At 74.9% G+C, this 48,512-nt stretch carries 39 protein-coding genes, 5 tRNA genes and 2 pseudogenes (1 of these 46 only partly in view); 23 read left to right on the top strand and 23 right to left on the bottom strand.

The window, feature by feature from the left end:
* A pseudogene (locus AC5L34_RS12775) lies at positions 1-245 on the bottom strand (hypothetical protein); the annotation flags it as partial.
* Between the two features lie 709 nt (positions 246-954).
* On the opposite strand from AC5L34_RS12775, the gene AC5L34_RS12770 reads away from it, so the two are divergent.
* The 3 genes and pseudogenes from AC5L34_RS12770 (at position 955) to AC5L34_RS12760 (ending at position 5,338) form a co-directional block, all read left to right on the top strand.
* The gene (locus tag AC5L34_RS12770) at positions 955-1,812 is read left to right on the top strand and encodes a universal stress protein (protein WP_441175156.1); all 858 of its coding nucleotides are present in this window, start codon (positions 955-957) and stop codon (positions 1,810-1,812) included.
* A 96-nt stretch (positions 1,813-1,908) separates the two neighbouring features.
* Positions 1,909-4,311 (top strand): phosphoketolase family protein, encoded by a 2,403-nt coding sequence (locus AC5L34_RS12765; protein ID WP_494824992.1) that lies wholly within the window; start codon positions 1,909-1,911, stop codon positions 4,309-4,311.
* A 155-nt stretch (positions 4,312-4,466) separates the two neighbouring features.
* A pseudogene (locus AC5L34_RS12760) lies at positions 4,467-5,338 on the top strand (universal stress protein).
* A 42-nt stretch (positions 5,339-5,380) separates the two neighbouring features.
* Here the strand turns inward: AC5L34_RS12760 and AC5L34_RS12755 are convergent.
* Positions 5,381-7,723, bottom strand: coding sequence for a heavy metal translocating P-type ATPase (locus tag AC5L34_RS12755; RefSeq protein WP_494824990.1), 2,343 nt, complete (start codon positions 7,721-7,723; stop codon positions 5,381-5,383).
* 191 nt (positions 7,724-7,914) lie between these two features.
* On the opposite strand from AC5L34_RS12755, the gene AC5L34_RS12750 reads away from it, so the two are divergent.
* Positions 7,915-8,925: an Acg family FMN-binding oxidoreductase gene (locus AC5L34_RS12750; RefSeq protein WP_494824988.1), complete on the top strand. Its 1,011-nt coding sequence runs from the start codon at positions 7,915-7,917 to the stop codon at positions 8,923-8,925.
* A 139-nt stretch (positions 8,926-9,064) separates the two neighbouring features.
* Entirely contained in the window at positions 9,065-10,696 is a 1,632-nt protein-coding gene (locus AC5L34_RS12745; protein WP_441175476.1) for a sensor histidine kinase, read from the top strand.
* Positions 10,697-10,737: 41 nt separating this feature from the next.
* Here AC5L34_RS12745 and AC5L34_RS12740 read toward each other — a convergent pair whose 3' ends face one another.
* Positions 10,738-11,376 (bottom strand): response regulator, encoded by a 639-nt coding sequence (locus AC5L34_RS12740; RefSeq protein ID WP_101414802.1) that lies wholly within the window; start codon positions 11,374-11,376, stop codon positions 10,738-10,740.
* Between the two features lie 177 nt (positions 11,377-11,553).
* On the opposite strand from AC5L34_RS12740, the gene AC5L34_RS12735 reads away from it, so the two are divergent.
* On the top strand, positions 11,554-12,528 hold the full coding sequence (locus AC5L34_RS12735; protein ID WP_441175160.1) for an Acg family FMN-binding oxidoreductase: 975 nt from the start codon (positions 11,554-11,556) through the stop codon (positions 12,526-12,528).
* Between the two features lie 59 nt (positions 12,529-12,587).
* On the opposite strand, the gene AC5L34_RS12730 is transcribed toward AC5L34_RS12735, so the two are convergent.
* The 3 genes from AC5L34_RS12730 to AC5L34_RS12720 all read right to left on the bottom strand — a co-directional run bounded on the left by AC5L34_RS12730 (position 12,588) and on the right by AC5L34_RS12720 (position 13,967).
* Positions 12,588-13,598: an NAD-dependent epimerase/dehydratase family protein gene (locus tag AC5L34_RS12730; RefSeq protein WP_441175161.1), complete on the bottom strand. Its 1,011-nt coding sequence runs from the start codon at positions 13,596-13,598 to the stop codon at positions 12,588-12,590.
* A 173-nt stretch (positions 13,599-13,771) separates the two neighbouring features.
* Positions 13,772-13,846: transfer RNA gene (locus AC5L34_RS12725), tRNA-Val, on the bottom strand.
* A 48-nt stretch (positions 13,847-13,894) separates the two neighbouring features.
* Positions 13,895-13,967: transfer RNA gene (locus tag AC5L34_RS12720), tRNA-Gly, on the bottom strand.
* A 163-nt stretch (positions 13,968-14,130) separates the two neighbouring features.
* Between AC5L34_RS12720 and AC5L34_RS12715 the strand changes: the two genes are divergently transcribed.
* A complete protein-coding gene (locus AC5L34_RS12715; protein WP_441175162.1) occupies positions 14,131-14,370 on the top strand; it encodes a DUF6458 family protein in 240 nt (79 codons plus the stop codon).
* A gap of 287 nt (positions 14,371-14,657) precedes the next feature.
* Here AC5L34_RS12715 and AC5L34_RS12710 read toward each other — a convergent pair.
* The 3 genes from AC5L34_RS12710 to AC5L34_RS12700 form a co-directional block, all read right to left on the bottom strand.
* A tRNA-Val gene (locus tag AC5L34_RS12710) sits at positions 14,658-14,732 on the bottom strand.
* Positions 14,733-14,745: 13 nt separating this feature from the next.
* Positions 14,746-14,816: transfer RNA gene (locus AC5L34_RS12705), tRNA-Cys, on the bottom strand.
* Positions 14,817-14,850: 34 nt separating this feature from the next.
* Positions 14,851-14,923, bottom strand: a tRNA-Gly gene (locus tag AC5L34_RS12700).
* A gap of 315 nt (positions 14,924-15,238) precedes the next feature.
* On the opposite strand from AC5L34_RS12700, the gene AC5L34_RS12695 reads away from it, so the two are divergent.
* Positions 15,239-15,841 (top strand): TetR/AcrR family transcriptional regulator, encoded by a 603-nt coding sequence (locus tag AC5L34_RS12695; protein WP_089003611.1) that lies wholly within the window; start codon positions 15,239-15,241, stop codon positions 15,839-15,841.
* Between the two features lie 81 nt (positions 15,842-15,922).
* A complete protein-coding gene (locus AC5L34_RS12690; RefSeq protein WP_494824985.1) occupies positions 15,923-16,498 on the top strand; it encodes a TIGR03086 family metal-binding protein in 576 nt (191 codons plus the stop codon).
* 40 nt (positions 16,499-16,538) lie between these two features.
* On the opposite strand, the gene AC5L34_RS12685 is transcribed toward AC5L34_RS12690, so the two are convergent.
* Positions 16,539-17,714, bottom strand: a complete 1,176-nt coding sequence (locus AC5L34_RS12685) for an alkane 1-monooxygenase (RefSeq protein ID WP_441175164.1) — start codon at positions 17,712-17,714, stop codon at positions 16,539-16,541.
* A 252-nt stretch (positions 17,715-17,966) separates the two neighbouring features.
* Between AC5L34_RS12685 and AC5L34_RS12680 the strand changes: the two genes are divergently transcribed.
* Positions 17,967-20,897, top strand: a complete 2,931-nt coding sequence (locus AC5L34_RS12680; protein WP_494824983.1) for a M36 family metallopeptidase — start codon at positions 17,967-17,969, stop codon at positions 20,895-20,897.
* Positions 20,898-21,067: 170 nt separating this feature from the next.
* Here the strand turns inward: AC5L34_RS12680 and AC5L34_RS12675 are convergent, their stop codons facing one another.
* Positions 21,068-21,934 (bottom strand): hypothetical protein, encoded by an 867-nt coding sequence (locus tag AC5L34_RS12675; protein ID WP_494824981.1) that lies wholly within the window; start codon positions 21,932-21,934, stop codon positions 21,068-21,070.
* Positions 21,935-22,217: 283 nt separating this feature from the next.
* On the opposite strand from AC5L34_RS12675, the gene AC5L34_RS12670 reads away from it, so the two are divergent.
* The 4 genes from AC5L34_RS12670 to AC5L34_RS12655 all read left to right on the top strand — a co-directional run bounded on the left by AC5L34_RS12670 (position 22,218) and on the right by AC5L34_RS12655 (position 26,097).
* Entirely contained in the window at positions 22,218-22,886 is a 669-nt protein-coding gene (locus AC5L34_RS12670) for a class I SAM-dependent methyltransferase (protein ID WP_441175167.1), read from the top strand.
* 9 nt (positions 22,887-22,895) lie between these two features.
* Positions 22,896-24,059, top strand: coding sequence for a cytochrome P450 (locus AC5L34_RS12665; protein ID WP_494824980.1), 1,164 nt, complete (start codon positions 22,896-22,898; stop codon positions 24,057-24,059).
* A gap of 356 nt (positions 24,060-24,415) precedes the next feature.
* Positions 24,416-25,348 (top strand): ATP-binding cassette domain-containing protein, encoded by a 933-nt coding sequence (locus AC5L34_RS12660; RefSeq protein WP_494824978.1) that lies wholly within the window; start codon positions 24,416-24,418, stop codon positions 25,346-25,348.
* The gene (locus AC5L34_RS12655; protein WP_441175170.1) at positions 25,345-26,097 is read left to right on the top strand and encodes an ABC-2 transporter permease; all 753 of its coding nucleotides are present in this window, start codon (positions 25,345-25,347) and stop codon (positions 26,095-26,097) included. The genes AC5L34_RS12660 and AC5L34_RS12655 overlap by 4 nt, the downstream gene beginning before the upstream one ends.
* Positions 26,098-26,190: 93 nt before the next feature.
* Here AC5L34_RS12655 and AC5L34_RS12650 read toward each other — a convergent pair whose 3' ends face one another.
* From AC5L34_RS12650 to AC5L34_RS12635, 4 genes are all read right to left on the bottom strand, one after another.
* Positions 26,191-26,868, bottom strand: a complete 678-nt coding sequence (locus AC5L34_RS12650; protein ID WP_494824976.1) for a response regulator — start codon at positions 26,866-26,868, stop codon at positions 26,191-26,193.
* On the bottom strand, positions 26,865-28,571 hold the full coding sequence (locus tag AC5L34_RS12645) for a sensor histidine kinase (protein ID WP_494824974.1): 1,707 nt from the start codon (positions 28,569-28,571) through the stop codon (positions 26,865-26,867). The genes AC5L34_RS12650 and AC5L34_RS12645 overlap by 4 nt, the downstream gene beginning before the upstream one ends.
* Positions 28,572-28,625: 54 nt before the next feature.
* Entirely contained in the window at positions 28,626-29,354 is a 729-nt protein-coding gene (gene bioD / locus AC5L34_RS12640; protein WP_441175477.1) for a dethiobiotin synthase, read from the bottom strand.
* A 73-nt stretch (positions 29,355-29,427) separates the two neighbouring features.
* Positions 29,428-30,564: an 8-amino-7-oxononanoate synthase gene (locus AC5L34_RS12635; RefSeq protein ID WP_494825018.1), complete on the bottom strand. Its 1,137-nt coding sequence runs from the start codon at positions 30,562-30,564 to the stop codon at positions 29,428-29,430.
* Between the two features lie 154 nt (positions 30,565-30,718).
* Between AC5L34_RS12635 and bioB the strand changes: the two genes are divergently transcribed.
* Genes bioB through AC5L34_RS12620 form a run of 3 tightly spaced genes read left to right on the top strand, consistent with a single transcriptional unit; the run spans position 30,719 to position 32,456 of the window.
* Complete coding sequence (bioB, locus tag AC5L34_RS12630; protein ID WP_132233178.1) at positions 30,719-31,714, top strand: biotin synthase BioB; 996 nt, start codon at positions 30,719-30,721, stop codon at positions 31,712-31,714.
* Positions 31,711-31,944 carry a biotin synthase auxiliary protein BsaP gene (gene bsaP / locus AC5L34_RS12625; protein ID WP_494824972.1) on the top strand — a complete coding sequence of 78 codons (234 nt, stop codon included), beginning with the start codon at positions 31,711-31,713 and terminating at the stop codon, positions 31,942-31,944. The genes bioB and bsaP overlap by 4 nt, the downstream gene beginning before the upstream one ends.
* Positions 31,945-31,949: 5 nt before the next feature.
* On the top strand, positions 31,950-32,456 hold the full coding sequence (locus AC5L34_RS12620) for a GNAT family N-acetyltransferase (RefSeq protein WP_494824970.1): 507 nt from the start codon (positions 31,950-31,952) through the stop codon (positions 32,454-32,456).
* A 24-nt stretch (positions 32,457-32,480) separates the two neighbouring features.
* Here the strand turns inward: AC5L34_RS12620 and AC5L34_RS12615 are convergent, their stop codons facing one another.
* Entirely contained in the window at positions 32,481-33,005 is a 525-nt protein-coding gene (locus tag AC5L34_RS12615) for a DUF488 domain-containing protein (RefSeq protein WP_494824968.1), read from the bottom strand.
* 176 nt (positions 33,006-33,181) lie between these two features.
* Here AC5L34_RS12615 and AC5L34_RS12610 point away from each other — a divergent pair, with 176 nt between their 5' ends.
* Positions 33,182-33,586: a putative endonuclease domain-containing protein gene (locus AC5L34_RS12610; protein ID WP_494824967.1), complete on the top strand. Its 405-nt coding sequence runs from the start codon at positions 33,182-33,184 to the stop codon at positions 33,584-33,586.
* A gap of 130 nt (positions 33,587-33,716) precedes the next feature.
* Here the strand turns inward: AC5L34_RS12610 and AC5L34_RS12605 are convergent, their stop codons facing one another.
* A complete protein-coding gene (locus AC5L34_RS12605) occupies positions 33,717-36,653 on the bottom strand; it encodes a glycoside hydrolase family 9 protein (protein ID WP_494824965.1) in 2,937 nt (978 codons plus the stop codon).
* A gap of 399 nt (positions 36,654-37,052) precedes the next feature.
* On the opposite strand from AC5L34_RS12605, the gene AC5L34_RS12600 reads away from it, so the two are divergent.
* From AC5L34_RS12600 to AC5L34_RS12590, 3 genes are all read left to right on the top strand, one after another.
* Positions 37,053-37,841: an LPXTG cell wall anchor domain-containing protein gene (locus tag AC5L34_RS12600; protein ID WP_494824963.1), complete on the top strand. Its 789-nt coding sequence runs from the start codon at positions 37,053-37,055 to the stop codon at positions 37,839-37,841.
* Between the two features lie 334 nt (positions 37,842-38,175).
* Positions 38,176-39,741, top strand: a complete 1,566-nt coding sequence (locus tag AC5L34_RS12595) for an aldehyde dehydrogenase family protein (protein ID WP_441175179.1) — start codon at positions 38,176-38,178, stop codon at positions 39,739-39,741.
* A gap of 71 nt (positions 39,742-39,812) precedes the next feature.
* Positions 39,813-40,208: a VOC family protein gene (locus AC5L34_RS12590; RefSeq protein WP_441175180.1), complete on the top strand. Its 396-nt coding sequence runs from the start codon at positions 39,813-39,815 to the stop codon at positions 40,206-40,208.
* Positions 40,209-40,229: 21 nt separating this feature from the next.
* On the opposite strand, the gene AC5L34_RS12585 is transcribed toward AC5L34_RS12590, so the two are convergent.
* Together AC5L34_RS12585 and AC5L34_RS12580 are read right to left on the bottom strand one after the other, a co-directional pair.
* Positions 40,230-41,291, bottom strand: coding sequence for a GNAT family N-acetyltransferase (locus AC5L34_RS12585; protein ID WP_441175181.1), 1,062 nt, complete (start codon positions 41,289-41,291; stop codon positions 40,230-40,232).
* A gap of 123 nt (positions 41,292-41,414) precedes the next feature.
* The gene (locus tag AC5L34_RS12580) at positions 41,415-42,119 is read right to left on the bottom strand and encodes an ACT domain-containing protein (RefSeq protein ID WP_441175182.1); all 705 of its coding nucleotides are present in this window, start codon (positions 42,117-42,119) and stop codon (positions 41,415-41,417) included.
* A gap of 151 nt (positions 42,120-42,270) precedes the next feature.
* On the opposite strand from AC5L34_RS12580, the gene AC5L34_RS12575 reads away from it, so the two are divergent.
* Positions 42,271-43,356 (top strand): phosphotransferase family protein, encoded by a 1,086-nt coding sequence (locus AC5L34_RS12575; protein WP_441175183.1) that lies wholly within the window; start codon positions 42,271-42,273, stop codon positions 43,354-43,356.
* A complete protein-coding gene (locus AC5L34_RS12570; RefSeq protein WP_441175184.1) occupies positions 43,356-44,570 on the top strand; it encodes an acyl-CoA dehydrogenase family protein in 1,215 nt (404 codons plus the stop codon). The genes AC5L34_RS12575 and AC5L34_RS12570 overlap by 1 nt, the downstream gene beginning before the upstream one ends.
* Before the next feature lie 158 nt (positions 44,571-44,728).
* Here the strand turns inward: AC5L34_RS12570 and AC5L34_RS12565 are convergent, their stop codons facing one another.
* From AC5L34_RS12565 to AC5L34_RS12550, 4 genes are all read right to left on the bottom strand, one after another.
* Positions 44,729-45,775: a LacI family DNA-binding transcriptional regulator gene (locus tag AC5L34_RS12565; RefSeq protein WP_089001329.1), complete on the bottom strand. Its 1,047-nt coding sequence runs from the start codon at positions 45,773-45,775 to the stop codon at positions 44,729-44,731.
* A gap of 85 nt (positions 45,776-45,860) precedes the next feature.
* Complete coding sequence (locus AC5L34_RS12560; protein WP_494824960.1) at positions 45,861-47,294, bottom strand: GH1 family beta-glucosidase; 1,434 nt, start codon at positions 47,292-47,294, stop codon at positions 45,861-45,863.
* Positions 47,291-48,133 carry a carbohydrate ABC transporter permease gene (locus AC5L34_RS12555; protein WP_089001331.1) on the bottom strand — a complete coding sequence of 281 codons (843 nt, stop codon included), beginning with the start codon at positions 48,131-48,133 and terminating at the stop codon, positions 47,291-47,293. Before AC5L34_RS12555 ends, AC5L34_RS12560 begins: the two co-directional genes overlap by 4 nt.
* A gap of 11 nt (positions 48,134-48,144) precedes the next feature.
* On the bottom strand, positions 48,145-48,512 hold the end of the coding sequence (locus tag AC5L34_RS12550; protein WP_089001332.1) for a carbohydrate ABC transporter permease. Its footprint extends 598 nt past the window's final position; the window shows 368 of its 966 coding nt (coding positions 599-966); the start codon falls outside the window, past its right edge; it ends in the stop codon at positions 48,145-48,147.

The raw sequence follows: 48,512 nt of genomic DNA, 5'->3' as shown, positions 1-48,512 counted from the left end.
GCGATGATCGCCTTCACGTTGGCGACCTGCTCGTCGGACAGGTCGATGCGCGACTGCGCGCCCTGCACACCGTGCGGAATCAGCTTCGCCTTGTCCACCGACGGCTTGTCAGCCGCCACGGCCACCGCCACCGGCACCGACTCCACCGACGGCGCCGCATGCGCGCCAACCGGACCAGCGAACACACCACCGGCAAACGCCAGACCCGCAACACCAAGAACGCCCTTACGCAGAATCGTGTTCATCACAGATGCTCCATTCGGGGGTCGGCACCCACGCACCGAGGGGGATCGGTGTCACGCAGGTGCAAGCACCGTCCGGCGCCCAAGGAACTCGGGGATCTCCAGTCGAACCGGAGGGATCTCCGGCGTCGTACCAGAGGAAAGATCAGCTCGGCCGTGCCCGGCCGGATGCTCGAACCTGTGCGGCTCGGAAAGACCCGGGCTGTTTCGCGGGGCCGGGGGGTTGCCCTCACGTCGGCCGGACCATGTGTAACGACCGCCGGCCCGCCAACATTCCGGGACCCCGGCACGCCATCGCGTCGGGGCGGCGTGGCCTTGCTCGGTCGTACGCAGGGTGTAACGACCCCGCCCCGCCCACGATTCCGCCCCCACGATGCCCCCGATCACACGCCGAAACCGGACATCCGCGCCGCGATGCGACGCGATGACGACCGGCCGGCGACACCGCACCGGACGCCCCGCCACGACACCGGACACCCCACGCAGTCGGATGCGGCGACGACTCGCAGCAGATCTTGGTAGACACCGACCCCTGGAGGGGCACGTTCCTACCAAGATCTCCCCGGACCCGGACCCGGACCCGGGCCGGACCCGGACCGGACCCGCAACGGCAGACCCGGCAGGCCACGACACGCGATCCCGCCCCACCCACGTACGGACGCGACTAGCCTCGACAGGAGGGCCGGGCGCGACGCCTGCGGAGGTGATTCGGATGGCCGCATCCACCGACGCGGCGGTGCTGGTCGGGCTCGGCACGGAACGCAACCTGCCGGTGGTTCGACTGGCGGCGCAGGAGGCCGCCGCGCACGGGCGTCCGCTGTGCCTGTTGCACGCGTTCGACTGGGCGGCCGCGCTGGAGGCGCCGTCGGTCGCGGGGCCGCGCGCGGACGCCGAGGAGCTGATCTCCCAGGCCACGCAGATCGCCAACGAGGTCGAGCCGGCGCTGCCGGTGAGCAGCGAAATCGTCGAGGGTGCCCTCGTCCCCACCCTGGTCCGCCGGTCGGAGTCGGCGTTCCTGCTCGCCGTCGGGGACGGCGGCATGGCGGCCAGCGGCGAGTGCGTGTCGGTCGACGCGCCGGCGGTGCAGCTCGCCGCCCGGGCCGGCTGCCCGGTGCTGGTGGCCCGCCGGGATCCGCCGCCTCAGGGGCCGGTGCTGGTCGGGGTCGACGGCTCGGACAGCTCGCTGGCCGCGCTGGAGTGGGCGTTCGAGTGCGCGGCCGGGCGGGAGGCGCGACTGTTGGCGGTCCGCGTCGTCGAGCCGGAGGACGGCGACGAGGATGCCGGGCCACTGGTCGGGATGGTGGCGCGCTCGGCGCACCGGTTCCCGTCGGTGGCCACGGAGTGCCACACGATCCGGGGTGACCCCGGCACCGTCCTGGTGGAGCAGTCCCGCTCGGCGCAGGTGGTGCTGGTCGCCTCCCGGGGCGACGAGCCGTGGCGGGGCATGCTCGGGGCGGTGAGTCAGGCGCTGCTCTACCACTCCCCCGCGCCGCTGATCGTGGTGCGCGGGCTGACGGGAATTCCGGTGGACGGGCGCAATGCCCGCCACCCACGGGACCAACGGCCCTGATCCACATCGGCGTCGACCGGAGATGCTGAGGCCGGCCCGGACGAATCCGCGCTCTGAGGATGCAGGATTCCCCTACCCGCGAGAGGCTCATGCAGTATGGACACCGCTCTCGACCTGCACGGCCCCCTGACCGAAGACGAGCTGCGTCGGCTGGACGCCTACTGGCGGGCGGCGAACTACCTGACCGTCGGGCAGATCTATCTGCTGGGCAACCCGCTGCTGCGCGAGCCGCTGGCCCCCGAGCACGTCAAACCGCGCCTGCTGGGCCACTGGGGCACCAGTCCCGGCCTGAACCTGCTCTACGCCCACCTCAACCGGGTCATCGTCGCCCGTGACCTGTCGGCCCTGTTCGTCACCGGCCCCGGTCACGGCGGCCCGGCGATCGTCGCCAACACCTGGCTGGAGGGCACCTGGAGCGAGGTGTACCACCACATCGGCCGCGACGAGGCCGGCATGTCCAGGCTGTTCCGCCAGTTCTCGTTCCCCGGCGGCATCCCCAGCCACGTGGCCGCGGAGGTGCCGGGTTCGATCCACGAGGGCGGCGAGCTGGGGTACGCGCTCAGCCACGCCTACGGCGCGGCGTTCGACAACCCCGACCTGCTGGTGGCCTGCGTCATCGGCGACGGGGAGGCGGAGACCGGTCCGCTGGCGGGGAGCTGGCTCTCCAACGTCTTCCTGAACCCGGCCCGGGACGGGGCGGTGCTGCCGATCCTGCACCTCAACGGCTACAAGATCGCCAACCCGACGGTGCTGGACCGTATCCCCGAGGACGATCTGCTGGCCATGATGCGCGGCTTCGGCTACGAGCCGTACGTGGTCGCCGGCGACGACCCGGCGACGGTGCACCAGGCGCTCGCCGGCACGCTGGACCGGGCGCTGGACGAGATCGCCGCCATCCAGCGGCGGGCCCGCTCGGGCGGCGCCGTCGAGCGCCCCCGCTGGCCGATGATCGTCCTGCGTACGCCGAAGGGCTGGACGGGGCCGCACGACGTCGACGGCAAGCAGGTCGAGGGCACCTACCGCGCGCACCAGGTGCCGCTGTCCGAGGTACGCAAGAACCCGGAGCACCTGGCGGAGCTGGAGCGCTGGCTGCGCAGCTACCGGCCGGAGGAGCTCTTCGACGCCACCGGCGCCCCGGTCGCCGAGCTGGCCGAGCTGCCGCCCCGGGGCGAGCGGCGGATGAGCGCCAACCCGGTCACCAACGGCGGGCTGGTGCTGCGTGACCTGGTGCTGCCGGACTTCCGCGACTACGCCGTCGACGTGCAGCGGCCCGGCGAGACCGTGGCCGGGGCGACCGGCGCCCTCGGCCCGTGGGTACGCGACGTCATCAGCGCCAACCCGGAGACGTTCCGCCTCTTCGGTCCGGACGAGGTCGCCTCGAACCGGCTCGGCGCGGCGTTCGAGGTCACCGACCGGGCCTGGGTTGCCGGCACCGTGCCCGGCGACGACCACCTCTCCCCCGACGGACGGGTGATGGAGGTCCTCTCCGAGCACCTGTGCCAGGGCTGGCTGGAGGGCTACCTGCTGACCGGCCGGCACGGCATCTTCACCAGCTACGAGGCGTTCATCCACATCGTCGACTCCATGCTCAACCAGCACGCGAAGTGGCTGAAGGTGACCCGGGGCATTCCGTGGCGCAAGCCGGTGGCCTCGCTGAACTACCTGCTCTCCAGCCACGTGTGGCGGCAGGACCACAACGGATTCTCCCACCAGGACCCGGGCTTCATCGACCACGTGATGAACAAGAAGGCCGAGGTGGTACGCGTCTACCTGCCGCCGGACGCCAACACCCTGCTCTCGACCATGGACCACTGCCTGCGCAGCCGGCACTACATCAACGTGGTGGTGGCCGGTAAGCAGCCCGCCCCGAACTGGCTGTCGATGGACGAGGCCGTCCAGCACTGCCGGCGCGGCATCGGCATCTGGGACTGGGCCAGCACGGACGCCGGCAGCGAGCCCGACGTGGTGCTGGCCTGCGCGGGCGACGTGCCGACCCTGGAGACGCTGGCCGCCGCCGACCTGCTGCACAAGCACCTGCCGGAGCTGAAGGTGCGGGTCGTCAACGTGGTCGACCTGATGCGGCTCCAGCCGCCGACGGAGCACCCGCACGGGCTGTCGGACAAGGAGTTCGACACCATCTTCACGCGCGACAAGCAGGTCATCTTCGCGTACCACGGCTATCCCTGGCTGATCCACCGGCTCACCTACCGCCGGACCAACCACGCCAACCTGCACGTGCGCGGCTACAAGGAGGAGGGCACCACCACCACGCCGTTCGACATGGTGATGCTCAACGACCTGGACCGCTTCCACCTGGTCATCGACGTGATCGACCGGGTGCCGGGGCTGGCCGACCGGGCCGCCCACCTGCGGCAGGAGATGGTCGACGCGCGGCAGGCGTGCCGGGACCACACCCGCGAGCACGGCGAGGACGACCCGCGGGTCGCGGAGTGGCGCTGGGTGCGCGAGACGGACCCAGGGCTGCGGGGTGACCAGTGAGCGCGAGGAGTGAGCTTGCGAGCCCCGCAGTCGCGCACGAAAGGCGAGCCCAGTGAGCGCGAGGAGTGAGCTTGCGAGCCCCGCAGTCGCGCACGAAAGGCGAGCCCAGTGAGCGAGCTGCGAACCCCCGAGGCAGTGAACGAGAGGTGGACCCGATGAGCGGCAACGAGATCCTGGTCGGCTACGACGGCTCCGCCGACGCCTCCGCCGCGCTGGAGTGGGCGTTGGAGGAGGCCGGCCGCAGCGGGCGGCCGGTGCGGTTGGCGTACGTCTTCGAGTGGCTCACGGTGGCCGGCTGGATCGGCCCCGGCGTCGCCCCGGCATCTGGCCGGACGAGACGGCCCGCCGGCAGGTCGAGGAGCTGGTCCGCAAGGCGGCGGCGGACGCGTCCGCCGCGCACCCGGAGCTGACCGTCACGGGCGAGGTGTTCGACGGGCCGCCCGCGCTGGTGCTCCAGGAACGCTCGGCGCAGGCCGACCTGCTGGTGCTGGGCACCCGGGGGCACGGCGGCTTCGGCGGGCTGCTCGTCGGCTCGACCGCGGTCGCCGTGGCCGCCCACGCGCACTGCCCGGTGGTGGTCGTGCGCGGCGAGGCCGCCGCCGGTGGGCGCAGCGGGCACGTGGCGGTCGGTGTCGACGGCTCCGACTGTTCGCTGCTGGCGCTGGGCTTCGCCTTCGAGCAGGCCGCCGCCCGGCGGGTGCCCCTGCACGTGGTGCGGGCCTGGCATCCGCCGACCGGCCAGCGCCCGCCGTCGGGCCCCGAGGCGCGGGAGGCCGCGGCGGCCGACCGGGCCGAGCTGGACGAACCGCTGGCCCGGTGGGGCGCGACGTTCCCCGACGTGCCGGTCACCGTGGAGGTGGCGGAGGGGCGCCCGGCGTCCCTGCTGGTCGACGGCAGTCGCAACGCGTGCCTGGTGGTGGTGGGCACCCGGGGCCGGGGCGGCCTGAAGGGGATGCTGCTCGGTTCGGTCAGCCAGCAGCTCATCCAGCACGCGCACTGCCCGGTGGCGGTGGTCCGGGAACGCTGAACGGGAGGCCCCCCGCCGACGTGCGGGGGGCCTCCGGCGCGGTCACCGGGTCTCGGCCGGTTCCGCGGGGCTGAGCGAGAAGTAGTCCTCCTCCTCCTGGGCGAGGTGCAGCCGCAGGATCGCCTCCAGGCCGTAGAGGGTGGCGAGCAGGTCGGTGAGCTGGTCGCGGCGCAGCGGGCCGTCGCCGGCCTGCGCGAGGTGGGCGCCGAGCCGCTCCACCAGTCGCCGGATCTCCACGTGGGCGCGGCTCATCGTCGAGGTCGCCTCGGCGCTGCCCAGCGGGTCGGCCAGCGCCGGGTAGAGCTGACGTTCCTCGGCCGCCTCGTGCGGCAGCACCTCCCCGGTCAGCCTGCGGTGCGTCCCGCGCAGCGCCGGCAGGCACTGCGGCGCGTCCGGTGCGGTGGCGACCAGGTCGGCGGTGTCCCGCAGAGCGGCGAGCACGTCGCGGACGCCGCCGTGTTCGGCCGCGTACCGGTCGAGCAGTTCGCGGGTGCCCGGCGGCACGTCGCGGCGGCGCAACCCGCCCCCGAGGGCGCGCAACGCGTTGAGGATCACCAGCACGTCGATGCCCTCCTGGAGGAACGCGCCGGCGACCGGGGGCAGCCGGCCCAGCGCGGCGGCCAGCATCGCCAGCACCGCGAGGCCCATCCCGACGGTGGCGCTCTGCACCGCGATGCGGCGCGCGTACCGGGCGATCTCCACCGCGTCGGCGAGCCGGTCGAGCCGGTCGACGGTGAGCACCGCGTCGGCGACGTCGGCCGAGGCGGTCGCCCCGGTGGCGCCCATGGCCACGCCCACGTGTGCCTCGGCGAGGGCGGGGGCGTCGTTGACCCCGTCGCCGACCATCACGGTGACCGCCCGGCGCGCCTCGGCGCGTACGCGGGTCGCCTTCTCCGGCGGCGAGCACCGGGCCACCACGTCGTCCACGCCGACCACCCGCGCGACCTGGGCGGCGACGTCGGGCCGGTCCCCGGTGACCATCACGATGCGCCGCAGCCCCGCCTCGCGCAGCCGGCGCACGGTGCGGCGGGCGTCGGGGCGTACCGGGTCCTCCAGCAGGATCGCCCCGAGCGGGCCCCGCTCGCCGCTGACCCACACCACCGAGCGGCCGGCCAACTCGGCCCGGGACCGGGCCCGCCCCGCCCAGTCGGGCAGGTCGCCGTCGAGTTGACCGATCCGGACCTGCCGCCCGTCGACCGACCCGCGTACGCCCCGGCCCGGCTCCTCGGTCACCCCCGCCGGCTCGGTCAGCGGCAGGCCCCGCTCGCGCGCCTGCGCCACCAGCGCGCGGGCCAGCACGTGCGGGGAGAGCTGCTCCACCGAGGCGGCCAGCCGCAGCACGTCGTCGCGGTCGCCGTCGGGGGCGGCCACCACCTCGGCGGCGCGGGGGCGCCCCGCCGTCAGCGTGCCGGTCTTGTCGACCAGCAGGGTACGGGCCCGGCCGAGCAGTTCCAGCGAGCCGCCGTCGCGGACCAGCACGCCACGTCGGGCGGTACGCGACAGCCCCGACACGATGGCGATGGGGGTGGCCAGCAGCAGCGGGCACGGGGTGGCGACCACCAGCACGGCCACCGCCCGGACGAACTCGCCGGAGAGCAGCCAGCCCAGCCCGGCCAGGACCAGGGTGAACGGCACGAACGCGGCGGCGTACCGGTCGGCGAGGCGGACCATCGGCGCCTTGTGGGCGGTCGCCTCCTCGGCCAGCCGGACGATCCCCGCGTAGGTGCTCCCCGCCGCGTCGCGCGTCGCGCGCATCGGAAAGCCGGCGCCGGCGTTGACCACGCCGCTGGCGACCTGCTCGCCCGCCGCGCGCCGCACCAGCCGGGACTCGCCCGTCACCACGGACTCGTCGAGGGTCACCGGCTCGTCGACCTGCCCGTCGACCGGCACCACGTCCCCCGGGCCGACCAGCAGCCGGTCCCCCGCCACCACCCGGTCCAGCGGCACCTCCTCGACGCCCCCGCCGGGGGTACGCCGGCGGGCGGTGCGGGGGGCGCGGGCGAGCAGCGCACGCAGGTCGCGGGTCGCCCGCCCCTGGGCGTACGTCTCCAGCGCCCGCCCGGTGGCCAACATCACCGCGATCACCGCCCCGGCCAGGTACTCCCGGACGACCAGCGCGCCGACCAGGGCCAGCACGGCGATCACGTCCACCCCGAACTGCCGGCGCCACAACTGACGCAGCACCGACCAGGCGGCGGGCGCCAGGGCGGCCACGGTCGCGGACGCCCACACCGCCTCGGCCGCGTCCCGCCGCCCGGCGAGGCTCAGCGCCGCCCCGGCCAGCACCAACGCCGTCACCCCGGCCAGCGGTGCCCAGAGCAGCAGGCGCGACCGGTCCCGCCGTACCGGCTGCTCCGGCACGCACTCCCGCGGCTCCGTTCCCACCTGCGGATCGTCTCAGCGCCCACCGCGCCCCGGAGGGCATCCGGGCGAACCGGAGGGGGGCGACATGCCCTGCGGCGCCGGGACCTGCGTACCGTGCGTCGGCACGGCCGATGGCGCAGGATGGAGCGGCAACCCCGCCCGGGGCACCGTCGGGCTGGGGCACGATGGGGAGAAACGGAAAGGTCGTGACCATGAGCCACGAGACGCCGGCGACGGATCGTCCGCTGACCACCGCACTCGCGGAGGCCGCCGCGACGGCCGGGCACGCCCCGTCGGTGCACAACAGCCAACCGTGGCGGTGGCGCGTCCTGCCGGACGCGCTGGAGCTGCGGGCGACCCGCGATCCCCGGCTGGCGGCCACCGACCCGGAGGGCCGGCTGGTGGCGTACAGCTGCGGGGCGGCGCTGCACCACGCGCGGGTCGCGCTGACCGCGGAGGGCTGGACCGCCGTCGTGGAGCGGATGCCCGACCCGGCCGACGGGGACCTGCTGGCCCGGCTGACCGGCTTGGCCCACGCGCAGGCCGACCCGGAGGCCATGCGCCTCGTGCAGTGCATGCAGGTGCGGCACACCGACCGGCGCCCGGTCAGCGACGAGCCCGTGCCGACCGCCGCGCTCGGCGAGATCGCGTCGGCGGTCGCCGCCGAGGGCTGCCAGCTGCAGTTCCTCGACCGCGACAACGTCCTGGAGCTGGCCGCCGTCGCCAGCCGCGCCGCCTCGGTCGAGGCGGAGGACTCGCAGCTGCGCGAGGAGCTGGAGTACTGGACCAGCCGGGCCGGCACCGGCACCGGACTGCCGCCGGAGGTGCTGCCCGCCGAGGCGCCCCGGACCACCGTGCCGGCCCGTGACTTCGGCCGCCCCGGCACCCTGCCCGTCGGCCCCGGGCACGACCGGGCGGCCGTGTACGGGGTGCTCTACGGCGACGAGGACGAGCCGGACAGCTGGCTGCGCGCCGGCGAGGCGCTCTCGGCCGCCTGGCTGACCGCGACCCGGCTCGGGGTCTCCGTGGTGCCGCTGAGCGGGGTGGTGGAGGTCGGGGGCACCCGGCAGACGCTGCGCGGGCTGCTGGCCGGCCTCGGCTACCCGTACCTCGTGATCCGGTTGGGGCTCGCGGACCCGGCGCACGCCGGCCCGCCGCACACCCCGCGCCTGGACGTCGCGCAGGTCGTCGACACGTCCGCGGTGCGCTCCCCCGACGCGTAGCGGAGCCCGGGCCACGGCCACCGGGCGATACCATCGCCCGGTGGCCAGCACCCCGAATCCCCGCCCCGAACCGCACGTGACCCCCTCGCTGGGGCTCAGCCCGCTGTCCCGGGTGCGGCTCGACGAGCTGCTCCAGGAGATGCTGGACCGGGTCGGCGAGGTGGTGACCAGCCGGGAGCGGCTGCGCGCCCTGCTCGACGCGGTGGTGGGCATCGGCACCGACCTGGACCTGCGCAGCACCCTGCAACGGATCGTGCAGTCGGCCTGCGAGCTGGTCGGCGCCCGCTACGGCGCGCTCGGCGTGATCGGCCACGACCGCCTGCTGCACGACTTCATCACCCACGGCATCGGCCCGGAGCTGCACGCCAGGATCGGTGACCTGCCCCATGGGCGGGGCGTGCTGGGCCTGCTCATCGACGATCCGCGTCCGCTGCGGATGCCCGACATCACCCAGCACCCGAAGTCCTACGGGTTCCCGCCGCACCACCCGCCGATGCACAGCTTCCTCGGCGTGCCCGTACGCATCCGCGACCAGGTGTTCGGCAACCTCTACCTGGCCGAGAAGCAGGGCGGCGCGGAGTTCACCGAGGACGACGAGGAGATCGTCGTCGCGCTCGCCGCGGCGGCCGGCGTGGCGATCGAGAACGCCCGCCTCTACGCGCTGGCCCACCGCCGGGAACGCTGGCTGGCGGCGACCGCCGAGATCACCGCCGTGCTGCTGGGCGAGGTACGCCGCACCGACGCCCTCACCCTCGTGGCGCGACGCGCCCGCGAGGTCGCCGAGGCCGAGGTCGCGCTGGTGCTGCTCTACGACCCCGACGCCGAGGAGTTCACCGTCGAGGTGGTGGACGGCGCCGACGAGCAGGCCGCTGCCCTCGTCGGCACGGTGCTGCCGGCGGCCGAGACGAGCTTCGCCGCCGCCGTCGTCGAGGGCCGGCACGACCGGGTGGACGACCTGGCCCACGCCGCGCCCTGGCCGGCGCTGCTGCGCACCGGCCCGGCGATGGTCGCGCCGCTGGCCACCGCCGACACCCTGCACGGGGTGCTGGTGATCGCGCACCGGGCCGACCGGGCGCCCGTCGCCAACGACGACGACATGGCCCTGCTGGGCAGCTTCGCCGGGCAGGCCGCGCTGGCCATGGAACGCGCCCGCGGGCAGGAGGAACGGGAGCTGCTGGTGGTCCTGGAGGACCGCGAGCGCATCGCCCGGGACCTGCACGACGTGGTCATCCAGCGGCTCTTCGCCACCGGCCTGCAGTTGCAGAGCGCCGCCCCGATGACGACGAAGCCGGAGGTCGCCCGGCGGATCAACGCGGCGGTCGACGACCTGGACGCCACGATCAAGGACATCCGCCGCACCATCTTCGAGCTGCGTACCCCGATGAGCGCGGCGCTGCGCACCGAGATCCGCGAGGCGATCGAGGTGGCCGCCGAGTCGCTCGGTCACCGTCCCCGCCTGGAGCTGAGCGGGCCGATCGACAGCGCCGTGCCCGACGCGGTCCGCCCCGACCTCACCGCCGTGCTGCGGGAGGCGCTCTCCAACGCCGTACGGCACGCGCGGGCCGACCGCGTGGTGGTGGCGGTACGGGTCGACGCCGGCCGGGTGACCGTGACCGTCACCGACGACGGGGTGGGCTGCGATCCAGCCGCCGCGCGGGGCGGCCTGGTCAACCTGCGCGAGCGCGCCGAGCGCCACGGCGGCGAGTTCCACGTACGCCGGGCCGAGCCCCGCGGCACCGAGGTGTCCTGGTCGGTGCCGCTAGGCGACTGAGCCCGCGGCCGTCAGGGGGTCCTGCCCCACAGGCGGGTCGGTCAGGGGGTCTTGCCCAGCAGGCGAGTGGCGAGGACCGCCGCCTGGGTGCGGCGCTCCAGGCCCAGCTTGGCCAGCACGCTGGAGACGTAGTTCTTCACCGTCTTCTCGGCGAGGAACATCTTGCCGGCGATCTCCCGGTTCGTGAGGCCCTCGGCCACGTACTCCAGGATCCGCCGCTCCTGCTCGGTGAGCGACTTCAGCTCGCGGGGCTGCTCCACGCCGCTGCGGATGCGCTCCAGCACGCGCGTGGTGATCGCCGGGTCGAGCAGCGACTGCCCGGCCGCGACCCGGCGCACCGCGTCGACGAGGTCGGTGCCGCGGATCTGCTTCAGCACGTAGCCCGACGCGCCGGCCATGATCGCGGCGAAGAGCGCCTCGTCGTCCTCGTACGAGGTCAGGATCAGACCCTTGATCGAGGAGTCCACGGCCCGGACGTCCCGGCACACGTCGATGCCGTTGCCGTCGGGCAGCCGCGCGTCGAGGATCGCCACGTCCGGCCGCAGGGCCGGGATGCGCCGGGCCGCCTCCTGGGCGAGGCCGGACTCGCCGACCACCTCGATGTCCCCGCTGCTCTCCAGCAGGTCGGCAAGGCCACGACGGACGACCTCATGGTCGTCGAGCAGGAACACGCGGATCATCCCTCGTTTCTACCCCCGCCCACCGCTTTCCGCACGGGCCGAAGGTCCCGAACCGGCAACACCCGCGCCGCCCGGCGGGACGGGACGTCCGGCCCTGCCCGGGATCCGTCGTCGTGACGCACCGTGGATACGTACCACCCCCGCCGGCGCAGGACCTGTCACGGAAGGAGCACGACCATGGACACCGGCTTCACCGTCGAGCAGCTACGGGCCGCCGCCACCGACGCCGTCCGCGCGCCGTCGCTGCACAACACCCAGCCGTGGCGGTTCCGACTGCGCGACGGCGGCATCGAGGTGCTCGTCGACCCGGCCCGGCGCCTGCCGGCCACCGACCCGAACGGCTGGGGCGTCCGCATCGCCTGCGGGGCGGCCCTGTTCAACCTGCGGCTCTCCCTGGCCGCGGCCGGCACCCCGGCGAAGGTGCGGCTGCGCCCCTACCCGGCCGAGCCGGACGTGGTGGCCCGGCTGGTCCCGGACGTGCCGCGCCGCCCCACCCCCGCCGAGCAGGCCCTGCACGCGGCCATCCCCCGCCGGTTCAGCAACCGTGCGCCGTTCTGGCCCGACCCGGTGCCCGCCGACGCCCGCTGGCGCCTCGCCGAGGCGGCCCGCGCCGAGCAGTGCTGGCTGGAGCTGCTGGTCGGCGTGAGCGCCGTGAACGCGTTCGCCGAGATCGCCCGCAGCGCCCACCGGGTGCTGGAGCGCAGCCCCGAATACCGGGCCGAACGCCAGGAGTGGGTACGCGCCACGCCCGCCCCGGACGGCATCCCGGCCGCTTCCGGCGGCCCGCAGGGCGAGCCGCAGGACCTGCTGCCCTCCCGGGGCTTCGGCGGGCTCAACCGGGCACCGGGGCGGGACTTCGAGCCGGAGCCGCTGGTCGCGGTGCTCGGCTCGCCGGGCAACACGGCCGTCGACCAGGTCGTCGCCGGGCAGGCGTTGCAGCGGGTGCTGCTGACCGCGACGGACTCGGGGCTGTCGGTGTCGATGCTGTCCCAGCCGATCGAGGTGCCGTCGGCGCGCGAGCAGCTGCGGCTGTCGCTGGGACGGTTCGGTACGCCGCAGATGGTGATGCGCGTCGGCTACGGCCAGCCGGGCTGGCCGACCCCGCGCCGCGAGGTGGACGAGGTGCTCGATCTGGCGGTCGTCCGGTCCTGACCGGCAGCGGGCCGGCGGCGCCGCGTCACCCGGTCAGCGCGCGCAGCGCGTCGGCCCGCTCAGGCGCGCGTCGCGTCCGTGGCGGAGAGCAGCGCCGCCTCCCGGTCGGGGTCCAGGCCGACGGGGGCGCGCTGCGGTCGGCCCGCCCGGGGCGGGACGGTGCCGACCTCCCGCAGCCACGCCCAGGTGTCGGCGACCGTCTCGGTCACCGGACGGCAGGTCAACCCGGCCGCGTACGCCCGCTCGACGCCGCGCTCCTGCAACCAGCGGTACTCGTGCCCGACCGGGATCCAGATCGGCAGGTCGTTCCACGGCACGACACCGGCGGCCAGGATCGGCTCCGGATCGGTCCAGCGCAGCCGGGCGTCGGCGCCGGTGACCGTGACGCAGGCGTCGAGCAACTCCCCCATCGTCGCGTGCCCGGGGCGGCTGACCACGTTGAACGTTCCGCCCGTGCCCGCCGCGCCCCGGTCCAGCAGCCAACCCGCGAGGTCACGCACGTCGACGTACTGCACCGGCAGGTCGACCGGGCCGGGCGCCAGCACGTCCCCGCCCCGCGCGACGCGCGTCAGCCACCAGGGCAGCCGGCCGATGTCCTCCCCCGGCCCGAGGATCAGCCCCGCCCGGGCGATCAGTGCACGCTCGCCGAGCGTCTCCCGTACGGCCCGCTCGGCGCCGGCCTTGTTGGTCGGGTAGTCGCCGTCGTCGGCGTCCGGCTCCGCGTCCACCAGCGGGGCGTCCTCGCCCACGCCGGGGGCGACGGGCTCGGCGTAGACCGAGCCGCTGGAGACGTAGACGTACCGGTCGACCCGGTCGGCCAGCGCGCGGGCGGCGTCCCGGGCCGCGCGGGGCGCGCCGTCCCAGGTGTCGACCACCAGGTCCCACTCGCCGTCCGCGAGCGCCGCCAGGCCGTCGGGCGCGCTCCGGTCACCCCGCAACCGGCGTACGCCCTGCGGGGTCGCGCCGTGCAGCCCGCGGTTGAACGCCGTCACCGACCAGCCCCGGCGCACCGCCTCGGCGACCGTCGCGCCGCCCACGAATCCCGTTCCACCCAGCACCAGCAGCCTCATGCGCTCCACTGTGCCGGCTGCCGGCGGCGACGCGGCCCCGTGTTCACCGTCGGCGGATCTGCCCTCGGCAGAACCCGACGGGCTCAGGGCGTACGCGTGGTGGGACCGTCAGGTCGGTCCGCTCGCGGCGGTGTTCCCGCTCGCTGCGAGCACGGGACGGGTCGGCAGGCGGATGGTGGGCGATACTGGGTTTGAACCAGTGACCTCTTCCGTGTCAAGGAAGCGCGCTCCCACTGCGCCAATCGCCCGGGGTGACCGCCCGCTCCGGCGGACCGGAGCACGTGGGGCGGATCGCGAGCGGACGACGGGATTCGAACCCGCGACCCTCACCTTGGCAAGGTGATGCGCTACCAGCTGCGCTACGTCCGCGTGCCGCCGGTGTTCGTCGGCGACGAGGGAAACTCTACCCGACGGCAAGATCGCCTCACACGCCGCCCCGCCGGGAGCCCGACGGGGCGAGGATTGCGCTGCTCACGCTTCGGGTACTGAGGTCCATCGACAGCACACCACATCCCTGACGAAGGAGGCTGTCGTGGGTATCGGCACCAGCATCTTCCTGATCGCGCTCGGCGCGATCCTCACCTTCGCGCTCGACGCGAGCCTCGGCGGCCTCAACCTCGACGTCGTCGGGTGGATCCTGATGGCCGCCGGCGTGCTCGGCCTCATCATGACCACGCTCATCTGGGGGCGCCGCCGCAGGGTGGTCAGCACGGCCGAGCCGGTCGAGTACCGGCGGGTCGAGGAGCGTCGGGACGTCGCCCCGCCGCTCTGACGCGGCTCCACGCGGCCGCCGGAGCTGAACGGTCGCGCGGCACACCGTGGACGTGCCGGTCACCCTGCCGGGGTGGCCGGCACGTCGCGTCCGCGCAGCCCGTACGACCGGCACGACGTCGCCGGCCGGGTCGCGCCGTCGCGCTGGTCGATGTCGGCGGTGGTGCGCCGCCCGCGAGGCCTCCCGGGGGCGGGCCGTGGGCCCGGCGACCGTCCCGAGCGAGCCCCTCGGTTACCGGGCGAGCAGACGACGAAGGCCCGTCACCGGATGGTGACGGGCCTTCGTGCTGGTGGGCGATACTGGGTTTGAACCAGTGACCTCTTCCGTGTCAAGGAAGCGCGCTCCCACTGCGCCAATCGCCCTCGCTTGTTACCGAGGTGGGGACGGGATTTGAACCCGCGTACACGGCTTTGCAGGCCGTTGCCTCGCCTCTCGGCCACCCCACCGAGGTTGCCCCCGTCATGCGTGGCGGCAGCTCCGAGCGGACGACGGGATTCGAACCCGCGACCCTCACCTTGGCAAGGTGATGCGCTACCAGCTGCGCTACGTCCGCTTGTCTCCGGCGTTAACCGGTGACGGGTGAGAACTTTAGCCGAGCCGGCGAGCGGTTGCCAAATCGGGGTGACTCCCGGCGCGTCCGGCGGGAGTCGGGCCTGCTCGACCACGACGTGATCGGCTCCGACGCCGGTGTGCGGGTCGGGGTGAGGCCCGCCTCGCGCCCTAGCCTTCCTAGGAGGATGGGTCGCAATCCTCGGGCCCGCCTCGCGGCCGGTGAGGGCCCGAAACTGTCCGGCTTCCGACTGTGTCGAGGCAACTGGACCGTGATCCGTAACTGCTCGTGTTCGGCCGGATGGGCTACGGTAACGGCGTGACGAGACGTGCGGCCGAGATCCGCCTGGATGCCCTGCTGCGCACGGCCTGTGACGTGATCGTGGAGCGCGGTCTGGCCAACACCCGCACGGCCGACGTGGCGCAGGCCGCCGGGGTGAGTCAGGCTCTGGTCTTCTACCACTTCGCCACCAAGGACCGGCTGCTCGCGCAGGCGTTCGCGTACGCGGTGGAGCAGGACCTGGCCCGGCTCGACGCGGTGATGCGCTCGAGCGCCCCGCCCCTGACCAAGCTCCGCCGGATCGTGCGGCTCTACACGCCGGCGGGCCGGGCGACGTCCTGGGCCATGTGGATCGACGGCTGGGCGGAGTCGCTGCGTACCCCCGAGTTGGAGAAGGTCTCCCGCCGGCTCGACCTGCGCTGGCGGGAGGACCTGGCCACGGTCATCGCGGACGGGGTCCGCGACGGCACCTTCGAGTGCGCCGACCCGGCCGGGGCGGCGTGGCGGATCAGCGCGGTGGTCGACGGGCTGGCGGTGCAGCTCGCGGTGCACGAGCGGGTGATCTCCCGTCGGCAGTTCGCCGAGTGGGTACGCCTGCTCACCGCCCGCGAGCTGGGGCTGGACCCGGCACAGCTGGACTGACCGGGCACGGGCGGCGGCCGGAGCGGCCGCGAAGCCGGCAAAACCGCTCGGCTGCCGGGGGTAGCCGGAACAATCGTCGGCATGGAGCCGCTGGAGACGTACCGCCGCAGCCTGGCCGAGTTCACCGACCGGGTGGACCGGGTCGGCCCCGACCAGTGGTCGGATCCCACCCCGTGCCCCGACTGGGACGTCCGGACGCTGGTCAACCACGTGGTGGGCGAGGACCGCTGGAGCGTGGCGCTGCTCGCGGGGCGGACGATCGAAGAGGTGGGTGACCGCTACGACGGCGACGTGCTCGGCCCCGACCCGGCCGGCACGGCCCGGGAGGCGGCGGGGCAGGCCGAGCTGGCCTTCACCCATCCGGGGGCGCTGGAGCGCACGGTGGCGCTCTCCTCCGGCGAGACCCCCGCCGACGAGTACCTGCACCAGTTGATCGCGGAACACCTGATCCACGGCTGGGACCTCGCCGTGGCGATCGGCGCGGACCCCCGGCTGGACGCCGACGCGGTCGCCGCCTGCGCGCGGTGGTTCGACCAGCGGATCGGCGACTACCAGCGGGGCCGGCTCGTCCGCCCGGAGGTCGACGTGCCGGCGCGGGCGGACCAGCAGGACCGCCTCGTGGCCGCCTTCGGCCGCGACCCCGACTGGACGCCCTGAGGATCCCTCCGACGGCCAGCCGCCGCGACGCGGGTCCGCGTCAGTCGACCCCCGGGCCCCGGCGGCGCTCCCGCAGTCGGCGCAGCGCCGGCGGGTGGACGTTGGCGAGGCTCAGGTCGCCGCCGTAGTGGGCGAGCACGCGGTGGTCCATCAGCCGCCGCCACACCGGCGGCACCAACGCGGCCACCACCATCGTGGCGTAGCCGGCGGGCAGCTGCGGGGACGACTCGAAGGTGCGCAGGGTCTGGTAGCGGCGCAGCGGGTTGGCGTGGTGGTCGCTGTGGCGCTGGAGCTGGAAGAGGAAGATGTTGGTCACGCTGCGGTCGCTGTTCCAGCTGTGCCGGGGGTCGACCTTCTCGTAGCGTCCGGCGGGGGTGCGCTGCCGGGCCAACCCGTAGTGCTCCAGGTAGTTGACCACCTCGAGCAGGGAGAACCCGACCACCGCCTGGAGCACCAGGAACGGCAGCACGCCCGGGCCGAAGGCGACGGCCAGCGCCGCGTAGAGCGCGAGGGTCATGGCGAACGCGTTGAGCACGTCGTTGCGCCACGTCCACGGGCTGCGGCCCCGCAGGCGGAACCGGGCCGCCTCCAGCCGCCACGCCGAGCGCAGGCTGCCTGAGACGGTACGCGGCCAGAACGCCCAGAAGCTCTCCCCCAGCCGGGCGCTGGCCGGGTCCTCGGGCGTGGCGACGCGGGTGTGGTGGCCCCGGTTGTGCTCGACGTGGAAGTGCCCGTACGCGGCCGGCGCGAGGGCCACCTTGGACAGCCAGCGCTCCACCGCCTCGCGCTTGTGGCCCAGCTCGTGGGCGGTGTTGATGGCGATGCCGTCGACCACCCCGATCGTGGCGACCAGGCCGGCCGCACCGGCCACCGTCAGGCCGCCCCGGGCCCAGACCGCGCAGCACAGCACGAGGGCCGCGTACTGGGCGGGCAGGTAGAGGTAGGTCAGCCAGCGGTAGTAGCCGTCGGCGGCCAACCGGGGCACCGCCTCGTCGGGCGGGTTGCGTCGGTCCTCGCCCACCAGCAGGTCGACCACCGGGATCAGGACGAACACGGCCGCCGGGGTGAGCCACCAGGCCCACGCGTCGCCGGTGGCCCGCCAGGTCGCCCAGCCGACGAACGGCAGCGAGGGGACGAGCAACGCCAGCGGCCAGAACGGCCGGCGGGCGTCCCGCCAGCCGGCGGCGGAGGCTGTCGCTGCGGGGTCGAGGGCCATGGCCGCCTCCGAATCTGTCGCGGTCCTCCCTCGACTGTGACAGCCGCCACGTCCGTGTACAAGGGACTGTTTTTGTCAAAACCGACGCGGGGGGCGGTCCCGCGGCGCGGCGCGCGCACGGGCCGCGGGGCCGCCTTGAGTAGGCGCGCCCCTTGTTCCCGACCAGGCAGGCTGATATCCACAGATGCACATGCGTAACCGCGCTGCGCGGGCCGGCGGAGAGCCGGCACCCCGCTCCCACGAGGAGGTCCCGTGGCACAACCGGAGTGGACACCCTGGATGAGCCGGCGCCGACGCCGGCTCATTCCCGTCCTGGCGGCGACCGCGGTGGCGGCCGCGCTGCTGCCCACCGGCCCCACCGCAGCCGCCCCGACCGGTGGCGCCTCCGCCGAGCGGCGCTCCGGCCCGTTCGCCGAGGGGCAGCACCAGCACGCCGACGTCGACAACCGCCCCGGCACCGCCGCCCCCGACGCGCGGCAGCGGGGCCTGGCGCGCAAGGCCGACCCGGACGCCCGCTGGAACCGGCTCGGCACCCCGCACGCGCTCGGCCCCGGCAGCGCGCCCCTCGCCACCGGCCTCCCCGCCGAGCCGGAGGCGGCCGCCCGCGCGTACCTCACCGGCCACCACGACCTCTTCGGCCTGGACGCCACGGCGGTCGACGCGATGGACCGGGTGCTGGTCCGCCCGATCGGCGCCGGCGCGGTCGTCACCCTCCGGCAGCGCTTCGGCGACCTGCCGGCCGGGCACGACGGCCTGGTCACCGTCGCGGTCGCCGGCGGCAAGGTCCTCGCGGTCAGCTCCTCGCTGTCCCGGGACACCGCCGCGCCGGCGCCGGCCACCCTCACGGACGAGCAGGCGTACGCCGCCGCGCGCGCCGACGCCGGCCTGAGCGCCGAGGCGGTACGCAGCCACAGCGTCCGGGCCGTCGCCGTGCCCACCCCGCTCGACGGCCCCCGGGCCGCCTACGAGGTGACCCTGATCGGCGCCGACGCCGACCACCCGGCGGCGTTCACCACCTACGTCGACGGGATCACCGGGCAGGTGCTCGTCCGCGAGGACCTCGTCGACTTCGACTCGGACAACCCCAGCTGGGCGGTCTTCCCGGCCACCCCGCCGCGCGACCTCGGCCCCGGGCAGGACCCGCGGGTGCGCTGGTGCGGCGACCCCGCGCCGAACTGCGAGGCGGCCTTCCGCGACCCGGCCACCGGTCAGCCGTGGGACGTCGACGCGGCCACCGGCACGCCGACCGGCACCGCCCGCGGCAACTCCGCCAACACCGTGCTCTCCTGGGGCGGCGGCACGCCGGCCGTACCGGCCACGCCCAGCCCGCAGCGCCACTACGAGTACCCGTTCACCGACCAGTGGCACCAGGCCCGCTGCAACCCCGAGGTCTTCACCTCGGCGCAGCGCAACGACGGCGACGCCGCGATCGCCAACCTGTTCGCCATGCACAACCGGATGCACGACTGGGCCTGGCACCTCGGCTTCACCGAGGCGACCTGGAACCTCCAGGCGGTGAACCTGACGCCGGAGGGGCGGGGCGGCGACGCCGAGCAGGGCCGCGCCCAGCAGGGCGCGCTCAGCGGCAACCGGAACAACGCCAACCAGGGCACGCCGCGCGACGGCCTGCCGCCGACCACCAACATGTACCTGTGGCAGCCGCAGGCCGGCGGGCCGTACCCGCCCTGCGTCGACGGCGACTACGACATGACGGTGATCGGGCACGAGTACACCCACGCCATCACCAACCGCATGATCGCCGGCCCGGACAGCGGCATCAGCGGGCACCAGGGCGGCTCGATGGGCGAGTCGTGGAGCGACCTGCTCGCCGCCGAGTACCTGTTCCAGCACGGGCTGCGCGCCCCCGGCGAGACGCCCTACGTCACCGGCGGCTACGTCACCGGCAACCTGGTCAGCGGCATCCGCAACCACGACTTCAGCCGCAGCCCGCTGAACTACTCCGACGTCGGCTACAACACCGGCGGTCCCGCCGTGCACGCCGACGGCGAGATCTGGAGCGCCACCAACTTCCGGGTGCGCGCCGCGCTGATGAAGCGCTACGGCGCCGGCACCCCGCAACGGCAGCTCGACTGCGCGCGCGGCACGGTGGCGGTGGAGCAGTGCCCGGGCAACCGGCGCTGGTCGCAGCTGGTCTTCGACTCGTTCCTGCTCCAGGCCGCCAGCCAGGTGAGCATGCTCGACATGCGGGACAACATGCTCACCGCCGACCTGCTGCGCTTCGGCGGCGCCAACCAGGACCTGCTCTGGGCCGAGTTCGCCCGCTCCGGGATGGGCCGCGACGCCGCCACCAACGGCGCCGCCGACACCGACCCGACGCCGAGCTTCGCCGCCCCCGGCGCCGACAACGCCGTGCTCACCCTCCGCCCGAAGGGCGACAGCGCGCAGGCGCCGATCCGGGTGTACGTCGGGGCGTACGAGGCGCGGGCGGTGCCGGTGGCCGACACCGACCCGGCCACCGCGCTGCCGGACACCGTCGAGCTGGTGCCCGGCACGTACCAGTTGCTCGCCGTGGCGCCCGGCTTCGGCCACCAGCGGCTGACCGTCGTCGCCAAGGCCGGCAAGCAGGGGTACGTCGACCTGCGGATGAGCCGGAACCTGGCGTCCACGGCGTCCGGCGCGACCGTCACCGGTGACGGGGTCAACCTCGACCGCATCGCCGACGACACCGAGGCCACCAACTGGGCCTCCCTCGACGGCGTGGCCGGCCGGCAGGTCACCGTGGCGCTGCCCGGGGACGCGCCGCAGGTCGTCAAGCGGGTGAACGTCAGCGCCATGCTGCGCCCGGCGATCGCCGGCGACGCCGACCCGGGCAGCCAGAACGCGCTCAGCGCGCTGCGCTCGTTCGCGGTGTCGGCGTGCAACGCGAAGACGACCGACTGCGCGGACGCGGCCAACTGGCGGCGGATCCACACCAGCGCACCCGACGCGTTCCCGGGCGGGGCGTACCGGGCGTACGTGCCCGACATCAACCTGCGCGAGTTCCTGGTACCGACCACGCTGGCCACGCACCTGCGGTTGGAGGTGCTCGCCAGCCAGTGCACCGGCGGCCCCGCCTACGCCGGTGAGCAGGACGACGACCCGGCGACCACCACCGACTGCGCGACGGCCAGCCCGGCGCGTACGCAGGTGCGCATCGCGGAGTTCCAGGCGTTCTCGAAGTGACCGCCCGTCGGGGCCGGTCGGCGTACCGGCCGGCCCCGATGGACCACCGCGCGCCGTGGATCCGGGCGGCTCGGACGGACCAGCGTCGGGCACGCGTCCCGTGGCCCCGCTGGACCACCGCCGGACAGCCGTCCCGGTGACCGTCGGACAGCCGTCCCGGTAACCGCCTGTCAGCGGCGCGCCGCCCGCCACCGTCCGGACGCGACGGGTCGTTCCCGGCGTCGGTCCGGCCCGGCGTCGTCGTCGCCCGCGCCGGCGGCCCGGGTCAGGTGACGCAGCCGCAGCAGCAGGCCGAGGCCGAGCGAGAGCAGCAGCCCACCCAGCAGGAACGCGGCCTGCACCACCCCGAAACCGCCGGATTCCGCCACCGGCCGCCCCGCGCCGGCCGGGGGTGGCCCTTCGGACGCGGGCTCGTCGGTGGCGGGCTCCGCTCCGCGCTCCGTCGCCCCGGTCTCCGTCGCCCCGGTCTCCTCCGCCGCCGGTGGGGTCGGCTCGGGCGGGGTGTCGCCGGGCGCCGGCTCCCCCGTCGGGGCCGTCCGGGCGTCCGGTCCGACGACCGACCGCGTGGCCGTCTGCCGCGACAGCAGCCGCAGGCTCGCGTCGTACGCCTCGGCCGCCAGGGTGATCCGCCCCCGGGTGACGTCCCCCGCGAAGGCCACCCGGTAGCGGGCGGTGACCGTCCGCCCCGGGCAGAGCGTGCCCGGGTCGAGCCGGCGGTCGGTCAGCCGGGCCACGTCGCCCTCGGCGCGGACGTCCAGCGGGAACGAGCCGGCCTCCTCGATCCGGTCCATCCTGACCTGGTCGAGCCGGAGCCCGCGCACCCGCAGCACCATCGACCAGCGGACCTTGACGCAGCCGCCCTCGTCGCGGGAGACCACGGCGGAGACGGTCCGCACCCGGTCCCCGGCGGTGAACTCGTCCGGCAGGCCGCTCAGCTCGGTGGTGAAGGCCGCCTGCGCGGGCGCGGGCAGGCCCGCCCCGGCCAGGCAGGCGAGCACCACCGCGGCCCGTAGCGCGTACCGCCACACCGTCGCCACCCTCGCCACCTCCCGTCCGTCGCCGCCACCCCGCAACGCTGCCAGCGCCGCCGGCCGGACGGTAGACGGGCGTGTTCGCACCGGTCGCCAACCACGGGGCCCACTTTCACCGACGGTGGTGAACCGGTCACCCCTCCCCCCGCGACACGCCGATCGTCCGACGCCGGCGGGTCGACGGCCGGGTTCGCGGGGACCGGCGGTGATGGGGACGGCGGCCGGGTCGCGGGGACCGGCCGGGGTGGCGGCGGTCGGCGGGTGCGGGTGAGGGGGGACAATCGCCGGCGTGTCCGAGCTCTCCACCGCCTTCGTCCGGCTGCACGCCAGCCTCACCCCCGTCGCCTTCGTCCCCGAGGTGCGGCTGCACCAGGCGGACGACGCCATCGGGCTGTGGGAGTTGACGGAGGGCGAGTTCCGCAGTTCGCAGCCGCCGCCGTTCTGGGCCTTCGCCTGGGCCGGCGGGCAGGCGTTGGCCCGGTACGTCACCGATCACCCGGAGCTGGTCGCCGGCCGCCGGGTGCTCGACCTCGCCGCGGGCTCCGGCCTGGTCGCCATCGCCGCCGCGCGGGCCGGCGCCGCCGCCGTGCGCGCCGTGGAGATCGACGAGCTGGCCGTCGCGGCCGTCGCGGTCAATGCCGAGGCCAACGGGGTACGCGTCGACGCCGAACTCGGCGACATCCTCGACGGCGACGCAGGCGGGGCCGAGGTGGTGCTCGCCGGGGACGTCTTCTACAGCCAGGCGATGGCCAACCGGGTACTGCGTTTCCTGCTCCGGGCCGCCCGCGCCGGGGCCCGGGTGCTGGTCGGCGATCCCGGCCGCGCCTTCCTGCCGCACGACCGCTTCGACGAGCTGGCCGTCTACGACGTGCCGGTACCCGAGACGCTGGAGAGCGTACGGGTGAAGCGCACCACGGTGTGGCAGTTGCGGGCGGGGCTGCCGGGGTCGGGCGGCTAGCGTGTCGGCGTGCTGTTCCGGAGCTGGGCGCAGACCGCCGACGCGCACTGGCCGGACGTGGCCCGGGTGGCCGACCACGTGGGGGTCACGCACCTGGTGGTGACCCGGCACGCCCTGGTCCGCCAGGTGCTCACCGATCCGGCGACGTACCGGCCGGACAACGCGCTCGACGCGGTGACCCCCGTCCCGGTCGCCGCGCTGCGGGTGCTGGCCGGGCACCGGTTCCGGCTGCCGCCGACCCTGGCGAACAACGGTGGCGCCAGCCACCCGGCGATCCGGGCGATCGTCGCCGACGCCCTGCACCCGGGCCGGGTCGCGGCGCAGCGGCCCTGGCTGACCGGGCTGGTGCGGGAGCGCGTCGCGAGGATCGGCGCCGCCCTGGACGCCGGCACGCCGGTGGACCTGCACGCCGAACTCGCCGCCGACCTGCCGCTGCTGGTGCTGGCCCGGCTGGTCGAGCTGCCGGACGCGCCGGTCGGCGCGGTGAAGGAGTTCGCCCGCGCCGCGCTGGAGCTGTTCTGGGCGCCGCTGGACGCCGAACGGCAGCAGGCCCTCGCCGCCGAGGTGGGCCGCTTCCACCGGGTACTGCGGGAGTTCGCCGCGACCGGGGGTGGGCTGGCCGGCTCGCTGCGGGCCGCCGGGCACCCGCCCGACGTGGTGGTCGGCGCGCTGTTCTTCCTGTTGGTGGCCGGCCAGGAGACCACCTCGCAGTTCCTCACCCTGCTGCTGCGCCGGCTGGCCGGCGAGCCGGCCGTACTGGCCGGGCTGCGCGACGGCACCGTCGCGGTCGCCGACGTCGTCGAGGAGGGACTGCGGCTGGAGCCGCCGATCGTGACGTGGCGGCGGGTGGCGGCGCTCGACACCACGCTGGGCACGACAGCCGTGCCGGCGGGCAGCAGCATCGTGCTCTGGCTGGCCCGCGCCGGCCGGGACCCGGCCATCGTCGAGGCGCCGGACGAGTTCCGGCCCGGGCAGCGCGGCTCCCGCCGGCACCTGGCCTTCGGGGCGGGCGCGCACCGCTGCGTCGGCGACCAGTTGGCCCGGATGGAGGCGGCCGTGGTGGTCGCCGAGACCGCCGCGCTGCTGGACGGGGTCGCCGTCGTCCGCGAGCCGTGGTGCCCGGACAACCTGACCTTCCGCATGCCCGACGCCTTCGTCGTCCGCCGCCACTGACCCGGCACACCCACGCCGTACCGCCGTTGTCCTGCGCCGACCAGAACGCCCAGGCGCGACCCACCACCCACGCCAGTGCCGCAAACCCTGCCACCCACTGACACGAGCGCTCGGTGATCAGGACGCCAAGGACCTTTCCCGGCGTTCTTCAGGTCCATGGCGTCCTGATCACCACTGGTGGGGCTGGGCGTGCGGGGGTGGGTTGGCGACCGGGTGAGCAGGTCGGGCGGCGGAGGGCCGGACGGGGGTGGGTGGGTGGTCGGACGGGGTGGGTGGGGCTGGGTCGACGAAAGTCGGGGGTGGGTGGTGCCGTTCGGGGGCGGCCGGCGCGGGGGCGTCGGACCTAGCGTCAACGCATGATCACATTACGTGGGTTGACGAAGCGGTTCGGGGACGTGACCGCCGTCGACGCCCTGACCGTCGACATCGGACCCGGGCGGGTCACCGGCTTCCTCGGCCCGAACGGCGCGGGCAAGTCCACCACCATGCGGATGATCCTGGGGCTGGACCGGCCCACCGCCGGGCAGGCGCTGGTGGGCGGGCGGGCGTACGGGGAGCTGCGGCGGCCGCTGCACGAGGTCGGCGCGCTGCTCGACGCACGGGCGGTGCACCCCGCCCGGTCGGGCCGGGCACACCTGCTCGCGATGGCCCGCAGCAACGGGGTACCGGACCGTCGCGTGGACGAGGTGCTCGCCACCGTGGGGCTGGACGCCCGCGCCGCCGCCAAGCCGGGCCGCACCCTCTCCCTCGGCATGGGCCAGCGGCTCGGCATCGCCGGTGCGCTGCTCGGCGACCCGCCGGTGCTGATGTTCGACGAACCGGTCAACGGCCTCGACGCGGACGGCGTGCGCTGGGTACGGCAGCTGATGCGGTCCCTGGCCGACGAGGGCCGGACGGTCTTCGTCTCCAGCCACCTGATGACGGAGATGCAGCTCACCGCCGACCGGCTGGTGGTGATCGGCCGGGGTCGCCTGCTCGCCGACGCCCCGATCGACGAGGTGATCGCCGGCAGCGCGGTGGCGGTACGCGTACGCAGCCCGCAGCCGGCCGGCCTCGCGGCGCTCGCCGAGCGGCTCACCGCGACCGGGGCCGCCGTCGAGGCCGCCGGACCGGACGAGCTGACCGTCACCGGCGCCACCGTCGAGCGGATCGGCGATCTGGCGTACGAGCTGGGGGTGCCGCTGCACGGGCTCAGCCCGCACGGGGCGTCCCTCGAACAGGCCTTCATGGAACTCACCGCCGACAGCGTCGAGTACGCCGGCACCCCGACCCGGAGCGAGGCACGATGAACACGATCTCCGCCGAGTGGACCAAGCTGTGGTCCGTACGTTCCACCTGGTGGTCGCTGCTGGCCGGGGTGCTGCTGATGGCCGCCACCGCCGGTCAGCTCGCCATCTACGCCGCCAACGCGAACACCAACGACGACCCGGCCGACGACGCCGGGATCGTCACCGTCGGCAGCGTCGTGATCGGCTCGGTCGAGCTGACCCAGTACGCCGTGCTGGCCCTTGGCCTGCTCGTGATCACCAGCGAGTTCACCAGCGGCACCATCCGTACGACCCTGCAGTGCACGCCGTCGCGCGGCCGGGTCCTGCTGGCCAAGGCGGCGGTGACCGGGGCGGTCACGTTCGCCCTCGGGCTGCTGCTGGGCACGGTCGGCGCGCTCGTGGCCCGCCCGGTGCTCGGCCGCTGGGGCGCCGCGCCGGCGGGCGGCACCGTCGGCGACGTGCTCGCGGTGGCGACCTACCTGGCGTTGGTCGGCGTGCTGGCCCTCGGGCTCGGCGCGGCCCTGCGCAGCGCGGTGCTCGCCCTCGTCGTGCTCGTCGCCACGCTGATGATCGTCCCGCTGTCGTTGCAGGAGCCGGACATCGCCGTGCTCAACCGGATCGCCGACGCCTTCCCCGGGGTCGCCGGCGGGCACTTCATGGCCGGGGACACCGGCCCGTACCCGGCTCCGGTCGGGTTGCTGCTGCTGGCCGCCTGGGCCGGCGCGGCGCTGCTGCTGGGCCGGGCCACGCTGCGCCGCCGGGACGCGTGAGGCGCCGGAGGCGTCAGCGGCCGGACGCGTCAGGCTCCGATGACGCGCGAGGCGCCGGAACACGCGAGGCGCCGGAGAGCGGGGCGGGGCGGGTCAGCCGGTCGGCTCGACCAGCCCCGCCTCGTACGCGAGGATCGCCGCCTGCACCCGGTTGCGCACCTCCAGGCGGGTGAAGACGCTGGTCAGGTAGCTCTTCACGGTCCCCTCGACCAGGTGCAGCCGGCGGGCGATCTCGGCGTTGGACAGCCCGGCCCCGACCAGCGCGAGGACCTCCCGCTCCCGCTCGGTCAGCCCGGCCAGCCGGTCCCGGGCCACCGGCCGGCGGGCGACCCGGTCACCGCCCAGCTCGATGACCCGCCGGGCGGCCCTCGGCGACAGGTACGCGCCGCCCTCGGCGACCGCGTGCACCCCGGCGATCAGCTCGCGCGGGTCGCCCGCCTTGAGCAGGAATCCGCTCGCCCCGTGCCCGAGCGCCCGGGCGACGTGGTCGTCCTCGCCGAACGTGGTCAGCATGAGCGTCGCCGTCTCCGGCACGAGCCGACGGATCTCGGCGGCGGCGGTGAGCCCGTCCAGCCTCGGCATCCGGATGTCCAGCAGCGCCACCCGGGGCCGGTGCGCCCGGACCAGCTCCACCGCGGTCCGGCCGTCGCCGGCCTCCGCCACCACCTCGATGCCCGGATCGGTGGCCAGGATGGCCCGGACCCCGGCCCGGATCATCGCCTCGTCGTCGGCGAGGACGACCCGCACCGGGCCGGCCATGTCGGCGTTCATCCGTCGATCCGCTCCTTGCTGACCAGTCGGCCCTCGACGAAGCAGAGCCGCCACGTCGGCTGGGCCAGGGGGAAGTTGCCATCGGTGTAGTGCTCGCAGCCCGGACGCGCCGTGCCGTCGGGCGGGGCGAGCTGCCGTCGGGGCAGCCCGGTCAGCTCGGCGCGCTGCGCGCCGAGCGGCAGCCGCGCGAAGGCCCCGTCGTCGAGGACCGTCCCGGCGGTGGCGACCGGGTAGTAGACCAGCGAGAGCACCAGCGCCAGGCCCGCCGGGGCGCCGAGCGCGGTCAGCAGGCTGAGCCGGACCCGCCGGCGGGCGTCGCGCAACCGCCGCTCGGCCTCGGTCGCGGTCGCGGTCGCGGTCGCGGGCTTCAACGGCGACGACCCCGGCCGCTCCCCCAGCGACCCGCCGTCCGACGCGTCGGTGCCCGCCCCCGGGGCGACCGGAAACCCCGGCTCGTCCGCCCCGCCCGCTGGCCAGCCGCCCACCGGCCACCGGCCGCCGGCGGAGCCGGCCCCGCGCGGCGGGAGGGCGTCGCCGCCCGCCCGGGCCGCCACCGGCAGGTGGGCGTGGACGGCGAAGCCACCGTCGTCGCGGGGACCGCTGGCCAGGGCGCCGCCGGCGAGCCGGACCCGCTCGGCGAGGGCGAGCAGGCCGGAACCGGTGGACGGCGGTCCCGGCAGCGGCCCGGCCGGTGGCGGCGCGTTGACGACGGCCACCTCGAGCCGGTCGCCGTCGCGGTGCAACACGACGCTGACCGTCGCGCCGGGTGCGTACCGGGCGGCGTTGGTCAGCGCCTCGCGGACCACCCGGTGCGCGGCGTGCGCGGCCATCGGGGACAGCGTCGCGAGGGCGTCCGCGCCGTCCAGCCGTACCGCCATGCCCGCCTCGCGGGCCCCGTCGACCAGCTCGCCGACGCTCTCGTCCGCGGGCCGGATGGTCGTCACGCCGTCCGGCTCCCGGAGCACCCCGATGATCCCGTGCAGCCGCTCGGTGGCGGCGGCGACGCTGGCGCGCAGCTCACCGGCGGCGTCCCGGTGCCGGGGCGCGAGGTCGCCGGCGACCTCCAGCGCGGCGGCGCGCAGGGCGATCAGGCTCAGGTCGTGCCCGAGGGAGTCGTGCATCTCCTGCGCGATGCGGGCCCGCTCCCGCAGCCGGATCCGCTCGGCGGCGCCCCGCCGCTCCCGGTCCCGCGCCTCGGCGTGCCGGCGGCCGGCCTCGGCCAGCACGGCCTGCTGGCGCCGGTACCGCCCGACGAGCCACGGGAAGACCCCGGCGAAGAGCAGCACGGAGGCGAGCAGGAACCAGGTGGCCGCGCCGGTGCCGAGCCATCCCAGGTTGAGCGCCGTGCCGCCGGCCGCGAGCACGGCGAAGGCGACGGCGGCCGGTACGGCCGTGGCGCTGCGGCGGCCGGTCAGGTAGCTGAACACCGGGATCGCGAAGAGGAAGTTGCCATCCAGCAGCGAGCCGAGCACGACGACGACCAGGGCGGCCACCGGCCGGCGCCGGCCGACCGCGACCGCCGCCGCGAGCAGCAGCAGCGCCCCGAGCGTCAGGGCGGTGGTGCGCCCCGAGTGCGGCGGGGTCACGCCCGCGTACCCGATCGGGGCGGCGGTGCCCACCCACAGCAGCAGGTCGGCGGCGCGGCGCCGGACGACCGCCCGGGACCGACCGTCGCCCGCCCGGGCGGACCACCAGCTCTCCACGGCGGTCAGGCTACCGACGCCCGACCTGCGCCGACACCGACGAAAGTCAGGTGCTCAGCTGATCTCCTCGGCCCACGCACGCCAGTCGTCGAGCACCCCGTACAGCGTCGGGGTGAGCCAGCCGGGCGCGGACCGGCGGAAGACCCCCGGGTCCATCGCCCCGGTGCCGGCGGGCAGAGCGCCCAGCAGCTTCGGCACCAGGTCGGTGAGGTTGGCCCAGTGCACCAGCTCCGGCGCGGCCGGCCAGGCGCCGACCACCACGCCGGCCGGCACCTCGCGGCGCTCCAGCGCCTCCAACGTCAGCGCCGTGTGGTTCAGGGTGCCCAGGCCGGCCCGGGTCACCACCACGGCCGGGCAGCCCAGCTCCACCGCCAGGTCCGCCACCGTCCAGGGCTTCCCCTCCGGCCACAGCCCCATCGGTACGAGCAGGCCGCCCGCGCCCTCGACGAGCACCAGGTCGTGCTTGTCGGCCTCCTCGTGGACCGCGTCGACGGCGGTGTGCAGCTCCAGCGGCGGCAGCTGGGCGACCCGGGCCGCCGCCAGCGGGGCGAGCGGGTCGGGGAAACTCGCCAGGGTCCGGCCGGTCAGCGGGGCCGCCAGCCGGTTGACCGCGTCGACGTCGCCGGGCTCACCGCCGGCCGTACCCGTCTGGGCGGGCTTGACCACCGCGACCCGCAGGCCGGCGGCCTGCGCGGCGGCGGCGATCGCGGCGGTGACCACCGTCTTGCCGACGTCGGTGTCGGTGCCGGTCACCAGCACCGGCCCGCGCCACGGCCCGGTCATGCCACCACCCCGGCTCACGGGGCCACCTCAGCTCGCGACTGCGGGGCTCGCAAACCCGGCTCACTCCTCGCCCTCACGGGGCACACTCCATGATGGTCTCCAGGGCGCGCTCGAAGTCCGCCCGGGGGACGCCGGCGCCGATGGTCAGGCGCAGCCGGGACCGGCTGTCGGGCGTGGACGGGGGCCGGAAGCAGCCCACGGCGACCCCCCGGTCGCGGCAGTCGGCCGCCCAGGCGGTCGCCGCCTCGGGGCCCGGCGCGGTGACCGAGACGACCGCGCCGTCGGGGGCGGAGACCGCCAGCCCGGCTTCGCTCAGCCGGCGCACGGCCAGGGCGGCCCGGTCGGCCAACTCGGCGCGCAGGTCGTCGCCGGCGCGGGCCAGGCCGACGGCGGCGTGCACGCCGGCGGCGACGGCCGGGGGCAGCGCGGTGTCGAAGATGAAGGTGCGGCCGGTCTCGATCACGTGCCGGACGAACTCCGCCGGCCCCGCCACCACCCCGCCCGCGCCGCCGAGGGCCTTGGAGAGGGTGGCGGTGACGACCACGTCGGGCTGGCCGGCGAGGCCGGCGGCGGCGACGCCCCCGGCGCCGGACGGGCCGGTCACGCCGAGGGCGTGCGCGTCGTCGACCAGCAGCAGCGCGCCGTGCTCCCGGGCGACGGCGTGCAGCCGGGCCAGCGGGGCGAGGTCGCCGTCGACGGAGAAGACCGACTCGGTGACGACCACCGCCGGACGGCCCGGCGCGGCGGCGAGCGCGCCGGCCACCGCCGCCACGTCGGCGTGCGGGGTCACCACGGTCTCCGCGCCGGAGATGCGGCACCCGTCGATCAGGGACGCGTGGTTGTGGGCGTCGGAGACGAGCAGCGTACGGGGCCGCACCAGCGCCCGCACCGCCGCGAGGTTGGCCAGGTAGCCGGAGGAGAAGACGAGTGCCCGTTCGGCGCCGAGCCAGTCGGCGAGGGCGTCCTCGAGCGCGTGGTGGGCGTCGGTGGAGCCGCGCACCAGCCGTGACCCGGTGGCCCCCAGCCCGTACGCCGACAGCGCCCGCGTCGCCGCGGCGGTGACCTCGGGGTGGGTGGCCAGCCCCAGGTAGTCGTTGCCGGCCAGGTCGACCACGGCGTCGCCGGCGGCCCGGGCCCGCAGCTCGCGGGTCAGTCCCGCCTTCGCGCGCAGTTCGGCGCGGCGGTCGAGCGCCGCCAGCCAGTCCGCCACCGTCACCCCCACGCGCCCGCGCCGGCCACCGTCGGCCGCTTCCGCCGGGCGAAATTACCACCCGCCGGCCACCGCCCGGCGTGTCCACCCCGCCGGCGGAGCCCCGACACGCGGGCCGTTCGCCCCGGCGGGGCGGCCTTGTAGGGTACGAGCCATGCCAGAGATCCTCGACCAGGCCCGAACCCAGGTGCTGGAGAACGGCGTCGGTCTCGACGAGGCCGGCGTCCTCGCCGTGCTGAACCTGCCCGACGAGCAGCTGCCCGCCGCCCTCCAGCTCGCCCACGAGGTGCGGATGCGCTGGTGCGGGCCGGAGGTGGAGGTCGAGGGCATCGTCTCGCTGAAGACCGGCGGCTGCCCCGAGGACTGCCACTTCTGCTCGCAGTCCGGCCTGTTCACCTCCCCGGTGCGCTCGGTCTGGCTGGACATCCCCTCGCTGGTCGAGGCGGCGAAGCAGACCGCGGCGACCGGGGCGACGGAGTTCTGCATCGTGGCCGCCGTGCGCGGCCCCGACGCCCGGCTGATGAAGCAGATGCGCGAGGGCGTCGCCGCGATCAAGGCCGAGGTCGACATCCAGGTGGCGGCGTCGCTGGGCATGCTCAGCAAGGAGCAGGTCGACGAGCTGGTCGACATGGGCGTGCACCGCTACAACCACAACCTGGAGACCTGCCGCTCCTACTTCCCCAACGTGGTCACCACGCACTCGTGGGAGGAGCGCTGGGAGACCCTGCGGATGGTCCGCGAGTCGGGCATGGAGGTGTGCTGCGGCGGCATCCTCGGCCTCGGCGAGACGGTGGAGCAGCGGGCCGAGTTCGCCGCGCAGCTCGCCGAACTGGACCCGCACGAGGTGCCGCTGAACTTCCTCAACCCCCGCCCCGGCACCCCGCTGGGCGACCGGCCGGTGGTGGAGGGCAAGGACGCGCTGCGCGCCATCGCCGCCTTCCGGCTGGCCATGCCGCGCACCATCCTGCGGTACGCGGGCGGCCGGGAGATCACCCTCGGCGACCTGGGCACCCGCGACGGCCTGCTCGGCGGCATCAACGCGGTCATCGTCGGCAACTACCTGACCACCCTGGGTCGACCGGCGACGGCCGACCTGGAGCTGCTCGACGACCTGAAGATGCCGGTCAAGGCGCTCTCCGCGACGCTGTGACCATCCCGGTGACGACGAGCGACGCGGCGACGGCGGCCGACGGGGCGTCGGCCGCCTGGTGCGACCGCTGCGGCGAGGCCGTGGCGGTCGGGTCGCACGACGGGTGCGCGGCGGCCCGGGTGCTGGAGCCGCCGCGCTTCTGCGCGCACTGCCGCCGCCGGATGAAGGTGCAGGTGCTGCCGGTCGGCTGGGCGGCGGTCTGCGTCGAGCACGGCGAGATGCGGGGCTGAGGCGGATGCTGCGCGGTCGGGTGGTGACCCTGCGGCCGGTGACGGCCCAGGACGTGGCGGCGCTCGCCGCGATCCGGGCCACCCCGGAGGTCCGGCGCTGGTGGCGCGGCGGCGACGACCTCACCGCCGCCGTCCGGGCCGACCTCGCCGACGAGTCCCTCTCGGTGTACGCGATCGAACACGACGACCGGGTCGTCGGCGCGATCCAGTGGTACGCCGAGGACGACCCGGACTACCGGCACGCCAGCATGGACCTCTTCCTCGACCCGGCGGTACGCGGCGCCGGGCTGGGCGGTGACGCGATCCGTACCCTGGTCCGGCACCTGATCGACGAGCACGGCCACCACCGGTTCACGATCGACCCGGCGGCGGCGAACACGGCGGCCGTGCGGGCGTACGCGAAGGTGGGCTTCCGCCCCGTCGGGGTGCTGCGCCGCTACGAGCGCGGCGAGGACGGGCGCTGGCACGACGGGCTGCTGATGGACCTGCTCGCCGACGAACTGGCCGACTGAGCCGGACGCCCGCCCGCCCGTCCGTCACCCATCCCAGACGAGGTCGCCGTCGGGCAGCCGGCGGGCGCCGTCGGCGGGGCGGTGCGGGGTGAGCCGGCCGTCGGGCATCAGGTGGCGCACCGGCACGCCGTGGGCCAGCACGGCGACGTCGGCGATGAGCCGCCGGTGGCAGCGCCACCAGACGCTCTCGCTGCACATCACCGCCGTGGTCCGGGCCGCCGCGTCGGCCAGCACCGCGTCCAGCGCCGCCCGGAAGTCGGCGGTACGGGTGTACGCCGCGTACGCCCGGAAGGCGGCCACGGTCCACCAGGTGTCCGGCTCCTCGGTGCCGGCCGGGGTGTGCCGCCGGCCGCCGAGGCGCTGCTCCCAGCGGTAGTCCACGCCCGCCGCCGGCAGCCAGCGGGCCAGCTCCTCCCGGCGTACGTCCGGGTTGGTCCGGCTGGCCGGGAAGCGCCGCACGTCCACGACGAGCGCGACCCCGGCGCCGGCCAGCAGCTCGCCCAGCCGCTGCCGGTCCGCCGCCCCGTGTCCCACCGTCAGCAGTGTCACGCCAGGGGAATGCCCCGAATCCCGGGCGACTACCGCCCACGCGAGGCGGAGATCGCCCGGGATCTGCGCGCGGGGCGTCGGGCGACGCGGCCGGCGGCGAGGGTGGGACGGGTGTACCCCGACCTCCCGGCCAACGGGGCCGACGCGCTCGACTGGCGCCAACGGAGTTGACGGCGGTGCTGGACGCGCTGCCCCGGGCCCGTCGGCGGGCGTTGATCCGGCAGACCGTGGCCGACATCGCCGGCGGCGCGGAGGCGCTCTCGGAGATCGACTTCGTTCGGCTCTGCCGCCGCCACGGCCTGCCGGCGCCTCGACTCCAGCAGCGGCGCGCCGACGCCTCCGGGCGGACGCGGTGGCTCGACGCGTACTGGCGGGAGTGGGGGTTGCACGTCGAGATCGACGGCGCGCACCACATGGACGTGCGGCACTGGGCGGCCGACATGCGTCGCCAGAACGACGTTTGGACCTCGGGGGACCGCATCCTCCGCTTCCCGGCGTGGCTGGTCCGCGCCCGCCCAGCCGAGGTAGCCGACTCGCTCCGCCGCGCCCTGACGGCGGCAGGCTGGCGCCCCGAGGCGTAAATCTTGGACAGTTGCCGTTCCCAGCGAACGGCAACTGTCCAAGATTCGGGCTGGCACGGACGGTTACGTCCGCGCCAGGCCGCCGGTGGCGCGGACGGCGATGCGTCCGCGCCACCGGAGGGGTGGTGCGTCAGGAGACCGTGCAGGGCGTGCCGTTGAGGGTGAACGCGGCGGGCTTGGGGTTCGAGCCGGTGTGGGTGCCGTTGAAGCCGAAGCTCGTCGACGCCCCCGGCGCGAGCCTGCCGTTGTAGGAGATGTTGGTGGCGGTGACCGCGGTGCCGGTCTGGGTCCAGGTCGCCGACCAGCCCTGGCCCACCTTCTGGCCGGCGCTGGGGAAGGTGAAGGCTAGCGTCCAGCCGTCGATCGTCGTCGTGCCGGTGTTGGTGAGGGTGACGTTCGCGGTGAAGCCGGTGTCCCAGGTGCTGGCCGTCCAGGTCACGGCGCAGCCGCCGGACGCGGGCGGGTCGGCGGTGGTGACGGCGAGCGGCGCGGACGCCGCCGAGACGTTGCCGGCCGCGTCCACGGCCACCACGAAGAACTGGTACGCCGTGGCGGCGGTCAGCCCGGTCACGGCCAGCGTGGTGCCGGTGGGCGAGCCGACCAGCGCGTCGGTCGCGCCGGCTTCGCGGTAGACGCGGTAGCCGGTGACGCCGACGTTGTCGGTCGACGCCGCCCAGCTCAGGGTGAGCCCGGTGGCGGTGACCGCCGAGGCGGTCGGCGTGCCGGGGCGCGTCGGCGCGACGGTGTCGGGGGCCGGGGCGTCCGGCGTGGTCACCTCCGCCACCGGCGAGGCGGTCGAGCGGTTGCCGGCGCCGTCGCGGGCCCGCACCGTGAACCGGTACGTCCGCTCGGGCAGCAGCCGGGTCACGGCCAGGGTGTTGGTGGCCGAGTTGAGCAGGACGAGCGCGTCGCTGCCCACCTGCGCCTGCGTGACCTCGTAGCCGGCCAGCCCGCTGCCGCCGGCGTCGGTGGACGCGGGCCAGGTGAGGGTCAGCCCGGTCGCGGTGACCGCCGAGGCGACGGGGGTACCGGGGGCGGTCGGCGCGGTGGTGTCCGGGGTGGCCGGCCCGGGCTCCTCGCCCCAGATGCGGGTGGCGCCGGAGTGGAGCGTGACCTTCCGGTTCGGTCCCGCCGTCGCCTGGTACGACGGGTCGTTCGTCGGGTCCCAGGTGCCGCCCTCGGGTACGCCGATCTTGAACTGCACCTCCATCCGGTGCTGCGACTGCCCGGCGGGCGCGATGGTGTGCCCGGTGCAGTCCACCTCGACGTACCAGACGTCACCGGAGAACTGCCTGGCGCTGGACGGCGACGGGCAGCCCTGGGTGTAGCCGGGGGTGACGGTGACCGGGCCGGTGCCGTCGGGACGGAAGTAGTAGCGGAACTTCCCGTCGGTCAGGGCGCGGGCCGGGAACGCGGACTTGTTGTAGACGATGGCCTTGAGGCCGGTGGCGCGCGGCTCGGCCTGCATGACCGTGGTCTCGACGGTCAGCTCGTCGATGTCGGGCGTCTCGGCGCGGGGGAAGCCGGCGAGCGGGGTGCCGCCGTACTCCCGGGTGAGCCGGGCCAGCGCGGAGGTGAAGCCGGCGTTGTAGTCGGTGGCGACCTCGTTCATCACGTAGTCCGACCGGTTGTCGGTGTACGCGTCGTTGGCCGCCGACGGGCCGCCGACGAGCGCGCCGTAGAGGGTGTGCCGCGTCTCGGCGGGCACGGTCTGGCTGTCCCACCAGGAGCCGTGCGCGGTGCGGTGGTGCGGGTTCTTCGGCGGGTTGGCCCCGAAGCCGATGACGTAGCTGGAGGCGCGCGGGTTGTCGCCGAGCGCGTAGTCGATCTGCCGGACGGCGAAGTCGTGGTAGCGGGCCTTGCGGGTGGCGTCGGTGGTCTTGTCGCTGTAGACGAGGGCGGCGAAGGCGGTGTTCGCGGCGTAGCGCAGGGCGCCCCACGAGTCGAGCACCGCCATCCCGCCGGGCGAGTACGGCACCCGCTGCCCGTTGACGCCGACGGTCCAGTAGTCGAGCCAGCGGTTGGCGTCGTCGACGTACTTCTGCTTGCCGGTCAGGTTGGCCAGCAGCACGTACGCCCCGAACTGCTTGTTGTCCCAGGCGATGGTCCACTTGTAGGAGCGGGTGGTGCTCTGGTTCTCGGTGCCGAGCCTGTCGTACTCGCTCTCGGCCTTGGCGAGGTAGGCGGCGTCGCCGGTGGCCCGGTACAGCCAGATGGCGGACCAGACCAGCTCGTCCTGCCAGCCGCTCCAGGAGCGGTAGAAGCTGGTCGCGTCGGTGATGCACTCGTGGTAGTTCTTCCGCACCGTGTCGGCGAAGGTGTGCAGCTGCTTCGCGTGCCCGAGCAGCCGGTCGGCGTAGGCGGCGTCGGTGGGCCGGAAGACCATCGACGACGCGGCCATCGCCGCCGCCGTCTCGCCGGCCAGGTCCGCGCCGCCGCAGCTCGCGTCGATCTTGTACGCGGGCCGCGCCATGGGCATCACCTCGGCCGGGCCCCACCACTTGTGGTCGTCGTCGCCCTTGCCGACCTGCCCGTAGAGGACGTTCGGCGCGGGGTGCGCCTTGACGAAGTAGTCGTTGACGAAGCGCAGGTTGTTGAGCAGGTGCGGCAGTTGGCCGCTGGCCACGTAGCCGTCGCGGTACTCGACCGCGCCCCAGGCGAGCATGGTGGCGCTGAACGCCATCGGGAAGCCGAACTTCACGTGGTCGCCGGCGTCGTACCAGCCGCCGGTGAGGTCCACCCCGACGTCGGCGCCGTCGGTGAGCGCGGAGTCGCCGCGCCAGGAGACCCGGTTCCAGGCCGGCAGCGGGCCGGACTGCTGCGCCTCGTAGAAGTAGAGCGACTTCTGCAACGCCTCGGCGTAGTTGAACGCGCCGGCCGCGGCGGGTGCGGTCCGTGTCGTGGTGGTGCCGGCGGTCGCGGCGGTTCGCGTGGCGTCCACGGCGGACGCGGGCGCCGGGCCGGTGACGGCGAGGGCGAGGCCGGCTACGAGGGCGGTGCCGGCGGCCAGCAGGCGGCGCGACCGGGGCGGGGCGCCCGGCGGGCGTGGAGAGCTCGGATGGCGCATCAGGTGCTCCTGTCGGTGGTGTCGCCCGTCGGGCACCGTCGGGGGCGGCGCTGCGGGCGGTGCGGGTCCGCGTGGCGACGAGGTGGTGGGTGGCACGGGCAGGGTGGGTGCGGTACGACCACGGTCGCCGGGAGCGCTCCCATGGATAGACGACAATGTAAGGCGGGCGCGGACGATTTGGGAAGCGTCGCCGCGTCGGACGGGGTGATCCGGTGCCGCCGGAGCGCCCGCGGGACCGAAAGCGTTACAGCGACACGCCCACCGAGAGTCACGGATTCTCCTGCCGCCGAGAAGAGAGGTGACGCGTATCGGCAGCTCAGGCCGATCGCCCGATGCCCGGGACCGTCACTCATCGTGCGATCATGGGCCGTCCCCTCGATCAATTCCGGAGGAATCCTCATGGCACACCGTCGGCGCGTGGTGCGCGCGGCCGTTTCCACCGCAGCCGCCACCGCCTGCCTCACCCTCGCCACCCCGGCCTGGGCGTCGAGCACCATCGCGATCAACCCGGACCACCGGGACGAGACGGCCGGCGGCTTCTCCACGCGGGACTGCGCCGACCCGCGGTTCGCGGACCGCCCGGCGGACCACGACGGCTGGCACTTCGTCCTGCCCGGCGGCAAGGCCTCGGGCGGCTTCGAGAGCCTGACCCTGACCTTCGGGACCGGCACGGGCGAGGTCACCGTCACCGTGCCGGACGCCGACGACGCCTACCCCGACGCCCTCTACCCGGCGGGGAAGAACGAGGGCCGGCTGATCCACGCCTACCTCTTCACCCCGGCCGGCTGGACCCTGCTGGACGGCAGCGCCGTCATCACCGGCACCGCCGGCAAGTTCAACCTGAGCCACACCTGCGGGGGCACCGCGCCGTCGCAGTCGCCGAGCCCGAGCCCGTCGCCGACCACCTCGGAGTCGCCGCAGCCGTCGGAGTCCCCGTCGGAGTCGGCCTCCCCGAGCGCGTCCGCCCCGCCGTCGGAGTCGCCGTCGCCCTCGGACCCGGCCTCGCCGTCGACGCCGGCCACCGCCTCGCCGACCGCGAGCCCCGGTGGCAGCGGCGGCGGTGAGGGCGGCCTGCCGCTGACGGGCGTGGCGACGACCAGCATCGCGCTGGGCGGTCTCGCCCTCATCGGCGGCGGCGCGCTGCTGATGCTGCGCCGTCGTCGCGACGACATCACCTTCACGAGCTGACCCCACCCAGCGCCGAACCGGCCGCCGGACACCTCGTCCGGCGGCCGGTCCTCGTCTCCGCCCCGGACGCCCCCCACCCGGACGCCCAGCGGGCCTCCCGCGACCACCGGACGTGCATCACATAATCTAATTACGTCGATGGGTTGACGACGTATGTCCAGGCCAGGCCACCGGACGGCGTCCGGAAACGTGCGGCGGGACCGGCGGGACGCGGGGCCGGCGTTCCGGCATACGAACGTACTGTTGCCGCGCCGCTTTCCGGCGCGCGACAGTACGCCTCACCAGCGGTGCCATCGACGCCGCCGCTCCCCCGGTCAACCCTGAGGAGATCGCGATGGCTCTACGACTCGCCGACGGCACCGCCTGGTCCGACACCCTCGCCCGCGCCGTGGCCGCCGCACCGGAGGCGTTCGGCTCCCCGGTCGACGGCGTCACCACGCTGCACAACCTCGTACGCGGCGACTGGCACGCCGTGGGCTCGCCCAGCCCGGTCCGCACGCCGGTGGACAACACCGTGCTGGTCAACCTGGCCCGCCTCGACGCCGACACCGCCCGTACCGCGGTCGCGCACGCCGCCGCCGCGCACCGCGCCTGGGCCGACACCCCGCTCGCCGAGCGCAAGGCCCGGGTCAGCGACGCCCTGGACGCCCTCACCGCCCACCGCGACCTGCTCGCCATGCTGCTGGTCTGGGAGATCGGCAAGCCGTGGCGGCTGGCCTGCGCCGACGTGGACCGGGCGCTCGACGGCGTCCGGTGGTACGTCGGCGAGATCGACCGGATGCTCGCCGACGGCCGGGAGCCGCTGCCCGGACCGGTCAGCAACATCGCCTCGTGGAACTACCCGATGAGCGTGCTCGTGCACGCCGAGCTGGTGCAGCTGCTCGCCGGCAACGCGGTGATCGCGAAGACCCCGTCGCAGGGCGGGGCGGTCTGCCTCACCGTCGCGCACGCGCTGATGCGCCGGGCCGGGCTGCCCGCCACCCTGGTCTCCGGCGGCGGCGAGGAGCTGTCCGAGGTGCTCGTACGGGCGCCGGAGATCGGCGCGGTGGCGTTCGTCGGCGGGCGCTCCAACGGCGGCAAGGTCGCCGCCGCGCTGCTCGACTCCGACAAGCGGCACTTCATCGAGCAGGAGGGCCTCAACGCGTGGGGCATCTGGAACTTCTCGCAGTGGGACCTGCTCGCCGGGCACCTGAAGAAGGGCTTCGAGTACGGCAAGCAGCGCTGCACCGCGTACCCGCGCTTCGTGGTGCAGCGGGACCTCGTCGACGAGTTCCTCGACATGTATCTGCCCGTGGTGCGCTCCGTCCGGTTCGGACACCCGCTCGCCGTCGGCGACGACTGGGCCGCCGGTGACCCGCTGCCCGAGCTGGACTTCGGCCCGCTGATCAGCGGCGCAAAGGCCGACGAGCTGCGCCGCAAGGTCGACGAGGCGGTACGCGGCGGCGCCGTGCCGCTGCACCGGGGCAAGCTGCACGGCGCGCCGTTCCTCGACGGGCAGGACACCTCCGCGTACGTGGCCCCGTCGGTGCTGCTGGCTCCGCCCGGGCGGTCCCGGCTGATGCACGCCGAGCCGTTCGGCCCCGTCGACACGATCGTCGTGGTGGACACCACCGACGAACTGCTGGCCGCGATGAACGCCTCGAACGGCGCGCTGGTCGCCTCGCTGGCCTGCGACGACGAGGAGCTGGCCGGCAAGCTCGCGGTCGACCTCCAGGCGTTCAAGGTGGGCATCAACAAGCCGCGCTCACGGGGCGACCGCGACGAGCCGTTCGGCGGCCGGGGCGCGTCCTGGAAGGGCGCCTTCGTCGGCGGCGACCTGCTGGTGCAGGCCGTCACCCAGGGCGGCGACGGCCGGCTCTACGGCAACTTCCCCGACTACAGCAGCTACCCCGCCACCTGAGATGTGAGCAAGGGCCCCCTGGGCACGCCGCAGGGGGCCCGGCCGACACCACGGTCGCGTACCGTCGAGTGATGTCGATCATCGCGCAGCTCTCCCTGGGAGTGTCCGACCCGCAGCGGGCGGCGGCCTTCTGGTCAGCCGCGCTCGGCTACCACCACCGCCCGCCCCGGTACGCCGGCGACGACTGGATCGTGCTGGAGCCGCCGCCCGGCGTGCCGGGCACCGCCATCGCCATGGACGTCAGCGAGAGCCCGGCCGAGGAGTTCCCCCGGATCCACCTCGACATCGACGCCGGCGACCGGGACCTCGACGAGGAGGTGGCGCGGCTCGTGGCGCTGGGCGCGCGCCCGGTCGACTGGCGGCACTACCCGACCGACCCGCACCCGACCGAGCCGCCGTACGTGGTGCTCGCCGACCCGGAGGGCAACCGGTTCTGCGTGCAGGGGACGCGCGCACCCGCGACGTGACGCCTCCGCGCGCCCGCCGCGTCAGCAGGGGCCCCTCCCGTTGACCGAGGGCACGCCCGCGGTGAGCGGGACGGTGAGGCTGACCAGCGCGCCGTCCCGCTCGGCCGCAGCCGGCCGGTCGAGCCGCCGCACGGTGCGCAGCATCGGCGCGTTCTCCGCGTGGACGTGCAGCACCAGGGCCGCGTGGCCGGCCTGCTCGGCGTGCCGGACCAGCCGGCGCAGCAGGGCCGAGCCGAGGCCCCGCCGCTGCCAGTCGTCGCGCACCAGCAGCGCCGCCTCGGCCTCGTCGCCCTCGGCGAGCAGGTTCGCCATCGCCACCACCGACCCGGTCGCGCCGGCGTCGCCGGCAGTGGCGAGCAGGGTCACGCCCCGGGCCGGCTCCAGCAGCCGGCGCAGCCGGGCCGGCGAGGGAGCCGCCGCACCGCCCAGGTAGCGGCGGTGCCGGCTGCGCGCCGAGCAGCCCTCGTGCAACTCGACGACGCCGGGCAGGTCGTCGACGGTCGCGGGTCGTACGGCCGCCTCGGCGCCGTCGGGCAGCACCAGGGTGACCTGCTCGGCGGCCCGGCGCGCGACGGCCGCCGACAGCTCGACCAGGGCCTGGGCGCGGGCGTACTCAGCCGGGGTGAAGCCCGGCACGGCGCGGCGCAGCGCGAACGACCCGCCGGTCGGGTCGTCCAGCAGCATCGTGGTCTCGGCGAGCCCGCCGCCGGAGCCGGTCGACGCGGGCCGCCAGGCGACCGCGTCCGCGCCGAGCAGGGCGCGCAGCGCCTCGCCGGTCGCGTCCGGGTCCCGCACCAGCCGGGTGGCCAGGCCGAGCGCCCGGGTCGGCTGGTCGGCGAGCCCGCGCGCCTCGCTGCGTGCCACCCAGCAGTCCCGCCCCCGCCCCCGGTGCACGGCGGCGACGAGGCCGGCCTCGTCGAGCGAGTCGGGCGCGTCGACCAGGAAGTCGTCGACGGCGCCCCGCTCGGTGGTGTGCACCTGCACGGCGAGGATGTTGACCCCTCGCAACGCCAGGCTCGCCGTCAGCACCGACAGGTAGCCCGGCCGGTCGTCCACGGTCGCCCGGATCCGCCACAGCGTCATGGTTCGCTCCCTTCCCCCGTACGAGGCTCGCCGGTCGCTGTTGCGGGCCGGTTGCCCCCGGGTGACGGCTCCGGTCCCGGCGCGGCGACCTGCGCCACACCGACCGCCGCCGGCCGGCCCGGCTCAGGGCCTCGCGGCCACCGGCGGCGCCCCGACCAGGTCGAGCCGGTCGCCGAGGATCACCGCGGCGGCCCGCACGAGCTGCGCCAGCCGGTCCACCTCCGTGGCGTGGAAAGCCGCCGCGGCCGGCGTCCCGGCGCACTCGCGGGCGGCCACCAGCACCAGGCCCGCCCGGCCGAACGGCGCGACCGCGACGTGCGGGCCGGCCGCGACGCTGATCGCCCGGGCGCGCAGCGGGGTCACCTCCGGCAGCGGCGGCGGTACGGGGGCGCGCCAGCTCGCGTAGCCGACGGTCGCCTCCCCCGCGGCGCCGGTCCGGGAGGCCCAGTCCACCGGCACCACCGCGGCCACCGCCCAGTCGGCGGCGAGCAGCCCGGGAACGGCGTCGACCAGCGTGGCGACGCCGTCGACCGGGTTGGCCGCGACCTGGGCCAGCAGTTCGGCGTCCTGCCCGGAGGTGGTGGGCGCGCCGATCGCCCGCCACACCCCGTCCACCCGGACGCCGGGGATCGCCGCCAGGCCGGCGAGCAGCCGCTCGACCCGCGCCGCGCCCGGCCAGACCACGGTGAAGTCGTCCACCGCCCGCCCGCCGAGCCGTTCCAGGACGACCACCTGGACGATGTCCGCACCGGACACGCCCATGGTGCGCGCCACCTGACCGAGCGTGCCCGGACGGTCCGGCAGGGTGACCCGAACTCGCAGCAACATGTCTGAACCCTCCGCTGGGCGGGCCGGCACCGCTGGCCGGCAGGCTGGGCCCCAGCCTGGTGGGTGGCCGTTTCGCCCCTGTTGCAGCGGCATGTCCCGAGGGTCAAATCCCGACCTTGACAGAATGGCGGAGCTGCCATCAACTAATCGGATGACCGAGCCGGCCGTCGACGCGCACGGGCCGGGCAGCGTGCCCGCCCCCGCCTCCCCCCGAGGGCTGGATCTCGACCGGCTCGCCGATCACCTGGCCCTGCACCGGCCCGAGCTGGCCGACGGCCCGTTGCGGGCCCGGCTGATCGCGGGCGGCAAGTCCAACCTGACCTACCTGCTGGCGATCGGCGAGCGCGAGGTGGTGCTGCGCCGCCCGCCGCTCGGGCACGTGCTGGCCACCGCGCACGACATGGCCCGGGAGTACCGGGTGATCTCCGCGCTGGCGCCGACCGACGTGCCGGTGCCCGCCGCGCTGCTGCTCTGCGAGGACGCCGAGGTCATCGGCGCGCCCTTCTACCTGATGGAACGGGTGCACGGCGAGGTGTTCCGCACCCGTGCCCAGACCGATCCGCTCACCGCCGAGCAGCGGCGGGAGCTGGCGCTGGCGATGATGGACACCCTCGCCGCGCTGCACGCGGTCGAGCCCGCCTCGGTCGGGCTGGCCGACTTCGGCCGGCCGGAGGGCTACCTCGCGCGGCAGGTACGCCGCTGGGCCGGCCAGCTCGACCGGTCCCGCAGCCGGCCCCTGCCCGGCATCGAGGAGCTGCGGGACCTGCTCGCCGGCACCGCGCCGGAGGGCGCCAACGCCGGTCGGATCGTGCACGGCGACTACCGGCTGGACAACCTGCTCGCCACCGTCGACCCGGTGGCCGTACGGGCCGTGCTCGACTGGGAGATGGCCACCCTCGGCGACCCGCTGGCCGACCTCGGGCTGCTGCTGACCTACTGGGACGTGCTCGGCGGCAGCGACTCGGCCGCCGGCAACCCGGTCGCCGACGGGCTCGGCCCGCGCGCCGGGTTCCCCACCGGCGCGGAACTGATCGCCCGGTACGCGGGGCGCGGCGACGTCGACGTCGGGCCGCTGCACTGGCACGTCGCGCTCGGCTGCTTCAAGCTCGCGGTGATCTGCGAGGGCATCCACTACCGGCACACGCTCGGGCAGACGCTCGGCGGGGGCTTCGACCGGATCGGCGACATGGTGGCACCGCTGGTCGAACACGGGCTGACCGCCGCCAGGGAGCGGTGATGGACTTCGCGTACGACGCCCGCACGGAGCAGCTGCGGGCCGAGCTGACGGACTTCCTGGAGCAGCACGTCTACCCCTCGGAGCCGGTGCACGCCGCGCAGGTGGCCGCCGCCGGCGACCCGTGGGCCCGGCCCCCGGTGATGGCCGAGCTCAAGACCGAGGCGCGCAAGCGCGGCCTGTGGAACCTCTTCCTGCCCGATCCGCGCCACGGCGCCGGCCTGACCAACCTCCAGTACGCCCCGCTGGCCGAGCTGACCGGGCGCAGCCCGCACCTGGCCCCGGAGGCGCTCAACTGCGCCGCACCGGACACGGGCAACATGGAGCTGCTCGCCGAGTTCGGCTCGCCGGAGCAGCAGGAGCGCTGGCTGCGGCCACTGCTGGAGGGCGAGATCCGCTCCGCCTTCTGCATGACCGAGCCGGAGGTGGCGTCCTCGGACGCGACCAACATCGCGACCCGGATCACCCGCGACGGCGACCACTACGTGGTCGACGGGCGCAAGTGGTGGTCGTCCGGGGCGATGGATCCGCGCTGCGAGATCTTCATCGTGATGGGCAAGACCGACCCGCAGGCCGACCGGCACCGCCAGCAGAGCATGATCCTGGTGCCCCGGGACACCCCCGGCGTCGCCGTGCGGCGGGGCATGACGGTGTTCGGCTACAGCGACGCCTCGCACGGCGGCCACGCCGAGATCGACTTCACCGACGTCCGCGTACCGGTGGAGAACCTGGTCGGGGCGGAGGGCACCGGCTTCGCGATCGCCCAGGCCCGCCTCGGCCCCGGCCGCATCCACCACTGCATGCGGCTGATCGGCATGGCGGAGCGGGCCCTGGAGCTGCTCTGCCGGCGGGCCCTCGACCGGGTCGCGTTCGGCCGGCCGCTCGCCGAGCAGGGCGTGGTGCGCGAGTGGATCGCCGAGTCGCGGGTGCGCATCGAGCAGGCCCGGTTGCTGGTGCTCAAGACCGCCTGGCTGATGGACACGGTCGGCAACAAGGGCGCGCACACCGAGATCCAGGCCATCAAGATCGCCACTCCCGCCATGGCCGAGTGGGTGATCGACAAGGCCATCCAGGCGTACGGCGGCGCCGGCGTCAGCCAGGACACCCCGCTCGCCGCTCTCTGGGCGCAGTCACGCACCCTGCGCCTGGCCGACGGCCCCGACGAGGTCCACCGCTCCTCGCTGGCCAAACGCGAACTACGCCGCTGGTCGGACTGACCCCCCAGACACCGCCCCACACGCGAGCCGGCCCGCCGCCCCCTCCCCCGCCCGCCTCAGCCTGTTGATCATGAAGTTGTCGTCGCGACACGCCGATGTCGAGGGCAACCACTTCATGATCAACCCGGAGGTGGGTGGGTGGGTCGAGGTGGGGCGGGTCAGGCGGAGGCTCGTTCTATGAGCTGGGTGTCGAGGAGGATGTGGGGGGACGGGAGCTCGTCGCCGCGGATGCGGGAGACCAGCAGGCGGGCCATCTGCCGGCCCATCTCCTCCACCGGCTGGAACACCGTGGTCAGCGGCGGCTCGGCCTGCCGGGCGATCGGGGCGTCGTCGAAGCCGACCACCGCGACGTCCTCCGGCACCCGCCGGCCCGCCTCGCGCAGCGCGCGCAGCGCCCCGAACGCCATCAGGTCGGAGGCGACGAAGACGGCGTCGAGGTCGGGGCAGGCCTCCAGCAGCCGACGCATCCCGGCCGCCCCGCTGCCCTCGCTGAAGTCGCCGTACGCGATCAGGGCGGGGTCGACACCGCGCCCGGCGGCCTTGACCGCCTCCTTGTAGCCGGTCAGTCGGCCCAGGCCGGCGCCCATGTCCTGCGGGCCGGCGATGGTGGCGATGCGCCGCCGCCCCCGGCCGGCCAGGTGTTCCACCGCGCGCCGGGCGCCGCCGACGTTGTCCACGTCGACGTAGTACGCCGGCTGCGCGCCGGGTTGCAGCATCCGGGCCGGACGGCCGCCGAGCACGGTGGGCAGGCCGCGCTCCTCCAGCAGGGTGGGCAGCGGGTCGGAGTCGTGCAGCGACAGCAGCAGGACGCCGTCGACGTGCTGGTTGGTCAGGTGGTGCTCGACCCGCTCCCGCTCGATCGGCGACTGCACCATGGCCAGCCAGAGCTGCAACGGGGTCTCCAGCAGCCCCGAGCTGACGCCCCGGACGATGCCGGCGAAGAACGGCTCGGTGAAGACCCGGTCGCCGGATTCGGAGACCACCAGGGCGATCGAGTCGGTGCGCTGGGTGACCAGTGCGCGGGCGGCCCGGTTCGGCACGTACCCCAGCTCGGCGATGGCCTGCTGCACCGCGGCGCGCGCCTCGGGGCTCACCTGCGGCGAGCCGTTGACCACCCGGGAGACCGTCCCGCGACCGACGCCGGCGCGGGCGGCGACGGCGTCGAGGGTCGGGCGCCCGAGCGACCGGGTGCGCTGCGTTGTCATTGTCTGCTCCTCCGACGGCGGACCGGCCCCGGCGCCACCCCCTGCGGGATGGCGCCGGGGCCGCCCGTTGATGACTGGCCCTGGCCTATTGTGCGGCCAGACCGTTGCGTCGGATCACCTCGGCGTACCACCTGGCGCTGGACTTGGGGATGCGCACCTGGGTGTCGTAGTCGACGTGGACCATCCCGAACCGCTTGGTGTAGCCCCAGGCCCACTCGAAATTATCCATCAACGACCAGGCGAAGTACCCGCGCAGGGGCACCCCGGCCTCGATCGCCTCGTGCGCGGCGCGCAGGTGGGCGTCGAAGTACGCCAGCCGGTCGGCGTCCTCGACCCGCCCGTCGACCACCTCGTCGACGAAGGCGGAGCCGTTCTCGGTGACGTAGAGCGGCAGGTCGGTGTACTCCTCGTGCACCCGGCGCAGCGTTTCCACCAGGCCGGGGGCGTCGATCTCCCAGTTCATGTCGGTGACCGGCACGCCCCGGGTGACGAAGCGGACGTCCTCGCTGCCCGGCCAGCACGACGGCGCCCGCCAGTACGGCTCCGGCTCGGCGTCGGGCACCGGCGCGGCGACGACGTGGCGGCTGTAGTAGTTGACGCCGACCACGTCCAGCGGGGTGGAGATGGTCGCCAGGTCGCCGTCGCGCACGTGCCCGAAGTCGGTGACCCCGGCGAGGTCGGCCATCAGGTCGGCCGGGTAGGACCCGCGCAGCAGCGGGTCCAGGAAGAAGCGGTTGGCCAGCCCGTCGATGCGCCGCGCGGCGTCGGCGTCGGCGGGCGCGTCGCTGGCCGGGGTGACCGGGTAGAGGTTGACCGTCACCCCCACCTCGGCGCTCGGCCGGGCCGCGCGCAGCGCCTGCACGGCGAGGCCGTGCCCGAGCATCAGGTGGTGCCCGGCGCGCACCGCGTCGGCGCCGTCCGAGCGGCCCGGCGCGTGCACGCCCGAGCCGTAGCCGAGGAACGCCGAGCACCACGGCTCGTTGAGCGTGGTCCAGTAGCGCACCCGGTCGCCGAGCGCGTCGGCGACCAGCGTGGCGTAGTCGGCGAAGCGCGCGGCGGTGTCCCGGGCCGGCCAGCCGCCGGCGTCCTCCAGCGGCTGCGGCAGGTCCCAGTGGTAGAGGGTGAGCCACGGCTCGATCCCGTGCCCCAGCAGCTCGTCGACGAGCCGCCGGTAGAAGTCGAGCCCCTCGGCGTTGGCCGGGCCGGTGCCGCCGGGCTGGACCCGGGGCCAGGAGACCGAGAACCGGTACGACCTGAGCCCCAGCTCCGCCATCAGCGCGACGTCGGAGCCCATCCGGTGGTAGTGGTCGCAGGCCACGTCGCCGGTGTGCCCCTCGACCACGCGGCCGGGGGTGTGGCTGAAGGTGTCCCAGATCGACGGGGTCCGGCCGCCCTCGGCCGCCGCGCCCTCGATCTGGTACGCGGCGGTGGCCGCGCCCCAGAGGAAGCCGGGCGGGAAGGTCAGCGGCGGACGGTCGTCGACGACGCCGACGGCGGGCGGGCTGGCGGGGTTGCTCACGACTTGACGGCACCTTCCATGATGCCGCCGACGATCTGGCGGCCGAACACGATGAACACGATCACCAACGGTAGAGTGCCGACCGCCGTGGCGGCGAACACCTGCGAGTAGTCGGTGTAGTAGGCGTACGACAGGAAGGCCAACGAGACCTGCAGGGTCGGGTTCTCGGAGGTGAGCACCGCGTACGGCCACAGGAACGAGTTCCAGGTCTCCATGAACGTGAGCAGGCCGAGTACGGCGGCGGCCGGGCGCAGCGCGGGCAGCACGATGTTCCAGTAGATCCGGAACGTGCTCGCCCCGTCCACCCGGCCCGCCTCGATCAGCTCGTCGGAGATGGCCTGGGTGGCGTACTGCCGCATCATGAACACGCCGAACGCGCTGACCAGGAACGGCACCGTCACCGCGTAGAGGGTGTCGAACCAGTTCAGGTCCTGGATCATGCCCCACAGCGGGATGAGCCCGAGCTGCGTCGGGATCATCATGGTGACGATGATCGTCAGCAGCAGGGCGTTGCGGCCCCGGAAACGCAGCTTCGCGAAGGCGAAGCCGGCCAGCGAGCCGGTGATCACCACGGAGACGGTCACGATGCCGGAGACGATCACCGAGTTGAGCAGGCCGGTGAGGAAGTTCGCCGCCTCGTTGTCGAGCACGCGGCCGAAGTTGTCGCCGAACGACCCGGCGGGCGCGACCGGCGGCGGGACGTCGTTGATCGAGTCCAGGCTGCGGGTGGCGATGACCACCATGTAGTAGAACGGGTAGATCGAGAAGAGCGTCGCCAGGACGAGCGCGACGTAGGTCAGCGGGCTGGTGCGCCACAGGCGCCGGGATGCCGAGTTCATCTGGGCGTTCCTCACTTCACCGTGCGGCGGACGAGCAGGAAGTTGATCCCCGAGACGAGGGCGATCATCAGGAACATCGCCCAGGCGACCGCCGCGCCGTAGCCGGCCGTGTTGAGGTTCTCGATGCCCAGCTCGTACATGTACATGGCCAGGGTCTGGAACTCGCGCTGGTCGCCGCCGATGATGTTGCCGTTGGCGAAGACGAGCGGCTCGGTGAAGAGCTGGAGCCCGCCGATGGTGGAGAGGATCACCACGAAGACGAAGGTCGGCGTGAGCATCGGCAGGGTGATCCGCCAGAACTGCTTCCACTGGCTGGCGCCGTCGAGCGCCGCCGCCTCGTACAGGTCGCGCGGGATGGCCTGCATGCCCGCGAGCAGGA

It is taken from the genome of Micromonospora sp. ZG13 (assembly GCF_059359355.1).
The sequence above is the reverse complement of the archived record's forward strand: the minus strand, read 5'-3'. Positions and strand labels throughout refer to the sequence as shown.

Excerpts from the sequence above, each read along its gene's own strand:
- AC5L34_RS12770 (WP_441175156.1), top strand. The coding sequence starts at position 955 with ATGGCCGCATCCACCGACGCGGCGGTGCTGGTCGGGCTCGGCACGGAA.
- AC5L34_RS12765 (WP_494824992.1), top strand. The coding sequence starts at position 1,909 with ATGGACACCGCTCTCGACCTGCACGGCCCCCTGACCGAAGACGAGCTG.
- AC5L34_RS12750 (WP_494824988.1), top strand. The coding sequence starts at position 7,915 with ATGAGCCACGAGACGCCGGCGACGGATCGTCCGCTGACCACCGCACTC.
- AC5L34_RS12745 (WP_441175476.1), top strand. The coding sequence starts at position 9,065 with ATGCTGGACCGGGTCGGCGAGGTGGTGACCAGCCGGGAGCGGCTGCGC.
- AC5L34_RS12740 (WP_101414802.1), bottom strand. The coding sequence starts at position 11,376 with ATGATCCGCGTGTTCCTGCTCGACGACCATGAGGTCGTCCGTCGTGGC.
- AC5L34_RS12735 (WP_441175160.1), top strand. The coding sequence starts at position 11,554 with ATGGACACCGGCTTCACCGTCGAGCAGCTACGGGCCGCCGCCACCGAC.
- AC5L34_RS12730 (WP_441175161.1), bottom strand. The coding sequence starts at position 13,598 with ATGAGGCTGCTGGTGCTGGGTGGAACGGGATTCGTGGGCGGCGCGACG.
- AC5L34_RS12690 (WP_494824985.1), top strand. The coding sequence starts at position 15,923 with ATGGAGCCGCTGGAGACGTACCGCCGCAGCCTGGCCGAGTTCACCGAC.
- AC5L34_RS12685 (WP_441175164.1), bottom strand. The coding sequence starts at position 17,714 with ATGGCCCTCGACCCCGCAGCGACAGCCTCCGCCGCCGGCTGGCGGGAC.
- AC5L34_RS12660 (WP_494824978.1), top strand. The coding sequence starts at position 24,416 with ATGATCACATTACGTGGGTTGACGAAGCGGTTCGGGGACGTGACCGCC.
- AC5L34_RS12655 (WP_441175170.1), top strand. The coding sequence starts at position 25,345 with ATGAACACGATCTCCGCCGAGTGGACCAAGCTGTGGTCCGTACGTTCC.
- AC5L34_RS12650 (WP_494824976.1), bottom strand. The coding sequence starts at position 26,868 with ATGAACGCCGACATGGCCGGCCCGGTGCGGGTCGTCCTCGCCGACGAC.
- bioD (WP_441175477.1), bottom strand. The coding sequence starts at position 29,354 with ATGACCGGGCCGTGGCGCGGGCCGGTGCTGGTGACCGGCACCGACACC.
- bioB (WP_132233178.1), top strand. The coding sequence starts at position 30,719 with ATGCCAGAGATCCTCGACCAGGCCCGAACCCAGGTGCTGGAGAACGGC.
- AC5L34_RS12620 (WP_494824970.1), top strand. The coding sequence starts at position 31,950 with ATGCTGCGCGGTCGGGTGGTGACCCTGCGGCCGGTGACGGCCCAGGAC.
- AC5L34_RS12605 (WP_494824965.1), bottom strand. The coding sequence starts at position 36,653 with ATGCGCCATCCGAGCTCTCCACGCCCGCCGGGCGCCCCGCCCCGGTCG.
- AC5L34_RS12600 (WP_494824963.1), top strand. The coding sequence starts at position 37,053 with ATGGCACACCGTCGGCGCGTGGTGCGCGCGGCCGTTTCCACCGCAGCC.
- AC5L34_RS12595 (WP_441175179.1), top strand. The coding sequence starts at position 38,176 with ATGGCTCTACGACTCGCCGACGGCACCGCCTGGTCCGACACCCTCGCC.
- AC5L34_RS12590 (WP_441175180.1), top strand. The coding sequence starts at position 39,813 with ATGTCGATCATCGCGCAGCTCTCCCTGGGAGTGTCCGACCCGCAGCGG.
- AC5L34_RS12585 (WP_441175181.1), bottom strand. The coding sequence starts at position 41,291 with ATGACGCTGTGGCGGATCCGGGCGACCGTGGACGACCGGCCGGGCTAC.
- AC5L34_RS12580 (WP_441175182.1), bottom strand. The coding sequence starts at position 42,119 with ATGTTGCTGCGAGTTCGGGTCACCCTGCCGGACCGTCCGGGCACGCTC.
- AC5L34_RS12575 (WP_441175183.1), top strand. The coding sequence starts at position 42,271 with ATGACCGAGCCGGCCGTCGACGCGCACGGGCCGGGCAGCGTGCCCGCC.
- AC5L34_RS12570 (WP_441175184.1), top strand. The coding sequence starts at position 43,356 with ATGGACTTCGCGTACGACGCCCGCACGGAGCAGCTGCGGGCCGAGCTG.
- AC5L34_RS12565 (WP_089001329.1), bottom strand. The coding sequence starts at position 45,775 with ATGACAACGCAGCGCACCCGGTCGCTCGGGCGCCCGACCCTCGACGCC.
- AC5L34_RS12555 (WP_089001331.1), bottom strand. The coding sequence starts at position 48,133 with ATGAACTCGGCATCCCGGCGCCTGTGGCGCACCAGCCCGCTGACCTAC.